The organism is Bacillus sp. SG-1, from assembly GCF_000181495.1.
Lineage (GTDB): Bacteria > Bacillota > Bacilli > Bacillales > Bacillaceae_B > Rossellomorea.
This window is the reverse complement of record NZ_ABCF01000021.1, coordinates 1-41,975: the sequence shown is the minus strand read 5'-3', so window position 1 is coordinate 41,975 and position 41,975 is coordinate 1. Positions and strand designations below refer to the sequence as shown.

Genomic DNA, 41,975 nt, shown 5'->3' with positions numbered 1-41,975 from the left:
AATGTCCGAGTGTCCTTGCCCGCAAGCGTGAAGCATGTGTCATCAGCTGCTCATAGGCAGGATAAATAAATCCGAGGAACTGGATTTCTGCTACAGGGATAAAACCGTTCGCCGCCATGCCGATTGCTGCACCAATAAAGCCCGCTTCACTTAAAGGCGTATCCATGACCCTTTCCTCTCCGAACTCTTCCTGTAATCCATCTGTTGCCCGGAATACGCCCCCGTTTTTACCAATGTCCTCACCAAGGAGCAAAACATTTTCTTTTTCCTTGAGCATGACCCGCATGGCGTCCGTAATGGCCCCGACCATTGTCAGCTTATTTGTTTTTACCGCCGTTTTCATTATCCTTCACCCCTTAACTGCTGGAGCAGCAGGTCTTTTTGCTCAGAAATTGTCCATGTCGGCTTTTCAAATACATAATCGAATATCACTTTCGGATCTGCTTCCGGATAGCTCTCTAATTCCTCTACAGCCTGATCCATTTCTGCCGTATATTCTTTTTGGACAGAATCAGCCCACTCCTGATCCCACCAGCCTTGCCTTTCCATGTAACGCTGAAGTCGGGCAATTGGATCTCCAAGCTTCCTGCGTTCATCACTTTCTGACTGATCCCTGTATTTCGTCGGATCGTCGGCCGTCGTGTGAGCGCCATATCTCCACGTCACCGCCTCAATCAACGTCGGACCTTCACCATTCCTGGCCCTCTCTAAAGCTTTTAACGTTTCAAAATAAACCGCAAAAATGTCATTCCCGTCAATGCGCACTCCCGGGATATCATACGCCAGTGCCTTTTGCGCAATGGTTTTGGTTTTCATCTGCTTCTTGATGGGTACAGAGATAGCAAATCCATTATTTTGATTAAAAAAGACAACCGGCGCATTGAGGACACTTGCGACATTGAGGCCTTCATGAAAATCGCCTTCAGATGTCGCACCATCACCAAAGTATACGATGGCCGCATTTTTCGTGCCCTTCCTCATTTCAGCGTATGCAGCACCGGCCGCATGCGGGAGCTGCGTGGCAATCGGAATGCCCGGCGGAAATATCTTTTTCCCTTGAGGTGGAACGCAGCCTTCATTCCTGCCTTTCCAAAATAAAAGAATGTTTCTCAGCGAGTGCCCGAACGTCATCGCTGCACCATGATCCCTGTAAGAGGGAAACATCCAGTCATCTTCTTTGAGTGCAGCAGAACTGCCGACCTGTGAAGCCTCCTGACCCTCAAAAGGAGCATAGGTCCCAATTCGCCCTTGTCTCTGTAAGCTTATGGCTTTCTTATCGAATGTCCTGATCCTGACCATATGACGGTAGAATTCCTTAGCCAATTGTTCAGTGATACCGGGATCTTTGTCTCCCAGCAGAGTGCCATCGTTATCTATTATTCTCTTAATCGGAAACTGTTCTTCCATTTCTTCACCTCTATCTCTGGACTGAATCATGTCCGTACTGACCACTTTGGTCTTTTCATATGAGAGAAAAAGCTGTTTCGGCGTGAACGCGTCTGGATAAGATTTTCGCAATAGCGGTTTGCAGCCTCTTCAGATGTAATGCCTTCTCTTTCGGCCTGGGCATAAATTCTCTGTAAGGAATTATAAATCGTCCGTGTTTTCTGCAGGACACGTTCCTTATTCGGTTCATACAACTCGTCTGCCACCTGGATCAGGCCACCGGCATTGACAATATAATCAGGTGCATATAGAATACCTTTTTCATGCAGCCTTTTAGCGTGCTTCGTGTCCATAAGCTGATTATTGGCTGAGCCAACGACCGCTTTCACCTTCAACTTTTCTACGGTATCGTCATTGATGATTCCACCGATTGCGCATGGTACGAACACATCAGCATCAACTGAATAAATTTCCTCGCCGGACACCACTTTGATTCCAACACCTTTTTCATTCGCCCTGGATACCAAAGCATCGATTGCATGCTGATTAATATCTGTAATGTATAGTTCAGCCCCTTCATCCATCAGGCGTTCTGCTACTTTAATGCCGACTTTGCCAAGCCCCTGAATGGCATAGCTCCTGGCTCCCAAATCTTCGGTTCCCCAAACCGTTTTGTTCGTGATTTGAAGTCCGTAAATGACTCCCATTGCGGTTGGTATGGAAGAATCACCGCTGCCGCCGTACTCCTCGTCTACCCCGACGATGCAGTTCGTCTCTTTCAGCGCATAGATGAAGTCTTCTGGTGTCGTCCCCATATCGGTTCCCGTATAGAATCTGCCATTCAATGATTCTACGAATTGGCCGAAAGCACGGAACAATTCGGGATTCTTATCTTTTTGGGGATCGCCGATGATGACCGCTTTTCCCCCGCCAAAATCAACATCCGCTGCCGCACATTTATAAGTCATGCCTTTAGATAACCTCAATACATCTTCCAATGCTTCATCAACTGATTTATATGGCCTCATCCTGCAGCCGCCCAAAGCCGGCCCAAGTGTCGTATTATGTATGGCTATGATCGCCTTCAAACCGGTCTCTTCATCATTACAGAAAACCACTTGTTCATGCTCACGAATTTTCTCAAACATATCCATGAAATCATCTCCTCATACCCTTTGTTTGTAACCGCTTACAAATTCCGACTAACAATATCGGAATCAATCTCCCTATTTCCCCATCATCCTGATTCTTTCTTTCGGCAGGATAACCTGCTTCACTTCCCCTATTCCTATCAGACCATTTTCATTTCTGGCTTCTGCTTTCGTTATCACAATGTTTGATTGCAGCTCCGTCAATGTTGCTGTGATGGTGACGGTTGTGCCTTCACTGCTGGGAGCGATATGTTTCATGGAAACAGCCCCTCCCATTCCTTCCTCGTTTTCTTCCAGAAAGGGAAGGATGATTTTTCTCGAAGCCCATTCCATATGATAGACCATTGATACGGTCGAGTAGACCGGGTGCACAACTTCCCCGTCAAATTGGGCAAACATATCAGGAGTCACCGTGACAGTCACGGAAGCCGTCTGTCCCACCTTCATGCCAGACTTCATATTGACCCTCCTTTTAAACACCATTTCTCACAAAAACATATAACGTTAATTCAACGATATAATAACATTTTGTATAATAAATAGTCAATCAATTGTAAAAATTAAAAACATTATAACTTCATTATATCATTCATATACTTGTAGAATGGGATAATCGTTCTGATATTGGATTCATTTTTTGATTATTTTCAGGGATTAAATCAGTGATCAAGGGATAGGTTTGGCTTGGAAATGTTACCCTTCACCAGCTAAATCTGCGATCAAGGGGCACGTTTAGCTCTTAATCGTGCCCCTTCACCAACCCAATCTGCACTCAAGGGGTACGTTTAGCTCTTAAACTTTACCCTTCAACAACTCAATCTGCACTCAAGGGGTACGTTTAGCTCTTAAACTTTACCCTTCAACAACTCAATCTGCACTCAAGGGGTACGTTTAGCTCTTAATCGTTACCCTTCAACAACCCAATCAGCACTCAAGGGGTACGTTTAGCTCTTAAACTTTACCCTTCAACAACCCAATCTGCATTCTAGGGGCACGTTTAGTCTTAATCGTGTCCCTTCAACAACCCAATCAGTGCTCAAGGGGTACGTTTAGCCAGGACCCAACCCATACCTTATGCAAAGCAACTCTCAAATGATTAGGATTCAAGACCCCAAATCTCTAATAATCTAAGTCGCCGGAAGTTCCTAAATATGCAGTCAAACAAAAAAAGGATGGGGTCTCCATCCTTTTGTCATCAGGCAAGAATTGCTTTGTCGCTTGCCATTTGTGTTCCTCTGATTCTTTGAAACTCTTTCAATAGTCCTTCCACAGTCAGGTCCTTTTTCTGATCTTCATTTACTTCCAAAATGATTTCGCCTTTATCCATCATGATCAATCTGTTGCCAAGGTCGATGGCCTGCTGCATATTATGAGTTACCATCAATGTCGTCAAGTTGTATCTGGCGACGATTTCCTTTGTCAGGTTGGTAATCAGCGCTGCACGTGAGGGATCCAGTGCCGCGGTATGCTCATCCAGCAGGAGAATGGACGGTTCTGTAAATGTTGCCATCAGAAGGGACAGAGCCTGGCGTTCCCCACCTGAGAGAAGGCCTACTTTGGCATTCAAGCGGTTTTCCAGATTAAGGTGCAAAGATTCCAGCACCTCTTTGAAGTATTCTTTTCTTTTTTTGGTGACACCGCTTTTCAGCGTCCTTCTTTTATTTCGTGCATAAGCCATTGCGAGATTTTCTTCAATGGTCATTGTCGGGGCAGTGCCTGCCATTGGATCCTGGAACACCCTTCCAATCAATTTGGAGCGCTTGTATTCCGAAACCCTCGTCACGTCATTGTTATCAATGATTACTTCGCCAGTATCAGGGGTAAGGACTCCGGAGACCATGTTCATCAGCGTGGACTTTCCTGCACCATTACTCCCGATGACCGTTACAAAATCACCAGGGTTCATTGTCAGGCTTACATCCCCCAGTGCTACTTTTTCATCAGGTGTGCCTTCATTGAAAATCTTATGAATCCTATTTAATTGTAACACTGCTATCATCCTTCCCCTTTGGACTTAAAGCGAGCTCCTGAAGCCGCTGGGCCTGTTTTGCAGCCTTACGTTTCTTTTCTTTGTAACGATCCATAACTTTCGGCAAAATAAGTGCCAGGATGACGATAGTCGCTGTGATCAATTTCATATCACCTGTTTCCAAGAATTCCACTCTCAGCGCCATACTGACCACAATCCGGTAGATGATGGCACCGCCAATGACAGCAAGTGTCGTTCTGACAATCGTTTTAGTGCCAAATAAAGCTTCTCCGATGATAACCGACGCCAAACCGATAATAATCATCCCGATTCCCATACCTACATCTGCAAATCCGCTGTACTGGGCAATCAAGGCTCCGGAAAGGGCTACCATCGCATTCGAAATTCCAAGCCCTAAAATGATTAGTATGTTGGTATTGGCGGAAAGGCTTCTGATCATCCTCTGGTTGTCCCCAGTTGCTCTGAGGGCTAACCCGATTTCCGTCTTTAGGAATCTGTCTGTCAGGAATTTAATCAGGAAAGTCACGAGTATCATGAAGAACAGAATTCCCCACGTACTTGGCACAAACTCACCTAAACCGACAGCAGTAAACATACTTTCCATTGCTGAATCAATCCCGAGCTTAGCCCAAAAGCTTTCAACGTGTGTAAAAGAAGTATCCTGATTTAAAAGCGGTACATTTGATTTCCCCATGATCCTCAAGTTGATCGAGTAGAGGGCAATCATCATCAAGATTCCGGATAAAAGTGCATTAATTTTTCCAAACGTATGAATAATTCCGGTAATACAGCCGGCTATAAAACCAGCCAGAATAGATACCAGTGTCGCCACAAAAGGATTCACACCACTTACAACAAGTGTGGCAGCAACTGCCGCCCCTGTTACAAAGCTCCCATCAACAGTCAAGTCTGGAAAGTCCAGTATCCGGAAAGATAGATATACTCCAAGCGCCATAATGGCGTAGATGATTCCTGATTCAACGGAACCAAAAATTGCGGTAAACATGATGTATCACCCTTCCTTATTCTAAAGCTCTTTTCTTGTATCTTTTCAATAAGAATTTTGAAAGACATCACCCTGATTACCTTGAAATATCTTGGTAAGCAAAAAAGAAAAGGGCTACTCTCTCTTTTCAAAGAGAGAGTATTTGTAATCAGGGGAAAAATCCGGCTTGGGATTTTTCCGAAAGTAACAATTTACACGAGACAACCTATTCTAAAAACTCTACCAGATCTGCCCAATCATCCTTGATTTCTACTCCCTGTTCTTCAGCAGCCGCCTTGTTAACTGTCAAGACAGCGTTTTCAGGAGTTTCCACGTTAAGTTCTGATGCTTTCTTCTCACCGTTCAAAATCTTCACTGCCATGAGACCCGTTTGATATCCAAGGTCTTCATAGCTGAACCCGCTCGCTGCTACACCGCCGCGTTTGAGGGAATCCAATTCACCTACGAATAACGGAATGTCTTTGTCGTTCGAAACAGAAATGACAGACTCAAGTGCCGATACAACTGTGTTGTCCTTAGGAATATAAATGGCGTCCACTCGTCCAACCAAAGATTCAGCTGCCTGTTTTACTTCTGCAGAAGTGGAAATGGATACTTCTACAACTTTCGCGCCTTTTTCTTTAGCGATTTCGTTTACTTGCTTAACTTGAACTTCTGAATTCTGTTCTCCTGAGTTATAAATAACACCGATTGTCTTAGCTCCTACTTCATCAATCATAAAACCGACCGTTTGCGGAATCGCATTTGGATTTGTATCTGTTGTGCCAGTGATATTATCACCAGGCTTATCGAAAGCTTCAACTAACCCTGCCCCAACCGGGTCCGTTACGGATGTAAACACAATAGGTATTTCCTTCGTTTCATTCAGAACATGCAGTGCACTTGGAGTTGAGTTCGCAAATATCAAGTCCACTTTGTCGCCTACAAGCTTTTTAGCGATACTCTGTGAGTTGCTTTGATCATTTTGGGCATTCTGAACATCAAACTTTACATTTTTCCCCTCTTCGTACCCATTCTCAGCCAGAGCTTTCTTGAATCCTTCATAAGCTGCATCCAATGATGGATGTTCTACAATCTGGGTAACCCCGATTGTATACTGCTTGTCTCCAGATGCGGCATCTTTATCATTTCCGCAACCTGCAAGCATCAGTGACCCTGCCAAAACAGAACTTAATAATAGCAAACTCTTTCTCAACTGAACTCCCCCTTGTTCTACAAAGAAATATTTATATATAGGGGCGTGTACCCCTCTATACCAAAAAGCTTAAACGAAATAGACTTTAGCGCTTTAGTGTGATATAAAGTAATATCATCGTAATTACAACGTTATAGTATCACCGAAGTTGCGAGAAAGTCAACAATATTCCGAAAATTAAAAATTGTTATCATTATATAATGTTTTCCTATTGGTTTCTATTGTTTTTTCAATCTATTTATTTTTTTATAGTAAACAATAACACTAGAAGAGGCTATTCAGGGAGAGGTATAAAGCGGTTGTTTGTCCATAAACAAAAAAAGACGAGCAGAATGCCCATCTTTTAATCTAGGATTTTTACTCCGGCAGCCAAGCACTCCTTCGCTTCTGCTACCATTCTTTGGAATAGCTCTTTGACACCCGGCGTATCGGCAATCAGGCTGCTGACCTGTCCGCCATTTATGAAGCCTTCATCGAGCTTGCCTTCCAAGGCACCTTTTTTATGATAGTCCTCCGATGTGATCTTAGCAAACTCTTCCGGATTCATTCCTTCCCTTTCATGATTGAGAAGTTTCTCTGCATAGGGTGTTTTCATGATTCGGCGGACACGCCCGACCGTTCTGCCGACAATCACTGTCCCTTTATCATCAGCTTCGATTAAGGTTTTTTTATAGTTTTCATGAAAAGGAGCTTCTTTCGTTGCAATCAGCCTGGTGCCCATTTGCACTCCCGAGGCACCAAGAGCCAGCATTGCCGCGAGTCCCCTCCCGTCCCCAATACCACCTGCAGCAATCACCGGAACATTTACTGCTTCTAAAATCTGCGGTATTAAAGTAAGGGTTGTCGTCTCGAGACTGGAGTTAATCCCGGCAGCTTCATATCCCTCTGCGACAATGATATCTGCCCCAGCTTTTTCCGCTTTGGCAGCTTGCTTGGCTGAAGCGACCACACAGATGACTTTAATTCCTTTTTCTTTGAAGACAGGAATAAGCGGTGCTGGATTTCCTGCTGATAGAGAAACTGCATCCAGCTCATACTTCAAGACTAGTTCCACCATGTCTTTCAGATGGTCCGTGACCGAGATGGGGATATTGAGTGCTAAGGGTTTCTCTGTCAGTTCTTTTGCCCTCACTATAATTCCCTCTACTTCTTCAGCCGTCATCGTCCCGGCCCCGATTGTTCCAAGCCCTCCCGCTTCCGATACAGCTGACGTCAGCTGCGCATTGCTGATATTCCCCATCCCGCCTTGCAGAATGGGATACCGGATTCCGAGGATGCCCGTTACATCACGCATGGCCTACTCCCCCTTTTCAATCTAGAATCAATGGATGGTCAAACATATTATAAGATTGGTCTTTATTCGTCAGTTCATTTCCTTCTTGATAAACTTCTTCGAAAAATTGCGAGGCGGGTCTTGCCAGAACTTTATAAAAGTCACTGAAAAGGGTGGCAGCATGGCCTCCGAGCCACTTTTCAGGAAGCAATTCTTCCGGAAGTCCAGGATCAACGAAAAGAAACTTCCGGTATTCATGAACGAGTTTGGTCCTCTCGACAAAACACTCCGCCTCTGTCATTTCTCCTTTTTCAATCTTATTTTTATCAATTACATATTTCTGGCTGTAATCCGAAATGAATTCCTCATATCTTTCATTGATTTCCTTAAGATCCCAACTTTTACTGATGATGTGCTGATCTTCGTTCGGTCCGTCATACTTGGCGATAAAGAAATCGACATACTGTTTGATATCATATTTATCTATAAGATCATAGACCTGCTTTTCCAGGTTGTTCGGAGAAATCCAGCAGCTGTTGGAAAGCGTTCCAAATCCGCTCCACACCAGCTCTTTACGGAGTTCATCCCTTACATTGCGGATCTCCTCCGGAATGGTGTACATAAGGATCCTCCATTGCCCATCCCATGTTTCAGTCTGCAGTTTAAAAATCCGCTGTGCAGCTTCTTCCATCCGCTTCAGCCCGCGGTCGGTAAGAGAATAATAACTTTTATTTCCCTGCTTTTCTGCCTGGACCCAGCCCTGCTTGTTCATTCTTGAGATGGCGGCCCTGACAGCCTGGTCATTATGACCAAATTCCCTTAACAGCTTGATCAGGCTCCCGATCCATATTTTATTGCCGTAATGGCGGATGTAATCCCCGTATAAAGTGAAAATCATTGATCTAGTGTTCAATCTGTTCGCCTCTTTCTTACTCCTCACAAGACATTTTGTTAAAATAATATATTTGTGACGTCATTTTTACGTTAACCATTATTCTATCACATAATATGGCCTCTTTTAAATAAAAAGAATGACTTTTATCACTTTTATGAAAATTCCCCAATCTGAGATCAATCCAGCAATCATTATATTGAAAAAATTCCATAAAGACATACGTCTCTATGGAATGGTAAGTTGCGTAAAGTGATTAGCCGGCTGACCAGTTACGCTTTTGACCACATAGCAAATAACCGAGTTTTACAAGTAAAATTCGTTTCTTTTGCTACATCGATTTAAATTTTTGGAAAATCACATACTAATGTTACTGGTTTTTGTATGTTATTCTTCACTTTGCAGAGATCGACATACAAATCCCTGTTATTTTTGTATGTCAATTACGATTATTCTCAAACTCTCACACCAATTAACTGGTCAATTCTTTAACACCCACAAAATAGCACGTGCCGGACTTATTCAACCCGTTCCACTATGGTAGCGATGCCCTGCCCCACGCCAATACACATGGTAGCTAGCCCGTGCTTGACTTCACGCCGTTTCATTTCATACAGCAGGGTCGTCAGTATCCTGGCGCCGCTCGCTCCCAATGGATGACCAAAGGCAATTGCTCCTCCATTAACGTTGACGCGTGCGGAATCAAGTCCCAGCTCTCTAATACACGCCAGGGATTGGGAGGCAAAAGCTTCATTCAATTCGATTAAGCCCAGGTCTTCTTTATCAAGGTGTGCTCTGTTCAGGGCCTTCTGCGTTGCATAGATAGGACCAAGTCCCATGACAGACGGTTCCAGTCCCGCCGTTGCTGAAACAACATACTTGGCAAGAGGCTTCACACCAAGCGCATTGGCCTTTTCCGCAGTCATCAACAGCAGTGCTGAAGCACCGTCGTTAACACCGGATGCATTGCCGGCTGTTACAGAACCATTTTCAAAAAGAGGTCTCAGCTTAGCCAGCTTTTCCATGCTGGAGTCTGGACGCGGATGTTCATCACGATCGACTGTGATTTCATTTCCTTTTCGGTCTTTGTAAACGACCGGAACAATTTCTTCATGGAAAACTCCCGATTCCATTGCTTCCTTCGCCTTCAGCTGGCTGTGAAGGGCAAATTCATCCTGGTCCTCCCTTGTGAGGTTGTATTGCTTCGCCACATTTTCTGCGGTCTCCGGCATGCTGTCTGTTCCGTATCTTTGTGCCAGACGGGGATTGATGAATCTCCAGCCGATTGTTGTATCAAACATCTCCATATTGCCTCGGGGATACTCAGATTCTGGTTTGCCCATAACAAATGGGGCCCTCGTCATACTCTCGGTTCCTCCGGCAATGAAGATTTCACCTTCTCCGGCAAGTATTGCCCTCGCCGCATAATTGACCGCATCAAGACCAGAACCGCATAAACGGTTGATTGTTGTGGCACTTGTTTCTACCGGCATCCCTGCCAATAACGCTGACATTCTTGCCACGTTACGGTTGTCTTCTCCCGCCCCGTTAGCGTTCCCCAGAACGACTTCTTCCACATGTTCCGAGGAAAGCGCCGGATTTCTGTCCAGCAGTGCTTTAATTACGACAGCGCCAAGATCATCCGGGCGAACACTCTTCAACGCACCTTTATATTTTCCAATTGGTGTACGGACTGCATCGACGATTACTACTTCTTTCATCGCGGCTCCTCCTTCTTTACTTCGTGTAGTCATAGACTCCGCGCCCAGATTTTCTTCCCAGCCTTCCTGCTTTCACATATTTTTCGAGCAAAGGTGCTGGACGATATTTCTCCCCAAGCTTTTCGTGAAGATATTTGAGGTTATTCAGCCTCGCATCAAGGCCTACTAGATCACCAAGTTCGAAAGGTCCCATTGGGTAATTCAGGCCCAACTTGATCGCTTTATCAATTTCTTCCGGCGTTCCAAGACCTTCCTGCAGCATATAGAAGGCTTCATTTCCCACAAGCGCAGAAATCCTGCTTGTGACAAAGCCAGGAAACTCATTAATGACCACCGTTTCTTTACCCATTCGTTTAGCGGCGTTTTCTGCGAATTGAGTTGTTTCATCACTTGTTTCCAAACCGCGGACAATTTCCACCAGCGGCATTTTATGTACAGGATTAAAGAAATGCATGGCAATTACTTTTTTAGGACGTCCCGTAAAGGAAGCAATTTCTGTCGGACTCATAGTTGATGTGTTTGTCGCAAAATAACAAGATTCCTGCGCATACTCATCTATTTTTTCAAATACTGCTTTCTTGATTTCTGTCTTTTCAGGTACCGCTTCGATCACCAGGTCAGCTGATTCAACAGCTTTGGCCATATCAGTTGAAAAGCTCAATCTTCCTTGAGCATCAGTGCTTTCTTCTTTCGAAAGCTTCCCGCGGTCCACCCCTTTTTGAAAAATGGAAGTCAGTTCTCCCTGGGCACTGTCCAGCTGCCTTTGTTCCACATCAACGAGCGTTGTCTGAAAACCACCGACAGCACTGACATAGGCGATTCCTCTTCCCATTACGCCGGATCCAATCACGACCAGTTTATCCATCGTCCTGCCTCCTCTTAAGTCGAGTTTCTTCATTAATATACGCACCAAGGGACTGGTGCCTATCCGCTTAAACCGGATGGACCCGCAGTCCCGAGCATGCTGATTTATTTTATAAACCGAATGGGTTTAATGGACGGCTGCCGAAGTAAGAAATGATACTCTTTGTTTCTGTATAAAGATCAAGTGTTTCGATACAAAGCTCTCTTCCGAACCCTGATTGCTTGTAGCCGCCGAATGGTGTTCCAGGGAATGCCGAGAACGGGCAGTTAACCATGACGATTCCAGCCTGGATCGCTTTTGAAACTCTTGTTGCTTTGGCATGGTCTTTTGTCCAAAGAGCAGAACCAAGACCGTAAACGGTATCGTTCGCAAGTTTGATCGCTTCTTTTTCATCACTGAATTTCATTACCACAACGACAGGTCCGAAGATTTCTTCACGAACCGCTTTCATCTCGTGGTTCACATCTGTGATGATGGTCGGCTCATACCAGTGACCGTTTTCAAAGCCTTCAACTGTTGCAGGTTTGCCGCCAGTAAGAATCGTTGCTCCCTCTTCTTTGGCTGATTGCACATAACCGTCGATAGTCTTTACCTGACTGTCATCAATGATGGCACCAATATGTGTACCTTTATCAAACGGATCGCCAAGAGAAAGCTGTTTCGTTTTGGCAACGAATTTTTCCATGAATTCATCATAGATATCCTCGTGTACGTAAAGTCTTGAACGTGCTTCACAAGATTGACCTGTATTATAGAAAATACCGAACAGGGAACCATCTACAGCTGCATCTACGTCTGCATCGTCGAAAACGATGTTAGGCGATTTTCCGCCGAGCTCCAGCGTTACGCGCTTCAATGTTTGAGAAGCTCTCTCCATGATGTTTTTCCCGATTGGAGTCGATCCTGTGAAAGCAACTTTATCCACTTGATCATGCTCTACAAGATAGTTTCCGATTGTCGAACCGGAACCAGGGATGACGTTGACAACCCCTTGAGGAACTCCAGCTTCAATACAGATTTCTCCCAAGACGATTGCTGTCAGTGGCGTAAGCGAAGCCGGTTTCACGACAACTGAACATCCAACAGCGATTGCCGGCGCGATTTTCCACGCTGCCATCATCATTGGGTAGTTCCAAGGAATGATCTGCGCGCAGACACCTACAGGCTCTTTTTCTGCAACATTTGAGAATTGGCCCGGAACATTATTCACTGATCCACGGTGGCCGACAATGGCTCCTGCATAGAACTCAAAGTCTTCGATTGCTTGCATAACTTGACCTTGGGCGGCTGATAACGATTTACCGCTGTCCATGATTTCGAGTGAAACCAACTCATTGAAACGGGATCTCATGATACCGGCAATTTTCATCATTACTCTTTGACGCTTATTCACAGGGAACTTCTTCCACTTCCCTTTATCAAATGCGTCTCTTGCTGCTTGGACGGCACGCTCTGCGTCTTCTGTCGTCGCTTTGGCTACAGTGGCAATTGCTTCGCCAGTTGCCGGGTTGTATGTAGTAAAGGTCTCTCCGGATGCACTATCCGTTCTTTCACCATTGATAATCATTCCATAATGTTCACGTTTTGTTTCAAGGACTTCGAAATTTTGTTCTTTTACAGTTGACATATTCTCATCTCCTCAAGTTTTTATTAGCTAGTTTCCTTATGTTGCTTTTTAACGAGAGGGTTGATTTCCGCTCCAGGTGCGCGACTCCGCGGGGCGGGCGGTGAGCCTCCTCGGCTTCACCTGCGGGGTCTCACCTGTCCCGCTAGTCCCGCAGGAGGTCGCACACCTTCCACTCCAATCAGCCTTTCATTTATAAAACCAACAATTCATAAGAAAATAAGCTTTTTATTTCCCCTGAAATACAGGCTTTCTTTTTTCCATGAATGCTCCCACACCTTCAAGATGGTCTGCACTCTGGCCGGCAATCCTTTGGCCATAAGCTTCTTTTTCCAAATACTCTTCTAAACTTGAATCATAGCATTCATTCAAGTATCTCTTAATGAGACCGATTGCTTTTGTCGGCATATTTGCAAGTCTTTCAGCATATACCCTGACTTCGCTTTCCCAGTCTTCAAGTGCTATAACCTTATTGGCAAGCCCCAGCTCTTCTGCCTTTTCCGCAGTGATCTTTTCACCAAATACCGCCAGCTCCAATGCTTTGGCATGGCCGACAAGACGGGTCAGGTAGTAGAGGTTCCCTGAGTCAGGGATGAGCCCTACATGAATGAAGGCTTCTACAAAACTCGCTTTCTCTGATAACAATCGGAAGTCACAAGCCAGCGCAAGGCTCATACCTGCCCCTGCCGCCACACCATTCACCGCGGCAATCACTGGTTTTTCGCAGGCTGCAAGCTCCTTGACCATCGGACCGTAATTATTTCTCAGGACTTCCCCGTGGTCCATGTCTTCACTTACTTCACTTAAATCCTGGCCTGAACAAAAAGCTCTGCCTTCCCCTGTAATTACTATAGCCCGGACAGCTTCATCCCTGGAAGACTGCTTAAGTGCGTTGGCAATCTCCCTGTTCATTTGCCCAATGAAGGCATTGAGCTTATCAGGTCTGTTCAACCTGATCCAGGCCACTCCATCACTGACTTCATAGAGGATCGTCTCGAACATGGTGATGCCTCCTTTACTTTCCTTTATAATGCGGTTTCCGTTTTTCGATGAATGCTTTCATTCCTTCTTTTTGATCTTCAGAAGCGAAAAGCAGAGAGAAATTCTTGCGCTCGTACTGCATTCCTTCATACAGTGAGTTATCTACTGCCTTATGAACAGACTCTTTAATCAATCGAAGTGACAACGGAGGCTGTTTCGCAAGCTTTGCAGCAAATTTCTTCGTTTCTTCCATTAGAAGTTCCCTTGCGACTACCCGATTGATGATCCCCAAGCGGTGTGCTTCATCCGCAGACATTCGGTCTCCTGTCATCAGCCATTCCATCGCCCGCGTTTTGCCAATCAGCTTCGTCAATCTCTGGGTCCCTCCGGCGCCAGGCATCACCGCAAGGTTCACTTCCGGAAAGCCAAACTCGGCGTCATCGGCAGCAAACAGCATGTCACAACACAAAGCCATTTCAAAACCACCTCCGAGGGCAAACCCTTGGACTGCCCCGATGATTGGCTTTTTCACGACGGCGATCCGGTCCCAATCAGCAAACTGATTCAGAAGCTCAAAATCGATTGCACTGTCCTTGGCCATTTCGTCGATATCAGCCCCTGCCGCAAACGCTCTGCCTTTTCCTGAAAGAAGAATGACTCTTACTTCAGGATCACGGTCGAACTGTTCATAAGCTGAGAGAATCTCAGACACCATCTGCCTGTTGATGGCATTCAGGACTTTCGGACGGTTCAGTTCGACTAAACCGATTCCCTCTTCCACACTTACATCGATATAGTCGTAATTCCTATTCATTCAGGTCTTCACCGATCATCAATGTAACGAGGTCACCGGCAAAAGACATTAAATCCTTTCCGGAAGCTTTACCTTCGTCAGATTTCATGGCAGCTTTCAATGACTCATGGCTGTCATAAACCATTTCACACATAAGATAGTACTTTCCTTCGCCGCCCATTGGGGAACCGACAATCTTGGTAACTTTCATTTCTCTTAATCCTGGAATCTTTGCTGTGATCGGTGCATGCGTATTAAAGTAATGCTCGTCGAATTGTTCCTTGTTTTCAGGATGCTTGTAAAGTGCGATTAGTTTTACCATTTAAAATCTCTCCTTTTAATTAGAAAATAACCGTTGATTTCCGCTCCAGGTGAGTGACTCCGCGGGGCGGGCGTGAGCCTCCTCGGCTGCGCCTGCGGGGTCTCACCTGTCCTCAAAAGTGGAAGCACCCCGGTCAGCCCCGACAGGCAAATGTTCCGAAGAGAAGAAAAGGCGCTTTTCCCTTTTATTCTCTTCGGGTTATTTGATCCCGAGGGGCTGGGTGCTGTAACTAGACGTCCCGCTGCTCCCGCAGGAGATCACTCACCTTCCGCTCCAATCAACTCTTACTTAAAAACCAAAAAACCTTTTAGAAAAATCCCATGATTTCCAGCACAGTTTTACATAATTGTAGATATTGGTTTCATTGCTTCGAAAGGGTTCTTGCATTGCTTGCAATAGAGAATGCTTCTGCAGGCGGTCGGGCCGAAGATGTTGTCCATGGTTGTGTATGGTGAATCACAGTATGGGCAGTTGACCTTCCAGCCTCCGTCTTCCTCCAGTTTTTCAGGAGGAGGCGCGATACCGAATTCTTTGAGCTTTTCCCTGCCAATCTCGGAAACTCTATCGGATGTCCATGGCGGACTGAAAAGGAAGTCAACATCTGTCTCAGAGATTCCTGGATCCGCCAGCAGTGTTTTTTCCACATTGCCCTTGATGATTTCCAATGCAGGACACCCCATGAATGTGGGCAGAAGTTTAACCACGGCCTTGCCATGCTGGAACTCAGCCTGTTCAACCATCCCCAATTCAACTATACTGACTGAATCAATCTCAGGGTCTTTCACCTGCTGAAGTATGTTTAATATGCGTTCATCTCTTACTGTCAATTGAATCATTCCCTTTTACCAGGCAGCTGCCGGATCTGAGTTGTAGACTTCGCTCAATGTTCCAATGGCCTGCTCAAGATCTGCGGTATGTACCTTGTTTCGTCCATTCCCTCTCTGCATTTCCAGTGGGGGTAGTGAAAGATTAGAAGATTCAAAGATTGGTTCCACAGCATTCTTCCAACGCATGACGAGCATATCCTCGCCTTCAATGAGTCCTGCTTTGGCCATTTCTTCCCCCTGATCACCCAATGACAATACTCCGGCAAAATCTGCGACAGTCTTTTCAACTGCGTTCATCATGCGCTTCCTCGCTTCACCGTTGGAGTTCATCAACTGCGAAAACCAAGTCTTCCAGTGCAAAAGATGGTAATACAGTTCCATATTCACCTTAACCGCAGCCTCAGCCAATGGCTGATAGGAAGCATTCTTTAATGATTCGATCTTGATCTTTTTCGCCTGGGCATAAAAATAATTTCTCACAACGGCGAATGCCCAGTCGTAATTCGGCTCCACCAGGTAGGTTCCTGAACCATTCACTTCTTCTAAAATGATGGCATTGCGCCGCTCATCAGCTCCCCTGGCATGGGCGAGACTGTTCATTTCTCCTTCACCCAAGTCTTCAAGCAGCCGGTAGAACATCGCTGCATGCCCCATCGTGTCTTGATTGATAGATGAGAATGCAACATCCTCTTCTATATGAGGGGCAAGCCCGAGCCATTCCGATCCCCTGTAGGCAATGATGAAATCGTCATCTGCCAGCTGATACAGCAGCTCGACCAAGGCCGTTTTATATTTTTCATCCTTTACTTCTACAGCATTGCTCACCGTCATGACTTTTTCACCTTCCCTTCCCAGGACATGATTTCTTTCTCATCCAGCATTTCCTGTTCGTATTGACGCCATTTTTTCTTCAGGTAACCGTAGCCCTTTGCATTGCGGTAATCCTTGTTATCCAGACGTTGAAGCGATTCTTTTTCCTCCTGGTTCATCTTGCGGATGTCCGCTCTTTTCACGACCCAGATATCTGTTGCCGGTTCCCTTCTCATGAAGTTCTCCTGCGCCATCACCAGGGCGATTTCCTGATTGGGTGCAAGCAGGCTGAACTGATGCTGCATCGGGGCATTATCTGTTCTTCTGCTGAACACTTCGTATTCCTGGTAAAAATTCCTGCTCTTATCAGACATGTCACCGTCCCCCTTCTATCCTGCCGCTGTATCCCCGCTCAGTGCTTCACGGACCCAGGCGTTATTTTCATAAGATATCCTTCTAAGGTCCAATCTCTCTTTTGATTTTGGACCGTTATTTTTCACAATCTCCTTAAATCTGCTCCAATCAGGCTGCTGATAGATCCACTCTTCTTTCTCCTGATCGAAATGCATCGTTTCATCTGGAATCGTCAATCCCAGTGAAAGAATTCTCGGTACATATTTTGTAAAAAAATCCTGTCTCAGTTCTTCATTTGTTTTCGTCCGAATTCCGTATTTAATTGTAATATCCTGTTTAGACGATCCCGTCGTGGAGGCACTTCCCGGTCCGAAAAACATCAGCAGGGCCTCCCACCAGCGGTCAACTGCATCCTGGACAAGCGCTTTCTGTTCCGGTGTACCTTCTGCCAATGCCATAATGATTGCTTCCCCATGCTGGGCATGGAATACTTCTTCAGCGCAGATCCGTTTCAAGGCTCTTGCATATGGTCCATAAGAAGCACCAAGCATGTTGGTTTGTGTGATGATTGCAGCACCATCAACCAGCCATCCGATCAATCCGGCATCTCCCCAAGTCGGAGCTTCCATATGGAACACGTTATGAAACTTTAAATCTCCTGAAAATAAGTCCTGCATAATTTCTTCACGCGTTTTTCCGTAAGGTTTCATCAAATCTTCCGCTACACGTAGAAGAAGTTGTCCATGGCCCATTTCATCCTGCACTTTCGCCATGATGCCGAGCTTCCTACCAAGTGTTGGGGCTTTTGGAACCCACTCTTTTTCTGGAAGCGCTCCCATTATTTCGCTGATAGCATGCATGGATATCAATTTGATCAATGTCTTTCTATACTCATCCGGCATCCAGTCATCAGCTTCAATTTTTTCCCCGGCTTCAATCCGCTTCATAAAGTGGGCCATTTTTTCCTCTTCTGGCAGTGCCGCAAATGATGCTGTATCACTCATGTAAAACCCTCCTTAGATAACGTATTTCCTACGTCACTCTATTATGATGTTATACTATTAAACTCCAAAATTTTTTATACTCCTACTTCGCTATCCCGTTTATCGAGCACTCTTACCGCTTTTCCTTCTGAACGCGGAAGTGACTTCGGCCCGTTGACTTTAACGTCCATTGTTACGAGACAGCTGCTTTTCATAATATGTTGGATCTTCTTGATAAGAAGATGAATACTTTCATGTTCCAGGTTCTGCTGAAGGCCCAAGAATACTTCTTCTTTGATCTCCACATGCAGCTCGACGGAATCCAATGTCCCTTTTCGGGTTAGGTGAAGCTGATAGTGAGGCGTCAGTTCTTCAACGGTAAGCAGATAATGTTCTACCTCTGAAGGATAGACATTGACACCCCGTATGACCAGCATGTCATCCACCCTGCCTTTGACACGCGACATTTTGACCGTCGTGCGGCCGCACTGACACTTTCCATATGACAGAGAGGCGATATCTCCAGTCCTGTACCGGATGATTGGAAAAGCTTCTTTGGTCAATGAAGTAAAGACCAGCTCCCCTTCTTCACCAGGCGGTAAAGATTCCAGTGTGACAGGATCGATGACTTCAGGAAGGAAATGGTCTTCTGCAATATGAAGTCCAGCCTGCGCCTCATGGCATTCCATCGCAACCCCTGGACCGATCACTTCACTCAATCCATAGATATCACAGGCTTTCAGGTTCCATTTCTCCTGGATTTTCTGTCTCATTTTTTCCGACCAAGGCTCGGCACCGAAAATCCCATACTTCACAGATGTTGCAGCTGGATCCTTCCCCAGTTCTTCCATCTTTTCAGCGATGTTCAGAATATAGGATGGCGTTCCGCAAATCACTGAAGGCTTGAAATCTTCAATGAGTGTGATCTGCCTTTCTGCATTACCGCCGGAGACAGGTACTGTTACCAACCCAAGCTTCTCACTGCCGTAATGAAGCCCGAGTCCTCCGGTAAATAATCCGTACCCATACGCATTATGCAGAATTTCGCCGGGCTTCCCGCCCCCAATTGCTATGGAACGAGCCACAATTTCACTCCACATTTCTATGTCATTTTGTGTATAGCCTACAACGGTCGGTTTACCGCTCGTCCCCGATGAAGCGTGAACCCTCACCAGTTCATTTGTTGGAACCGCAAAAAGGCCGAACGGATAATGATTTCTCAAATCCGCCTTCCTCGTAAAGGGCAGGAGCTTCAAGTCATGCAGCGTTTTGATATCCTCAGGCCGTATTCCTCTTTCTTCAAATCGTTCCTTGTAAAACGGGACCTTCGAGTATACATTGCTTAGAGTTTCCTGCAACCGTTCCAGCTGAACCCTTTCAATCTCATGCCTTTCAGACGTTTCAATCTCATGTAAGATCAACCAGTTTTCCCCCTTTATTAGACCGAGACCCTCTCCCTGCAATTCTTCTTTATTTTTATATAACGATTTTAATTCGTAATATATTTATTTTGTTATATCTACACTCAAAAGATAACGTGAAAATCTGGAAAAGTCAACATATTTTCTGAAAATTTATATTTTTATAGTAATTGTAATTTTGACTTTGATTGTCACATCATTCCTTTGCTTAGCAATCCCTCTTTGGAGTGTTGGACTTCATTGTCCGATTTAACTTTACCGGGCAAACATCCCTGGTAAATTTCCTTCCTTCTCATTGACCCGTTTAACTCCTTTGCAGACCAACATACCGTCTTATTTCACTTCTCATTGGTCCGTTTAACACTTTTGCGCCACCTCCATCTCAATAAGCTAACGTATGACCACAAACAATGGGAACTTCCTAAAACAAAAGACCGGACGAAGTTGATCGCCCGGCCATTAGTATCTTCTATTTTCTCTTAAACCAAATCCGATAGAAATCAATCCATCCCTGAGAATTAATTAACGCCTGCTGAATACTTTCGTCACTTTCCATCTCAGACATGTTTTTATATAACGGCAGCACCTGACAGGAATTTAATAACATCTCTTCTATACTATATAGTCTTTTCATACGCTCTTGAGGGTTACTTATCCCTTTCAAATGATTGACTTCGGTCATTATACTGTCTTTTAATTCTCCCGGCAGATGATGCCAGACCGGATTGGCTTTGGCGAAGATCAGCTGCAGAAAGCTAAGTTCCTCCTGTTCAGTAATCGTAGCGCTGTCGTGAATGATGTCGGCTTCTTCCATTGTCTCCTCTTTTAAGAGCTCCTCGGCAGGGAGAAAGATATTTTTCAATATCACTCCAAATTTCAGAGCTCTCTGCTTCAGCCAGTCTGCATCCTCGAGATGATCCCTGTCCTGAAAGGTATACAGCCTCAGTTCCTCCCCATTATATTTGCTCTTCTTCAGCAGATTTTTTATATCTGCAGTCCCTGAATCACTAGGTCTATTCAGAAAGCCATCAGCCGTTTCCTGCCTGAATTCCCCTAGTTCCCCAACCAGTACTGATGGATCTGCGATGGCTTTTAATGCTTGACGAAGGAAAGGGTCGCGCATTACCTCGTTTTTGGCATTTAGTGAAAGAAATTGAACATTTTTTTCCACGCGCTTATCTCTTTTCCGCTTCTTGCCTTCCCCCGACCTGTCTCTGGAATACCCAAATTCCACTTCCGTTTTGCCCGGTGTCCGGTCTTCACGTTCTTCCGGGACGTTCCAGAATTCTACTGCATCCAAAAACGGCCTTTCCCTAAAATAGTGATCATTCGCTTCCATAATAAGCATAGACCCGTCATTTCTCACCAGTTTGAAAGGACCAGTTCCAATCAGTGTTTCTGCATAGAATTCCTTCTGCTCATCTTTGCTCACGATAGATAAATGCTCATCGCTTAAAATATGAAGAAGCAAAAAGTTAGGTCTTTTCAGCTTAAGCATGATGGATTGTTCATTAACGATGACTGCTTCCTCCAAATCCTCCAGCATCCACCGGTACGGGTTTTTTTCAAATGAAAGAAACCGAATGAAGGTGAATTGTATATCCTCGGCAGTCAATCGTTTCCCGTCATGGAACTTCACACCTTTGCGGATATAAAACGTCCATTGATCTCCTTCCTCGTTATGCTCCCAATGAAAGGAGAGACGCGGTTCAAATAAATTTTTTTCTTCATTGTATGAAACCAGCGTATCACATACATGCTTAAGAATATGGCACTCTGACCGCAGGCTTGCAAGCATGGGATCCAGCGGCGTAAAAGGCTGTTTGCCGTACTTCATCCTTAAGACATCCCGGTGCTGGTTGTTTTCGGATTCGGTATTATAGCCAAACAGTGTTTCCAGCCACACCTCAAACTTCTCCTTCAATCCGGGCAGCTCTCCGCTGTAGGAACTGATCTTTTCCTGCGCTGCCTTGAGTTTCCCTTTTTGCACTAGAACCTTACTTTCATTGAATAAAAGGTCTCCTGGTTCTTTCAAAAAAGTCAGAGTTGATTTGTTTCCTCTCCCCCTGCCTGGCGACCAATGCACCCATCCTTCGTTTTCCCATTTCTGAATGGTCATCTTGCTGTTACGTGCAGTACAAAACAATATATCAGATACGGCAGAAAGAGTGACCTCATGTTTCTTACCCAATTCTTTTTCAAATGCCAAATACAATCGTAAATAGTGCTCTACTGTCGTCATAAAAAATCCCTTTCATAAAAGGTGAAGTACCTTATTATGTATTTCTGCCCTTTTTCATCTTTTTCCTTCTTATAAAATATATTTACAAGAAAGGAATGATGAACACGATGGGAAAACTCTTTAATCGATACCCTGCACTCGTCTGGATTCGTGTTTTCGGCGAAATGCTAACGAGCGTGACGGGTTCCATGCTGGCACCGTTTTTAATCATTTATCTTTACGATAAGCTTGACGGCAATGTCCTTTTACCAATGGTGATTGTTGGACTGCAGCCTTTATCTGAAATTATCATCACCTTCTTAGGAGGCAGCCGGACAGACCGGTTGGGAAGGAAAAAAATTATCATAGCCGGACTTCTCTTGCAGGCAAGTGCCATGGCTGGTTTCGTGTTTGCGGATTCCGTCTGGGTATTTGCTTTACTTTACGTTCTAAATGGTGCCGGACGGTCTGTTTACATCCCTGCACAGCGGGCACAGATTGCCGATTCGATTGATGACGGCATACGCTCTGAAGTTTTCGCTGTCATCAATACTGTCAGTGCAGCCGGAATGGCACTCGGGCCGGTCATTGGTTATTTCGTCTATAAACAAGACCCGGGGCTCATTTTCGGCATGCAGGCTGCAGCTTTAATGATTTACCTTGCTGTTGTATACTTCAAGCTCCCGGAAACGATACCCGTTCAACCTGAAGAGACAGTCAGGACAAACGGGCGCTTCAAAGTAAAACCATTTATCGCAAATCATTCATATGTATTGAGCTTGATGGCCTTCAGCCTGCCTGTGAGTTTCTTTTATGCCCAGACGGAAACCAACTATCGAATTTATCTTGAAGACTTGTTTCCAGATTTTTTGGCAGTGTTGACAACACTTGCGTCCATCAAGGCGGTCATGTGCATCCTGCTCGAAATTCCGCTCGTAAGATGGAGTAACAGATTCTCTTTTCAAAGAGTTCTTATCCTGTCTTACAGCCTTTATTTTATCGCCAGCGTATCTTATGGATTATCGACTTCCCTACTGCTGCTCATCCTTACACAACTGATCGTCACAATTGCCGAAAGCCTCGGGCTAAACCGGCTGCTCAATCATATTGCACATATCGCCCCATCAAACCAACGGGGGCTCTACTTTTCCATATACGGGACACATTGGGATATTTCAAGGATGGCAGGACCTTTCCTCGGAGGATTGATCCTGATTGAATGGGGAGGTGCCGTACTTTTCTTACTATCTGCCGTTTTACTCCTCCTTGGCGGGACGGCACAGATCTTATTAAACATATCGGTTGAAAAAAACTCATCAAGAAAAGCGTTACTGAAAATGAAAAAAGCTTGAGACTCCGGTCTCAAGCTGACTGACTGCTTTGCTCTTTTTGCTTTTTAAACATATTCTTCAACTTATGGAAACGGATATTAAACTTCTTTAATTGTGACTCCCTTTCCAATCCCAGTTGTTTATTCAACACATAATAGATTACTTCTTCAATAACCGCCAATAGTATAAGAGCACTTACGAAAATCCATATCCACATCGTCATCAATCAACAGACCCCTTTCTAATACCCTCTTTTCATCTCTATTCATGTAAGTACCACAAAATTACAATTCGTTAAACCTGTATTTTTGGGTTTTTCGGGTGAGGTTGAGACGTGGCGGGTGGGATTGGTTTATCGGCGATTTTTTCATTTTATCGGCTCTGCCATGTCGAATATCGACCATTTATTGTCGAATTACGCCAGCGCTTTGTAGAATATCGCCCTTATTCTGTCGTTTATCGCCCATGCTGCCAAAATCTTAACATTGTAGGATCAAAAAAACCTGGCTAAGGCCAGGTTAAGCAAACATTTTTAAACTACTTATTATTTATTATATATAACCTGGATTTCTTATTTCCGATAAAACTTGCACAAGAATCCCTAAGAATCCTCTTGACTACAGCCTGAGATGGAATTCTCAAGAATTCCCTTGCTTCTTTATTCGTGATCATCTCGTTTATAAGCAAAGAATAGTCCTTCAATGCTTGAAGATGTGCTTCCCTAGAAGTTCTTTTACATTTGTCGCAACTCCCAAATCCCTCTTTCTCTAATCAATGGGCGATGCTTACAATTTGGACAATGCACACCAGTAATTTTCTGTCTTTGGAATTCCATAGATTTTGAGAATATCTGTTACTAAGGGAGTATGAGATTGCAGAAGTAAAGTGGAAAGATAATGAAGTTGGGAATCAGTCTTTTTTCATTAGGATGCTTCTTCTTCAACTCGGTTATTTGAAGTGGAGGTAATCTTTGTGGATTACTTTTTCAGGTATTGTCTTATCTCCAGGAGAAGTTTCTAATATTGCTTTTTGGGAAGTACTCACAACGAGGGTCTCTATAGGGAATGGATGCATATTGTTTGACTTAAACCATTTAGTCAGCTGAAACTTATGCATTTCTACCTGTGTAACTGGATCTGGAAAAGGTTCTCTATCATTATCTTTAGTTATTCTGGTGAGTTGTTTAAAATCAGGGCTGAATTGAAGAATTCCAGCTATCCTTTTTACTTCCAAGATTAGAACAAATTTTTTAGAAATAAGCAGATTATCTATCTGAAAGTAGTGTTGTCCATCAAATAAACGGATGCCCTGGAATATATATAACTCGTCTTCCCCTAAAAAACTTAAAGCATAATCAACACTTTGTTCTCCTCTAAATCCTGTCCACCTGTTTAAGAGGTGCCGTGCTACAAGCTCCTTTTTTTCATGATTAACTGGAAGTCGGCCATCTAATGCTTCCAGCTGCAGGATAATCAAAGGTATTTCTCTTAGTTTAATGATCATTGCATCCCTCCTATTCTATTTCTTTCTTATATTCTCTGTTCGAAGATGAATTCCTGTTAAATATTTTTAGCAGTTGATTGTCGTTTAACGGCTGATGTTTGTCGTTTATCGACCCAACCCTGTCGAATAACGATCATTCTTTGTCGAATATCAACGCAATCATGTCGCTTATCGACCATTCGACAAAACCAGACCCATTTCGACACCCCCCACCAGCCACAAATCCCTCAAAATAACCCCCAGGCAAAAGCCTGGGGGGGGGCAGCAAACTTATCACTTATCCAGTTTCAGTTTCGCAAGTGCATCGGCGAGCGCAGTGTTGACGGGTGCGTCGTCCTGCTTCTTCATGTACTTGTTGACGTCCCGCTTGGAGACTTTGTTGTTCTTTTCTTTCTTTCTTCTCTCATTGAAGGTAGAGAGTTTTTCCCTGTGGCCGCAGACGCAAGTGAACATTTGGCCTTCGCCTTCTCCACGCAGGTCCAAACGTTTGTGGCAATTCGGGCAGCGGGCATTGGTCTTTTTGCTGACGTTTTTGCGGTAGCCGCACTCACGGTCTTTACAGACGAGTTTCTTGCCGTGCTTGTTTTTGACTTCAAGCATGAGGTTTCCGCAATCCGGACATTTGGTTCCGGTAATATTGTCATGAGCAAATTTCTTCTCACTGTTTTTGATTTCATGGACTGACTTTTTCGTATAATCTTTAATTTCACTAATAAAGGCATTTTTGTTCAGTTTGCCTTTGGAAATGGCTTCAAGTTTCTGCTCCCACTCTGCTGTCAAAGCAGGTGATTTCAATTCTTCAGGTGCAAGGTCAAGAAGCTGTTTCCCCTTGGAAGTGATCATGATGGACTTTCCTTTATTCTCGATCAACGCCGAGTTAAACAACTTTTCGATAATGTCCGCACGTGTTGCGACTGTTCCCAGTCCGCCGGCAGAGCTGATGGTTTTGATCAGCTCTTTATCCTCTCCGGCCATGTATTTCTTTGGGTTTTCCATTGCTGAAAGGAGCGTTCCCTCATTAAAACGGCTTGGAGGCTGCGTTTCCCCTGTTGTTTTTTCAATAGAAGAAACAGGTAAAATGTCGCCCTTCTCAATTTTAGGAAGCGTTTGATCGGACAATCCATCTCCAGCATCTTCTCCGGAAGTGGTTCGGTCAAAAATTTCTTTCCAGCCTTGTTCGATGATCCGTTTTCCTTTGGCAACAAAAGTCTCACCGGCTATATCTGCTTCAATCGTTGTTTGTTCATATTGGAAAGGAGGCAGGAACATTGCCAAGAACCTTTTTACGACAAGGTCATAAATCTTCCGTTCTTTATCACTCAAAGAATTAAGAAACGCTGTCTGCTCTGTAGGAATGATAGCATGATGGTCCGATACCTTGCTGTCATCGACAAATGTTTTACCCGGCTTGCCGGTATTCTTCATTGCCTTGGCGGCAAGCTGATTATAAGGCTTGATGGACACCGCCTTGATCCGGTCCTTCAGTGTATCGACAATATCACTGGAAAGGTGGCGGGAATCTGTCCTTGGATAGGTCAAAAGCTTGTGCTGCTCATAAAGTTTTTGCATGATGGACAACGTTTCTTTTGCCGAATAGCCGAAAATTTTATGCGCATCACGCTGAAGCTCCGTCAAATCATATAGCTGTGGTGAAAAGCTCTTCTTTAAACTTTTATTCACCGATGTGACATTGGCTTTCTTCTCACCCTTTAGGTTTCCAAAAACTTTTTCAATGAAATCTTTCGAAAAAGTACGATATTCTTTCGTTTTTCCGTCCTGCCATGTCAGCGTAAACTCCCGGCTTTTCGCTTTCAATCCGTAGAATGGTTTAGGTTTGAAGTTTTTTATTTCTTCTTCCCTTTGGGCAATGATTCCAAGTGTCGGCGTCTGTACCCTTCCACATGAAAGCTGCGCATTATGTTTTACCGTCAGTGCGCGGGTTGCGTTCATACCGACATACCAGTCCGCTTCCGACCGTGCCTGGGCTGCGGCATACAGATTTTCGTATTCTTTTCCGCTCTTCAATTTGCGGAATCCTTCTTTAATGGCCTTATCAGTTACAGATGAGATCCAGAGGCGTTTGATCGGTTTGTTCACCCTGGCTTTTTCAATGATCCAGCGGGCGACAAGCTCTCCTTCACGGCCGGCATCCGTTGCAATAACGAATTCTTTTACATCCTGACGTGTCATTTGGCTTTTAACGGCAGTAAATTGTCTGCCTGTTTTCTTGATGACGACCAGCTTCAATTTATCCGGCATCATCGGAAGGTCTTCAATCCTCCATGTCTGATATTTGCTGTCATAGACATCCGGTTCAGCCAGCGTCACCAAGTGACCCAGCGCCCAAGTTACAATATATTTATCGCCTTCTATAAATCCATTTCCTTTTTTATGACAATTCAGCACAGCAGCTATGTCCCTGCCGACTGAAGGCTTTTCAGCGAGCACTAATGTTTTACTCAAATCGAAACAATCCTTTCCTTCGCGAACGTACGCATAGTTCCTTCCATTATACAGGATTCACGCCATTAGTTTAAGGACGGACTCCTAAGTAAAAAAATAGGCTGACCTTGACATTTGATTAGAATAGAATATAATTAATCAAGGTATTCCTACTTGTTTGATATGAATTATAAGAATAGGTGATTAATATGTTTATCAATATAGAACATCTCAATAAACACTTTATAGATAAAGATGGCCAGCCGGTAACGGTTTTAAAAGATATCGACCTTTCAATCGAAAAGGGAGAATTCGTTTCAATCCTTGGTCCGTCTGGATGTGGAAAATCTACCCTGTTGAACATTGTTGCCGGGTTGACTTCCGCTTCTTCAGGGGTGATCGAAGCAGCAGGCCAATCGATCAAAAAGCCTGGGAAAGACAGAGGGATGGTCTTCCAGCAGGCAGCATTGTTTCCGTGGCTTAACGTCCTGGATAACGTCATGTTCCCTTTAAAAAAAGAAATGACTAAAAAAGATGCTGCCGCGCAGGCAAAGAAGTATTTAAAAATGGTGCAGCTGAGCAACTACCTTCATCATTATCCTCATGAACTTTCCGGTGGTATGCAGCAGCGTGTGGCGATTGCCCGCGCACTGGCAATGAATCCGGAAATCCTGCTGATGGATGAACCATTCGGGGCACTTGATGAACAAACGCGCTCCCGTCTCCATGAGCAGCTGGAACAAATCTGGATGGATACGAAGAAAACGGTAATGTTTGTAACGCACAGCATCTCTGAATCTATTAAGCTTTCAGACCGGATCATCGTAATGGGAACCCGCCCTGGAACGATCATAGCGGATATAAAGGTAGATATCCCTCGTCCAAGAGAAGGACACAAAGAAGAGATGATCGCAATCGAGGAAGAAATCATGGTCCATCTCAAAAAAGAAATCGATAAAGTAGTCAGCGAGGAATTAGCTTATGAAGCCAATAGTTAAAAGACTTATATTTTTTGCAGTAGTCCTTTTTCTTTGGGAAGGCGGTGCCAGACTGGGATTATGGCCAAAAATCATTCTTCCTGCGCCGACGGATGTCTATCAGTCGTTAAAAATCGGCTTCTCTGACATGACCCTTGTTTATGACCTGATTGCCAGTTTCAGACGCTTATTCATCGGTCTCGGAATTGCCTTATTGATCGGAACCTCAATCGGTGTCCTTCTTGCCAAGTCAAAAACGGCAGACGATACACTCGGTTCCCTTCTTCTCGCATTCCAAAGTGTACCGAGTATCGTATGGCTGCCATTAGCCATTATGTGGTTTGGAATGAATGAAACTGCTGTCATTTTTGTTGTGGTACTTGGGGGAACATTCGTCATGGCCCTCAATATCCGTACAGGAATCAAAAACGTGCCGCCTTTATTTACCCGCGCCGCACAAACGATGGGATCCAAAGGGATTGACCTTTTCATCAGGGTGACCCTTCCTGCCTCCGTCCCTTATGCCGTCACAGGAGCAAGACTCGCTTGGGCATTTGCCTGGAGAGCATTGATGGCCGGTGAACTATTAAGTACAGGTCCTGGTCTCGGATACACACTTCGTTATGCTTCAGACTTCGGAGACATGTCACTCGTTATCGGCGTCATGATTATCATCGGTGTCATCGGTGCCATTGTCGACCAGCTGATCTTCTCACGTATCGAAAGATCTGTTTTGAAACGCTGGGGGCTTCAATCTTGACCAATTATTCAGAGCAGCTTTTCAATAAGTTCAGAGATAGATTGGAGCGGAAGGAGCACGACCTCCTGCGGGATTAGCGGGACGTCTAGTTCCCGATCCCGCCCCTCGGGATCGGGAACCTGCAGCGGAAATCAAACTTTTTATAAGGATAAAAACATTAATAATCAGGAGGTACAACTATGAAAAAAGCACTCTTGTTTTTTACAGTATTACTAACTTTCGCCGGGCTTCTTGCCGGATGCGGCACTGCTTCTAACTCTGGCGGTTCAGGTGAATCAGGCAGCGGGGAGACCGTAACCATCGGATACTTCCCTAATATAAACCACGTTCCTGCAATGGTTGCCAAAGATCAAGGTTTCTATGAAGAACAGCTTGGTGATGGAACGACAGTAGAATATAAGACGTTCCCTGATGGAGCTTCTTTCATGACTGCCCTTAAAACGGGTGAAATTGACGCAGGGCTTGTCGGACCAGGACCCGCTATGAACAACTACTCTACTGGTGCGGATGTTAAAATTATCGCTGGCGCTTCAACTGGCGGAATAGTGGTTCTGGCCCGCGCTGACAGTGGAATTGAATCTGTTGAAGATTTCCCAGGCAAGACATTCATCACTCCACGTGTTGGATGTACTCATGATGTTCAAGTTGAAACGTTCCTTAACGATATGGGTATTACGTCTGAAAGAATTGGCGGCACTATGAAACATATCACTGGCAACCCGGCACAATATCAAGCGATGTTTGAAACAGGCAAAGTGGATATTGCAGTTGCCCCTGAACCTTGGGCTGCTGTCCTTGAACAAGAAACCGGCGCGATAGTCATCATCAATGCTGATGAAATCTCATTTGGTGAAACACTTCCGGCATCTGTTTTGGTTGCTTCCGGAGAAATGATCAAGAACAATCCTGAACGCATCCAAAACATTGTGGATGCTCATATCAAAGCGACAGAATTCATTCAGGAAAACCCTGAAGATGCAAAAGAAATCACAATCAAAGATGTAAAAGAAGTAACAAAACAAGAATTGAGCAAAGAAGTGGTTGACAATGCTTGGGAAAGAATAGGCTTCACATATGAAGTGGATTCAGAAGCAATCCAGGCTTTCGCAGATTCTTCTTATGAGCTTAAATTCCTAAAAGAAAAACCAGACTTCTCTGATTTGATCGACAAACAATTCATCCAATAATCATTCACGGCTGATCCCAACATTCGGATCAGCCGTTTTTAAGGAGGAAAATATATGAAGTGGTATAAAACAGCCCTTCTCTTACTGGCAGGCCTGTTGTTCACCGCCTGCTCCAGCCAGCAAGAAATTGAGGAATCCTTTCCAATGAGTATGGAAGTGGAGGAATTTTCGGCCATCAACCAGGATGGCAGGGAAGTTACATTGGAAGACCTGAGGGGTGACATCTGGGTTGCTGACTTCATCTTCACCAACTGTGACACCGTTTGTCTTCCAATGACCGCTAACATGGCACAGCTGCAAAAGAAGCTGAAAGACAGCGGTTTTGATGATGTTAAATTAGTTTCATTCAGTATTGATCCGGAAAATGATACACCTGAAATCCTGTTGGAATACAGTCAGCGATATTCAGCCGACTTGAAACAATGGGAGTTCCTCACCGGCTATCCACAGGAGGAAATTGAACTCTTCGCCAACCGCTCATTCAATACACCTGCTGCAAAAGCGGAGGGATCGGATCAGTTCGTACATGGTACTTCCTTTTATTTGGTCAGCGAAAACGGAACGGTTCTTAAACAATACGAAGGGGTCAGTGGTCCCCCCTTTGATGAAATCATTGCTGATATTAAGAAATTGAACTAATTCCCTCTAACTTCTGATAATATACTAGTGTAGAATTTTTTAAGGCTCTTTTCTTAAACTTTGTTGCTATTTAATATGAATTTCGAAAAATATAGAAATCTTCACACAAAATATCCTAGTAAGCTAGGAAGAAAAGAGCTGCTCTCCCTGTTCAGAGAGAAGAAACCTTGTAACCAGGGGAAAAATCCGGCCCCAGGGATTTTTCCGTAAGCAACAATCTATTTGAAACCTATTTAAAGAACTTTAAGTGCTTATCAGCTAAGAGGAGCAGTGAATAAATTGCAGTACATCTTTAAAAACACACTGGCTGCCCGACTCCCTAAGTGGAGCAGCGGCGTTCTATTATTGTTATGCATAGCAGGGGTTTCCAAATATCTCGGCACCCTTTTCCCTCTCGTAGGAAGTATTTTATTTGCCATCATGATCGGTATCGTTATAAATAACACGACCGGAGTTCACGAGGTTTTCCAACCTGGACTCTCACTGACATTAAAGAAACTTCTAAAAGCAGCAGTCGTCATGCTCGGGGTCAGCCTCAGCTTTGCTGACATCCTTTATATTGGGCGGCAGTCATTTCTGATCATCCTTGTGTCCGTCATTTTGGGAATCGTTATCACCGTCTGGTTCGGCAAGCTGCTGAAGATGGATCGGAAACTGGCCCTTCTTATCGGCGTGGGAACAAGTATTTGCGGGGCGACAGCCATTTCTGCCGTTAAAGGGGTGATAGACTCCGATGACAATGAAACAGCCTACGCCATTTCGGTCATCGTTTTCTTTAATCTCATCGCTTTTTTCCTTTATCCTGTAATCGGCCATATTCTTGACCTTACTGCTACATCGTTTGGAATCTGGGCGGGAACGGCGGTTCATGACACCTCTTCGTCCATTGCTGTCGGATATGTGTATGGAAATGAAGCCGGCCAAGTCGCCACTACGGTTAAACTGGCGAGAACACTGTTTCTCCTCCCGCTTATCCTGGTGCTCCCCATTCTGTTAAGAAACGAGAAACAAAAAGGCTCACAGGCTGCTAAGAAGGCATTTCCCTGGTTTGTCCTGTTATTTCTGGGAGTCAGCGTCATTAACTCATTCGTAGTCATTCCTGCTCCAGCGGAAGAAATCGTGACAGACACAGCCAAGTTTATCATTATCATGGTGATGGGAGCTGTCGGTCTTCAGGTAAACCTCAAGCAGTTCGCCAAACTGGGGTTCAAACCCCTGATAGCCGGGCTTGTTGCCTCTTTGGCAGTCTCTGTTATCAGTTTAATGATGATTTTGTTTTTATAACAGGTATGCTAAAAAAGCTCAGGGCTTCCCTGGGCTTTTTACTGTTCATGGAGGTCTATTCGAAAAGCTGTTTCAGCAGCCATTCAAAAAGGCACTATTATCCTATCGGATTATTGATATTTCACTATCAACCCGCACGCCAGCCGTTTTCCCGCATCACCTGCCGGCTGTGTACGGTAATCATCCGGATTTTGATGGATGATTACTGCTTTGCCCACTACATCCTTGGGGCTGAATTTGTTTGTAAAGAATGACATTCTCGCATAGCCGTTATTCGAGAACAGTACCGGAAAGTCGCCGGCATGGTTTCCGTGAGGCTGATCGGTCGGATTCCAGTGGCCCCCCGCTGCTTTGAACGGTTCGTTTTCGTCTCCTACTTCACAACTACCATTTTCATGAAGATGGAATCCATGAGGCCCTATTGGATCTTGATCCCCCTCCCCTTCCTTAAACTCCGGAAGGCCGTCTACCTCTACATGAACCTCCGTCCCGTTCGGAACCTCCCTGAAAACAACATAGCCTTTCAGGTCAGGCGCCAAGGGGCCTCCTTCAATTTGGGCATAGGAAATAGAGGGAACATTCCTGAAGGGTTGATACCCATAATAATAGCCGTGTTGAGCACCATAATAATAAGACAAATCACTTCACTCCTCCACTTGTGTTTCTGCCACTAAGGTATGTAGAATTGCCCAAATGCGTGAATGTCTTACTTCCTGCCGCAGTTTAGCTTATAATAGAGAAAACAGATAAGGAGACGTGTTCATGTCATCAACAGAGAAAAAGAAAATTAATCTTGCACAAGCAATGAAAGAGAAACTGGCTCAGAAGAAGGAGCAATCAGAGGGAAAACGGACCGGCATCGTAAAATCGACGCAGCCCCTTAAAAGCCAGCTCACCAAGAAACCCAATAACCAAAAGAAAAGGACGGGGGTTTAAATGGACGGTCAGCAGCGTGCCGCTATCTCACAGGGAATTGAAGTCGATATCGTATTGAAAAAAGACCAGAGAACCGGCAACACAACGAGAGGAACTGTAAAAGATATCTTGACGAATTCTGCCACACATCCGCATGGGATCAAGGTCCGTCTGACAGATGGACAAGTCGGCCGGGTGAAAAGAATCTTTAAATAACAGAATCATATTACAAGCCTTTTCTGTTAACTGGCACCTCCACCTTTCAGCACATCCAAATGTTTATGAGAACTTGTTCAAAGGAATAGGTACAAGTGAATTCAATCAAAGGAGATGAGATTTTGGCACAGACTGATCTGAAGCAAGAAGTTCTTAATGTCCTTGATAACAGCATGGTTGGAACACTCGCTACTGTGGTGGAGAACAAACCTCATTCCCGTTACATGACTTTTTTCAATGATGAACTGACGCTTTATACACCTACCAGCAGCGAAACACACAAAGCTGATGAAATTGAAAAGAATCCGAATGTCCATGTATTGCTCGGGTATGAAGGGAAAGGCTTCGGGGATTCTTATGTAGAAGTGGAAGGAAGAGTGGAAATCAGCAAAGAAGAAAGCTTAAAGAAGAAGCTTTGGAATGACGAAATGAAAAGATGGTTCAAAGGTCCGGACGACCCTGACTTGATCATTCTTAAAATTCACCCTTCCCAATACCGTTTAATGAATAAAAATGGTGAAGAACCGAAAGTACTCGACTTGTAGTGGTTCTGAAAGGCAAGCGCAGCTTATGGCACGCTTGCCTTTTTAGTGTTGAAATATTTACATTCCAGATATATTCTCCACTTCTCAAATAACATTTTTCTTCTCAAATTTCCAGAAAAATAAAATCTGGCCGTTTTTTTACAAGGTTAGAAGGTAATATGGAAGTAGATGGATAATAGTTACAGAGAAGAAGTTTTTGTACCGTTGGCATTTGATTTCGTTTTAACTCAGCAGGACTAGAATTACGACAGAAAAGAATGGAGTGGTAAGGGTGAAGTTTAAATGGGTAGGAATCATTTCAGTCTTTCTGGTAGCCGGTATACTTGGATCTATCTTTTGGTATGAAATTTCCCAGTCCTCCGAACAAGCAGAAGATGAAACGGAATATTATGAAGCAGGTGCCGATCAATCTGAAGCAAACAGCATTAGTGAAAATGAAATTCCAAACGCCATGAGAGAAGATGATCTTCAGCAGAAAATTCATGATATGAGCCATCAAAAAGTGAAGGCGGCTCAAAAGTGGGGCAGTCTGGAAATCACCCCTGAAAGAATCGATCACTTGATTAGTGTGGTTGAATCAGGAAACTATGAACATTCCCATGTGTATCTTGATATCTTATACGGCTGGAAAGAAGGCGATTTTTCCGAGGCTGATAAAGACCATAATACCATTTGGCGCCTCCAAGGCGGTACAATCGGAAAGGCGACTGGTGTGCTGTCCGTAGCAGAAGAACAGAAGTATATTGAAAAGCATTTTCGATAAATTCATTCCCATAAAGGAAAAATGCCTCTCCTCTAATGGGAAAGGCATTTTTCACTGAACTATTCTCCTAAGTCCACATTGTGAAAGACCTGCTGAACATCTTCAAGGTCTTCAATGGCATCAATCAGTTTTTCAAAATCTTCCTGAACATCTTCCGGAAGACTGATATCGTTCTGAGCAAGCATTGTCAGTTCTGCAACCGTGAAGTCCGTTACTCCTGCATTTCTGAATGCTTCCTGCACCGCATGGAATTGGTCAGGCTCTGCATAGATGATCACCGCATCATCTTCTTCAAGGATATCCCTTGCATCTACGTCTGCTTCCATTAAGATCTCAAGGGCTTCCTCAGCACTCTTCCCTTCAATCCCGATGACCGCGGTCGAATCAAACATGTATGCTACAGAACCGCTTACCCCCATGTTACCGCCGTTTTTCCCAAAGGCTGCACGTACTTCGGAAGCTGTACGGTTTACATTGTTGGTAAGGGCGTCAACGATGATCATGGAACCGTTCGGACCAAACCCTTCATAACGAAGATTATCAAAATTCTCTTCAGTGCCGCCCTTTGCCTTTTCAATTGCACGGTCAATGATATTTCGTGGTACATTATATGTTTTGGCACGTTCAAGAACAAACTTCAAAGCCTGATTGGATTCCGGATCTGGTTCACCTTGTTTAGCGACTACATAAATTTCTTTCGCAAACTTAGAATAGATACGACTCGTATTTGCATCTTTTGAAGCTTTCTTTTCTTTGATATTATTCCACTTACGACCCATATACTCCACTCTCTTTCAAAAAGTTGCTAGTCTTCCTTTCTATTATACCGCAGTACCTTTCCTGTTTCGAGATTATTTCCTTAGATTGTAGTGAATCTCTGGATGAGATTTGTTCTCCTCGTCGATGATTTCCACTGTGACTTTTTCAATGACTGTTGTGAATTCTTCTGTGAACTGTTCGGTTTCTTTTAGTGCAAATTAATAACCACTTATCTCCAGTTATCCTATTACCTAAATTATTGTTAAGCCTGATTTCCGCTCCAGGTACGTGACTCCGCGGGGCGGGCGGTGAGCCTCCTCGGCTTCGCCTGCGGGGTCTCACCTGTCCCGCTAATCCCGCAGGAGATCACGCACCTTCCGCTTCAATCGATCCAATATCGTCCCATACGATTAATGTGTAAATAGCATTTGAATATAATAGCAGACACTTCCTCAAGTATACTTGTAATATATAGGGAAAGAGTAGCTATCTTTTCTAGGAAGTAATCATTATGAAATTCGGGAAATATGGATAGGACTAATCTGGAAAATCACAACTTTTATCTCTTTTATCCTGTCCATTTGTATGATATATTTTCTGAAAGTTCAGTTTTTATTATGACTTTAGGAGGAATGCTTATGAATGGTACAGTAAGATTGATTCCTTATGTCAAAGAAGAAATTTTCGAAACTGCGTCAGAAATGCCTGCAGGCGTCGACATGGTACAAGCCCCTCAAGTTTGGAAAGCAGGAATGAGAGGAAACGGTATTACCATCGCTGTCCTTGATACAGGTTGTGATGTAAATCATGAAGAGCTCAAAGGAAGAATCATCGGCAAACGCAATTTCACGGATGACGACGATGGGGCTGAAGACAATGTGACAGATTATAACGGACATGGAACACATGTGGCCGGCACAGTTGCCGCGAATGAAAACGGACAAGGGGTTGTTGGGGTCGCCCCCGAAGCGAGCCTTTTAATCATCAAAGTTCTGGCTGGGGAACAGGGCAGCGGAAGATATGATTGGATAGTTGATGGAATTCAATATGCGATTGATCAGGGAGTGGATGTCATCTCCATGTCACTCGGGGGTCCCGCCGATTATCCTCCGCTTCAGGCTGTCATCAGGCAGGCTGTCGATAAAAATATCTCCGTTGTCTGCGCTGCCGGTAACGAAGGTGATGAGAATGCCGCAACGGATGAGTTCTCTTACCCTGCCTCTTATAATGAAGTGATCTCGGTCGGTGCCATTGACTTTGACAGAAAGTCTTCTTACTTTACCAACTCCAATAATGAAGTCGACCTTGTGGCGCCCGGTGAGAATATCCTATCTACCATTCCCGGCGGAAAATATGCTAAATTCAGCGGCACATCCATGGCCGCTCCGCACGTCTCAGGTGCTTTGGCATTGATCAAACTTCTAGAGGAATCCAACTTTGACCGGAGTTTATCTGAATGTGAATTATACGCTCAGCTTGTGAAACGGACGATCCCTCTCGGTTATCCAAAGGCACTTGAAGGCAACGGGCTTTTATATCTGACCGCACCTGAACTGTTGATGGACTACTTGCAGCAGGCCAAATTATCATTGACGGTTTGACAGTAAACTGTTTAGTAAAAAGGAGCCCGGATTGATCCGGACTCCTTTTTACGGTGCACTTTTAACACCTTGTCATACCAGATTTCAACAAATAAAAAGCGAAATCAAGGGTTATGTATTGTCTTCCCTGATTTCGCTTATCCAATGTCAGCGGCCAGTGCCTGGCAGATTTCAGTATCCCTCCTTGTAAATCTTGCAGGAGACATCCAGTGCTGTTAATCGGCCGCTTGTCCGTTTTTGAATTAACGCAGTTTACTTTCCACCTGTTGACATACTTCATCTGCGCTCAACCCGTTAGCTTCGATAACAGAACCTTGTGTTACCGCATTTGAAATCCCCATTACATTGGAATCCAGCCCAGTCACTACACAGCAGTCACAGCTTTGCGCATCAGACTCCTGCTTCAGTTCCACAACATCATGACCTTTTTCACGAAGTGCTTGTACAACATTTTGAAGAGATTCTTCTACTCCAATTCTTGACATGTTTCCACACCTCCTTAACATACTCATAGGATTTTCTATCACAGGCAATGGTATTCATTTTATTTTTTGTTTTTTTGTTTCCCGCTTTTCTTTTGGCTCTGACTTTGACTGTTTCCAGTCTGGAAATCATCCGTACTGAATTCCACGTCATTTTTCCCTTGTTGTTTCGCCAGCTGTTGTGATGTTTGCTCAAGATTTTGTTTTCCAGGTTTGCTCATATCCAATCCTCCTCGGTTCTATCTTGGCTGCACTATTATCTGCAGCATTGGCATTCGAGGTTAGTCTTTGCATTTTTTTCATGTTTTATAAGTATGTTTCCAACTGTAAAGAACAAGTTTATCCCCTTGTAGACCGGGTATTAATTAAGTATCAGAAACAATTTGGAAGGATGGATTTTAGATGGATCAACAATTACAAGAACTCATTGATGGACTTAACGAAGATTTAGCAAACGAATATACAGCACAGATCATGTACACAAATTATGCTGCAGTCGTTTCCGGACTTCACCGCGGAGTGTTAAAGCCTTTCTTTGAAGGAGAAGTCAGCGATGAGCAAGGGCATGCTCTATACCTGGCAGAAAAAATCAAAACACTTGGCGGTACTCCGACAACCACTCCAGCTCCTGTAAAGCAGACTGATGATGTCAAAGAAATGCTTCAGGAAGCCCGCAAAGCTGAAAAAGAAACAATTGACCGCTACAAGCAGCGTAAACAGCAAGCAGAAGAACTCGGATTCACTGAATTGGTCGTTAAACTTGAAGACCTCATCTCTGACGAAACGCATCATATGGAAGAGTTGGACCGTCTGCTGATGGATCCGGTATTTCAATAAAAGTGAGTGAAAAAGGCTTTCTCCGTAATGGGAGAAAGCCTTTTAATGTGCAGTGGGATGGCAAGAACTTGAATTAGACGGATTGGTGTGGAGTGGATAAGGCCATTTCTTCTTTTGAAATGGGATGAGATGGCCTCATGGAGCGGGCATAAGACCAAGGTCAGCATTGATTCTTAATTATCAATAGTTTTAAAACCGATGCTCATCTCGATTTTACCTTCCACTCTCTAAATCACCGTGTAATCCCGCCACTCCTCCGGCAGCATCTCCTGGTATTTCGGGGTCAAATACCGGTCATCAACAAGTACAATCACCCCTTTGTCTTCCTCAGTCCGAATCAGCCTTCCTCCCGCCTGCAATACTTTGTTCATTCCCGGAAAAATATAGGAATAGTCATATCCTGGTTTACCTAAAGCATTAAAATGGTCTTTAATGATATCCCGGTCCTGGCCCATCTGCGGGAGTCCGACACCTGCCACAATGACACCATTGAGCCGGTCGCCTTTCAGGTCGACGCCTTCAGAAAAAATCCCGCCCAGAACAGCAAAGCCAATCAGCGAGGATTCCCGATTGGGCTGGAAAAACGCCAGGAAGCTTTCCCTCTCTTCTTCCGTCATATGTGCAGACTGAAGAATGACTTCCGCATCGGGTGAAGTTTCCATAAAGGCTTCGTATATCTCATTCATATAGCGATACGAAGGAAAGAAATACAAGTAATTGCCCGGCCGCTGCTTCAACAATTCCAGTGGAAGACTAACAAGGGGAGCAATACTTTTATCCCTGTCCTTATACCTCGTGGACAATGGCTTGATGAAAATTTCCCAGTTCTCCCTCGGAAAAGGGGAAGGAATTTTGAAACGATAGTCATCCTTGCCTCCGCCCAGCAGCTCAAAATAGTAATGAAAAGGCTGAAGGGTCGCTGAAAAGAAGATGGCTGATGAAAAACCCCTGCTTGTATGGCTTAACAGATCAGAGGGGTCCAGGCAGTAGAGCCTGACTGTCAATTCTCTTTTTCCTGCATCCACATAGGTGACGAAATTTTCATTGTATAACGCTGCGATTTTCACAAAGTTGTTTGAAGCAAAATAGGTTTCAAGCAGGATGCTTTCCTCGCTCTGCCCCATCAGCTCTGCTTCCGCTGCCGGTAAAAATCGTTGAAGCAGGTCGACCAGTTCGCTAAAAAGGTCTTTATAAACAGTTGTCCCTGTTTCTTCAGACTGCTTACGCACGTTGATAAAGAAACGATTAATTTCATTGGCACTCGCATATAATTCTTTGTTTTTCTCTTTGAAGCTTCGTTTAATTTCCAAGAAGGATGACTTGTCCAACTCTGCTGAAAACATCGCCCTTCCCCTGTCGACAAGATTATGCGCCTCATCCGTTAGAAGGACGGTCTTCTTTTTCTCTGTATCTGATAATCTTTTCAAGGAAACCCTTGGATCAAAAAGATAGTTATAATCGCAAATGACTGCATCCGCAATGTAGGAGAGATCTATGGAAAATTCGAAAGGGCACACTCTGTGTTTTCTGCTGTATTTTTCAATAACCGGCCTGGTCAGACGTGCTTCATTTTCGAGGATATCCAAAATGGCTCCGTTGATCCGGTCGTAGTACCCTTCTGCAAATTGACAGGCATCACTCTGACAAATGGTTTCCTCTTTTAGACACGCCTTGTCTTTGGCTGTAATGGTAAGAGTCTTTGCGGTCAAGCCTTTTTCCTCTAACAGTTCAAATGCTTCTTCGGCAGTAGTCCGAGTAATCGTCTTTGCTGTTAAGTAGTAAAGCTTGTCGATGATTCCTTCACCCATGGCTTTCATGCTTGGAAAGATGGTGGAGATTGTTTTCCCCGTCCCGGTTGGAGCGTTGGCGAAAAGGATTTTCTTTTCTGATATCGTTTTATATACAGCACCCGCAAGGTCTCGCTGGCCTTTTCTAAAGTTTCGAAAGGGAAATGCCAGATCAGCAGCCGTTTGATTTCTCTCTTCTTTATGATCTGAGATCAGTTTGGCAAACGGATAGTAATCTTTTACAGTAGCTGCCGCGAATTCCTCAAGTTGTTTGTAGGTGAAATGCTGCATATAATGAATCGTTTCCTCAGTATCAACTGAAATGTAGGTCAGCCTGACACTGATTCTCTCCAGATGGTGGTCTTTTGCGTAGATGTAGGCATAGAACTTCCCCTGTGCCCAGTGAACCGGATAGGTATCTTCTTTAAGTTCAGCCAGGTTTGAACGGGTGGATTTAATCTCCTCGATAATGACATCTTCCCCTTCGAATATCAGTCCGTCACATCTTCCTTCTACAGTGAATGCCAAATCCTCAAAGTGCAGGTCCGTGCTCAAGAACTCTTCCGCAAGGTCTCCCTCTTTGTAGGCCTTTTGAATTTTCTTATGCAGCCGGGTACCCTCTGTCATGGAGGAGGACGTCTGAAATCTCTGGTCAATGCTTCCGCTTTTATAAACATACTCCACCAGGTTTCTGACTGACACTTTCACTTCCTTCAAACCGGTTTCCCCCCCTCATTAAATATCCGGCTCAAAGAACGAGCCGGATTTCATCAGCCGATTTGCACTCTGCATATTGGAGCAGCTGTCATCCTGTCTTCTTGATAAAAACCACCTTCAAGTAATCGCCCTGTTTGAACTGGCTGATCGTCCGGAAATCATCAGGCAGCGAGAATTCCTCCATCAACTTATATGAACAGTTACTATCTTTGAATGCTTTGTCTATAAAGCCTTTGAACTTTTTCATGTCAAAGTTGCTGGCATTTGTGGACGCGACAATCCCACCATTTTTCTCTGTGATGGCAATCGTTTGTTTCAATAAGTCCGTGTAGTCCTTCGCTGCAGAGAAGGTATGCTTCTTTGACCGGGCAAAGCTTGGCGGATCAAGAACGACCATATCAAATTTCAGTTGCTTTTTAACGGCATATTTAAAATAGTTGAAGACATCCATGACAATGATGTCCTGTCCTTCATAATCAATCCCGTTGATGCTGAACTGCTCGATGGTTTTGGCTTCACTGCGGTTGGCAAGGTCGACACTGGTCGTTTTGGCTGCACCGCCAACAGCGGCAAAGACAGAAAACGCCCCTGTATAGGAAAAGGTATTGAGGACCGTTTTTCCTTCCGCGTACTTGTCACGGATCAGCTTCCTGACTTCACGCTGGTCGAGAAAGACACCAACCATGGCCCCTTCATTCAAGTAGACAGCAAAGTTGACTCCGTTTTCCTTGACGATGAGCGGAAACTCGGCACGTTCACCGGTTACAAAGTCATCCTCTTCAATATATTTTCCACTTTGGGCAAACCTCTTTTTTTGATAAACCCCTTTAATGTCTGCAAGCTGCTGCAGGGAAAGTATAATGTCATTCTTGAATTGATAGACGCCCTCGCTGTACCAGTTAATCAGATAGTAGCCATCAAAATAATCGATGGTCATCCCGCCGATACCGTCACCCTCTCCGTTGAATACACGGAAAGCTGTTGTATCTTCACTCTGGAAGAAATGCAGCCTTTGATTGATGGCATTTTTCAGCTTTCTTTCAAAGAAGCCCTGATCGATGCGCTCTTCTTCTTTCCAGCTTAGAATCCAACCTAACCCTTTATTTTGTTTACCGTAATAACCTCTGGCGATAAATTGCTTCCGCCCGTCAACAAGCTTGATGATGCTTCCTTCTTCTTCAAGACCGGCCGTCGACGCCAGAGCCTCTTTACTAATGAGGGGGTAGCCTTTCCTGAATTTATCTTCAAACTTTGAATGGACCGTCAGTATAATATCTTTCATCATTTCATCCTACCTTTGTATAATTTAGCCGTTACTACATATATTTCTCAGAGAGGGACAAGGGTACGCTTCACCCCTTTAACGCACTGAGAGGGACTGTCCCTCTTAGTGCGTTAAAGGGGTAAAGCATAGT

Annotated in this window: 41 protein-coding genes and 1 pseudogene; 12 read left to right on the top strand and 30 right to left on the bottom strand. The window is 44.3% G+C overall.

Features of this window, described 5'->3' with window-relative positions:
- The 21 genes and pseudogenes from BSG1_RS10945 to BSG1_RS10845 all read right to left on the bottom strand — a co-directional run.
- A pseudogene (locus tag BSG1_RS10945) lies at nt 1-343 on the bottom strand (alpha-ketoacid dehydrogenase subunit beta); the annotation flags it as partial.
- Nucleotides 343-1,407 (bottom strand): pyruvate dehydrogenase (acetyl-transferring) E1 component subunit alpha, encoded by a 1,065-nt coding sequence (gene pdhA / locus BSG1_RS10940; RefSeq protein WP_044022759.1) that lies wholly within the window; start codon nt 1,405-1,407, stop codon nt 343-345. The pseudogene BSG1_RS10945 and the gene pdhA, both read right to left, overlap by 1 nt.
- A 26-nt stretch (nt 1,408-1,433) precedes the next feature.
- Entirely contained in the window at nt 1,434-2,540 is a 1,107-nt protein-coding gene (locus BSG1_RS10935) for a Leu/Phe/Val dehydrogenase (protein WP_006837083.1), read from the bottom strand.
- Nucleotides 2,541-2,612: 72 nt separating this feature from the next.
- Entirely contained in the window at nt 2,613-2,996 is a 384-nt protein-coding gene (locus tag BSG1_RS10930; protein WP_044022756.1) for a thioesterase family protein, read from the bottom strand.
- Between the two features lie 736 nt (nt 2,997-3,732).
- Nucleotides 3,733-4,527, bottom strand: coding sequence for an ABC transporter ATP-binding protein (locus tag BSG1_RS10925; RefSeq protein WP_044022755.1), 795 nt, complete (start codon nt 4,525-4,527; stop codon nt 3,733-3,735).
- The gene (locus BSG1_RS10920; RefSeq protein ID WP_006837080.1) at nt 4,511-5,533 is read right to left on the bottom strand and encodes an ABC transporter permease; all 1,023 of its coding nucleotides are present in this window, start codon (nt 5,531-5,533) and stop codon (nt 4,511-4,513) included. The genes BSG1_RS10925 and BSG1_RS10920 overlap by 17 nt, the downstream gene beginning before the upstream one ends.
- A gap of 205 nt (nt 5,534-5,738) precedes the next feature.
- Nucleotides 5,739-6,728, bottom strand: a complete 990-nt coding sequence (locus BSG1_RS10915) for an ABC transporter substrate-binding protein (RefSeq protein ID WP_044022754.1) — start codon at nt 6,726-6,728, stop codon at nt 5,739-5,741.
- 343 nt (nt 6,729-7,071) lie between these two features.
- On the bottom strand, nt 7,072-8,022 hold the full coding sequence (locus tag BSG1_RS10910; protein ID WP_006837078.1) for an NAD(P)H-dependent flavin oxidoreductase: 951 nt from the start codon (nt 8,020-8,022) through the stop codon (nt 7,072-7,074).
- Nucleotides 8,023-8,038: 16 nt separating this feature from the next.
- Nucleotides 8,039-8,914 (bottom strand): phenylacetic acid degradation operon negative regulatory protein PaaX, encoded by an 876-nt coding sequence (gene paaX, locus BSG1_RS10905; RefSeq protein ID WP_044022753.1) that lies wholly within the window; start codon nt 8,912-8,914, stop codon nt 8,039-8,041.
- A 497-nt stretch (nt 8,915-9,411) separates the two neighbouring features.
- Nucleotides 9,412-10,614, bottom strand: a complete 1,203-nt coding sequence (locus BSG1_RS10900; RefSeq protein ID WP_044022752.1) for an acetyl-CoA C-acyltransferase — start codon at nt 10,612-10,614, stop codon at nt 9,412-9,414.
- Nucleotides 10,615-10,630: 16 nt separating this feature from the next.
- The gene (locus BSG1_RS10895; RefSeq protein ID WP_044022751.1) at nt 10,631-11,479 is read right to left on the bottom strand and encodes a 3-hydroxyacyl-CoA dehydrogenase; all 849 of its coding nucleotides are present in this window, start codon (nt 11,477-11,479) and stop codon (nt 10,631-10,633) included.
- A 109-nt stretch (nt 11,480-11,588) separates the two neighbouring features.
- Entirely contained in the window at nt 11,589-13,106 is a 1,518-nt protein-coding gene (locus tag BSG1_RS10890; protein ID WP_006837074.1) for an aldehyde dehydrogenase family protein, read from the bottom strand.
- A gap of 225 nt (nt 13,107-13,331) precedes the next feature.
- Nucleotides 13,332-14,105, bottom strand: coding sequence for an enoyl-CoA hydratase-related protein (locus BSG1_RS10885; protein ID WP_006837073.1), 774 nt, complete (start codon nt 14,103-14,105; stop codon nt 13,332-13,334).
- Nucleotides 14,106-14,118: 13 nt separating this feature from the next.
- Complete coding sequence (locus BSG1_RS10880; protein ID WP_006837072.1) at nt 14,119-14,898, bottom strand: enoyl-CoA hydratase/isomerase family protein; 780 nt, start codon at nt 14,896-14,898, stop codon at nt 14,119-14,121.
- The gene (locus tag BSG1_RS10875; protein WP_006837071.1) at nt 14,891-15,199 is read right to left on the bottom strand and encodes an EthD family reductase; all 309 of its coding nucleotides are present in this window, start codon (nt 15,197-15,199) and stop codon (nt 14,891-14,893) included. The genes BSG1_RS10880 and BSG1_RS10875 overlap by 8 nt, the downstream gene beginning before the upstream one ends.
- A gap of 338 nt (nt 15,200-15,537) precedes the next feature.
- A complete protein-coding gene (gene paaD, locus BSG1_RS10870) occupies nt 15,538-16,035 on the bottom strand; it encodes a 1,2-phenylacetyl-CoA epoxidase subunit PaaD (RefSeq protein ID WP_006837070.1) in 498 nt (165 codons plus the stop codon).
- Nucleotides 16,036-16,041: 6 nt separating this feature from the next.
- Nucleotides 16,042-16,857: a 1,2-phenylacetyl-CoA epoxidase subunit PaaC gene (paaC, locus tag BSG1_RS10865; RefSeq protein ID WP_006837069.1), complete on the bottom strand. Its 816-nt coding sequence runs from the start codon at nt 16,855-16,857 to the stop codon at nt 16,042-16,044.
- Complete coding sequence (paaB, locus tag BSG1_RS10860) at nt 16,854-17,210, bottom strand: 1,2-phenylacetyl-CoA epoxidase subunit PaaB (RefSeq protein WP_006837068.1); 357 nt, start codon at nt 17,208-17,210, stop codon at nt 16,854-16,856. Before paaB ends, paaC begins: the two co-directional genes overlap by 4 nt.
- Nucleotides 17,211-17,225: 15 nt before the next feature.
- Nucleotides 17,226-18,194 (bottom strand): 1,2-phenylacetyl-CoA epoxidase subunit PaaA, encoded by a 969-nt coding sequence (paaA, locus tag BSG1_RS10855; RefSeq protein WP_006837067.1) that lies wholly within the window; start codon nt 18,192-18,194, stop codon nt 17,226-17,228.
- 74 nt (nt 18,195-18,268) lie between these two features.
- A complete protein-coding gene (paaK, locus tag BSG1_RS10850; RefSeq protein WP_044022750.1) occupies nt 18,269-19,594 on the bottom strand; it encodes a phenylacetate--CoA ligase PaaK in 1,326 nt (441 codons plus the stop codon).
- Between the two features lie 469 nt (nt 19,595-20,063).
- Nucleotides 20,064-21,836 (bottom strand): SgrR family transcriptional regulator, encoded by a 1,773-nt coding sequence (locus BSG1_RS10845; protein WP_044022749.1) that lies wholly within the window; start codon nt 21,834-21,836, stop codon nt 20,064-20,066.
- 107 nt (nt 21,837-21,943) lie between these two features.
- Here BSG1_RS10845 and BSG1_RS10840 point away from each other — a divergent pair, with 107 nt between their 5' ends.
- Nucleotides 21,944-23,167, top strand: coding sequence for an MDR family MFS transporter (locus BSG1_RS10840; RefSeq protein WP_044022748.1), 1,224 nt, complete (start codon nt 21,944-21,946; stop codon nt 23,165-23,167).
- A 10-nt stretch (nt 23,168-23,177) separates the two neighbouring features.
- Here BSG1_RS10840 and BSG1_RS10835 read toward each other — a convergent pair whose 3' ends face one another.
- The 3 genes from BSG1_RS10835 to BSG1_RS10825 form a co-directional block, all read right to left on the bottom strand.
- Nucleotides 23,178-23,369 carry a hypothetical protein gene (locus tag BSG1_RS10835; RefSeq protein ID WP_006837063.1) on the bottom strand — a complete coding sequence of 64 codons (192 nt, stop codon included), beginning with the start codon at nt 23,367-23,369 and terminating at the stop codon, nt 23,178-23,180.
- A 725-nt stretch (nt 23,370-24,094) separates the two neighbouring features.
- Complete coding sequence (locus tag BSG1_RS20345; protein WP_006837062.1) at nt 24,095-24,649, bottom strand: nuclease-related domain-containing protein; 555 nt, start codon at nt 24,647-24,649, stop codon at nt 24,095-24,097.
- A 273-nt stretch (nt 24,650-24,922) separates the two neighbouring features.
- Entirely contained in the window at nt 24,923-27,112 is a 2,190-nt protein-coding gene (locus BSG1_RS10825) for a DNA topoisomerase III (protein WP_044022747.1), read from the bottom strand.
- 188 nt (nt 27,113-27,300) lie between these two features.
- Here BSG1_RS10825 and BSG1_RS10820 point away from each other — a divergent pair, with 188 nt between their 5' ends.
- The 5 genes from BSG1_RS10820 to BSG1_RS10800 all read left to right on the top strand — a co-directional run bounded on the left by BSG1_RS10820 (nt 27,301) and on the right by BSG1_RS10800 (nt 31,938).
- Nucleotides 27,301-28,089, top strand: coding sequence for an ABC transporter ATP-binding protein (locus BSG1_RS10820; protein WP_006837060.1), 789 nt, complete (start codon nt 27,301-27,303; stop codon nt 28,087-28,089).
- A complete protein-coding gene (locus tag BSG1_RS10815; protein ID WP_006837059.1) occupies nt 28,073-28,828 on the top strand; it encodes an ABC transporter permease in 756 nt (251 codons plus the stop codon). Before BSG1_RS10820 ends, BSG1_RS10815 begins: the two co-directional genes overlap by 17 nt.
- A 179-nt stretch (nt 28,829-29,007) precedes the next feature.
- Entirely contained in the window at nt 29,008-30,015 is a 1,008-nt protein-coding gene (locus BSG1_RS10810; RefSeq protein WP_006837058.1) for an aliphatic sulfonate ABC transporter substrate-binding protein, read from the top strand.
- A gap of 54 nt (nt 30,016-30,069) precedes the next feature.
- Nucleotides 30,070-30,654: an SCO family protein gene (locus BSG1_RS10805; RefSeq protein ID WP_006837057.1), complete on the top strand. Its 585-nt coding sequence runs from the start codon at nt 30,070-30,072 to the stop codon at nt 30,652-30,654.
- 270 nt (nt 30,655-30,924) lie between these two features.
- Entirely contained in the window at nt 30,925-31,938 is a 1,014-nt protein-coding gene (locus BSG1_RS10800; protein ID WP_006837056.1) for a YeiH family protein, read from the top strand.
- 110 nt (nt 31,939-32,048) lie between these two features.
- Here BSG1_RS10800 and BSG1_RS10795 read toward each other — a convergent pair whose 3' ends face one another.
- Nucleotides 32,049-32,576 (bottom strand): superoxide dismutase family protein, encoded by a 528-nt coding sequence (locus tag BSG1_RS10795; RefSeq protein ID WP_006837055.1) that lies wholly within the window; start codon nt 32,574-32,576, stop codon nt 32,049-32,051.
- A gap of 124 nt (nt 32,577-32,700) precedes the next feature.
- Between BSG1_RS10795 and BSG1_RS21095 the strand changes: the two genes are divergently transcribed.
- The 4 genes from BSG1_RS21095 to BSG1_RS10780 all read left to right on the top strand — a co-directional run bounded on the left by BSG1_RS21095 (nt 32,701) and on the right by BSG1_RS10780 (nt 34,377).
- Nucleotides 32,701-32,874 (top strand): hypothetical protein, encoded by a 174-nt coding sequence (locus tag BSG1_RS21095; RefSeq protein WP_006837054.1) that lies wholly within the window; start codon nt 32,701-32,703, stop codon nt 32,872-32,874.
- The gene (locus BSG1_RS10790) at nt 32,875-33,069 is read left to right on the top strand and encodes a YwbE family protein (protein ID WP_006837053.1); all 195 of its coding nucleotides are present in this window, start codon (nt 32,875-32,877) and stop codon (nt 33,067-33,069) included.
- Between the two features lie 122 nt (nt 33,070-33,191).
- Complete coding sequence (locus BSG1_RS10785) at nt 33,192-33,614, top strand: pyridoxamine 5'-phosphate oxidase family protein (RefSeq protein WP_044022757.1); 423 nt, start codon at nt 33,192-33,194, stop codon at nt 33,612-33,614.
- 271 nt (nt 33,615-33,885) lie between these two features.
- The gene (locus BSG1_RS10780) at nt 33,886-34,377 is read left to right on the top strand and encodes a DUF6241 domain-containing protein (protein ID WP_156791465.1); all 492 of its coding nucleotides are present in this window, start codon (nt 33,886-33,888) and stop codon (nt 34,375-34,377) included.
- A gap of 59 nt (nt 34,378-34,436) precedes the next feature.
- Here BSG1_RS10780 and BSG1_RS10775 read toward each other — a convergent pair whose 3' ends face one another.
- Entirely contained in the window at nt 34,437-35,156 is a 720-nt protein-coding gene (locus BSG1_RS10775; protein WP_006837050.1) for a YebC/PmpR family DNA-binding transcriptional regulator, read from the bottom strand.
- A 618-nt stretch (nt 35,157-35,774) separates the two neighbouring features.
- On the opposite strand from BSG1_RS10775, the gene BSG1_RS10770 reads away from it, so the two are divergent.
- A complete protein-coding gene (locus tag BSG1_RS10770) occupies nt 35,775-36,737 on the top strand; it encodes a S8 family peptidase (RefSeq protein WP_044022746.1) in 963 nt (320 codons plus the stop codon).
- A 242-nt stretch (nt 36,738-36,979) separates the two neighbouring features.
- On the opposite strand, the gene BSG1_RS10765 is transcribed toward BSG1_RS10770, so the two are convergent.
- Together BSG1_RS10765 and BSG1_RS21090 are read right to left on the bottom strand one after the other, a co-directional pair.
- Nucleotides 36,980-37,222 carry a YkuS family protein gene (locus tag BSG1_RS10765; RefSeq protein WP_006837048.1) on the bottom strand — a complete coding sequence of 81 codons (243 nt, stop codon included), beginning with the start codon at nt 37,220-37,222 and terminating at the stop codon, nt 36,980-36,982.
- 59 nt (nt 37,223-37,281) lie between these two features.
- Nucleotides 37,282-37,440, bottom strand: coding sequence for a hypothetical protein (locus BSG1_RS21090; RefSeq protein ID WP_006837047.1), 159 nt, complete (start codon nt 37,438-37,440; stop codon nt 37,282-37,284).
- 181 nt (nt 37,441-37,621) lie between these two features.
- On the opposite strand from BSG1_RS21090, the gene BSG1_RS10760 reads away from it, so the two are divergent.
- Entirely contained in the window at nt 37,622-38,056 is a 435-nt protein-coding gene (locus BSG1_RS10760; protein WP_006837046.1) for a ferritin-like domain-containing protein, read from the top strand.
- Nucleotides 38,057-38,283: 227 nt separating this feature from the next.
- On the opposite strand, the gene BSG1_RS10755 is transcribed toward BSG1_RS10760, so the two are convergent.
- Both BSG1_RS10755 and BSG1_RS10750 read right to left on the bottom strand, forming a co-directional pair.
- Nucleotides 38,284-40,560 carry an ATP-dependent DNA helicase gene (locus BSG1_RS10755; protein WP_006837044.1) on the bottom strand — a complete coding sequence of 759 codons (2,277 nt, stop codon included), beginning with the start codon at nt 40,558-40,560 and terminating at the stop codon, nt 38,284-38,286.
- Between the two features lie 88 nt (nt 40,561-40,648).
- On the bottom strand, nt 40,649-41,845 hold the full coding sequence (locus BSG1_RS10750) for a class I SAM-dependent rRNA methyltransferase (protein WP_006837043.1): 1,197 nt from the start codon (nt 41,843-41,845) through the stop codon (nt 40,649-40,651).
- Nucleotides 41,846-41,975 lie beyond the last annotated feature (130 nt).

What these genes read in the sequence shown, in the direction of transcription:
- pdhA (WP_044022759.1), bottom strand. Translation starts at nt 1,407, where the DNA reads ATGGAAGAACAGTTTCCGATTAAGAGAATAATAGATAACGATGGCACT.
- BSG1_RS10935 (WP_006837083.1), bottom strand. Translation starts at nt 2,540, where the DNA reads ATGGATATGTTTGAGAAAATTCGTGAGCATGAACAAGTGGTTTTCTGT.
- BSG1_RS10930 (WP_044022756.1), bottom strand. Translation starts at nt 2,996, where the DNA reads ATGAAGTCTGGCATGAAGGTGGGACAGACGGCTTCCGTGACTGTCACG.
- BSG1_RS10920 (WP_006837080.1), bottom strand. Translation starts at nt 5,533, where the DNA reads ATGTTTACCGCAATTTTTGGTTCCGTTGAATCAGGAATCATCTACGCC.
- BSG1_RS10910 (WP_006837078.1), bottom strand. Translation starts at nt 8,022, where the DNA reads ATGCGTGATGTAACGGGCATCCTCGGAATCCGGTATCCCATTCTGCAA.
- BSG1_RS10900 (WP_044022752.1), bottom strand. Translation starts at nt 10,614, where the DNA reads ATGAAAGAAGTAGTAATCGTCGATGCAGTCCGTACACCAATTGGAAAA.
- BSG1_RS10895 (WP_044022751.1), bottom strand. Translation starts at nt 11,479, where the DNA reads ATGGATAAACTGGTCGTGATTGGATCCGGCGTAATGGGAAGAGGAATC.
- BSG1_RS10890 (WP_006837074.1), bottom strand. Translation starts at nt 13,106, where the DNA reads ATGTCAACTGTAAAAGAACAAAATTTCGAAGTCCTTGAAACAAAACGT.
- BSG1_RS10885 (WP_006837073.1), bottom strand. Translation starts at nt 14,105, where the DNA reads ATGTTCGAGACGATCCTCTATGAAGTCAGTGATGGAGTGGCCTGGATC.
- BSG1_RS10880 (WP_006837072.1), bottom strand. Translation starts at nt 14,898, where the DNA reads ATGAATAGGAATTACGACTATATCGATGTAAGTGTGGAAGAGGGAATC.
- BSG1_RS10875 (WP_006837071.1), bottom strand. Translation starts at nt 15,199, where the DNA reads ATGGTAAAACTAATCGCACTTTACAAGCATCCTGAAAACAAGGAACAA.
- paaD (WP_006837070.1), bottom strand. Translation starts at nt 16,035, where the DNA reads ATGATTCAATTGACAGTAAGAGATGAACGCATATTAAACATACTTCAG.
- paaC (WP_006837069.1), bottom strand. Translation starts at nt 16,857, where the DNA reads ATGACGGTGAGCAATGCTGTAGAAGTAAAGGATGAAAAATATAAAACG.
- paaB (WP_006837068.1), bottom strand. Translation starts at nt 17,210, where the DNA reads ATGTCTGATAAGAGCAGGAATTTTTACCAGGAATACGAAGTGTTCAGC.
- paaA (WP_006837067.1), bottom strand. Translation starts at nt 18,194, where the DNA reads ATGAGTGATACAGCATCATTTGCGGCACTGCCAGAAGAGGAAAAAATG.
- BSG1_RS10845 (WP_044022749.1), bottom strand. Translation starts at nt 21,836, where the DNA reads ATGACGACAGTAGAGCACTATTTACGATTGTATTTGGCATTTGAAAAA.
- BSG1_RS10840 (WP_044022748.1), top strand. Translation starts at nt 21,944, where the DNA reads ATGGGAAAACTCTTTAATCGATACCCTGCACTCGTCTGGATTCGTGTT.
- BSG1_RS10835 (WP_006837063.1), bottom strand. Translation starts at nt 23,369, where the DNA reads ATGACGATGTGGATATGGATTTTCGTAAGTGCTCTTATACTATTGGCG.
- BSG1_RS20345 (WP_006837062.1), bottom strand. Translation starts at nt 24,649, where the DNA reads ATGATCATTAAACTAAGAGAAATACCTTTGATTATCCTGCAGCTGGAA.
- BSG1_RS10820 (WP_006837060.1), top strand. Translation starts at nt 27,301, where the DNA reads ATGTTTATCAATATAGAACATCTCAATAAACACTTTATAGATAAAGAT.
- BSG1_RS10815 (WP_006837059.1), top strand. Translation starts at nt 28,073, where the DNA reads ATGAAGCCAATAGTTAAAAGACTTATATTTTTTGCAGTAGTCCTTTTT.
- BSG1_RS10810 (WP_006837058.1), top strand. Translation starts at nt 29,008, where the DNA reads ATGAAAAAAGCACTCTTGTTTTTTACAGTATTACTAACTTTCGCCGGG.
- BSG1_RS10805 (WP_006837057.1), top strand. Translation starts at nt 30,070, where the DNA reads ATGAAGTGGTATAAAACAGCCCTTCTCTTACTGGCAGGCCTGTTGTTC.
- BSG1_RS21095 (WP_006837054.1), top strand. Translation starts at nt 32,701, where the DNA reads ATGTCATCAACAGAGAAAAAGAAAATTAATCTTGCACAAGCAATGAAA.
- BSG1_RS10790 (WP_006837053.1), top strand. Translation starts at nt 32,875, where the DNA reads ATGGACGGTCAGCAGCGTGCCGCTATCTCACAGGGAATTGAAGTCGAT.
- BSG1_RS10775 (WP_006837050.1), bottom strand. Translation starts at nt 35,156, where the DNA reads ATGGGTCGTAAGTGGAATAATATCAAAGAAAAGAAAGCTTCAAAAGAT.
- BSG1_RS10770 (WP_044022746.1), top strand. Translation starts at nt 35,775, where the DNA reads ATGAATGGTACAGTAAGATTGATTCCTTATGTCAAAGAAGAAATTTTC.
- BSG1_RS10765 (WP_006837048.1), bottom strand. Translation starts at nt 37,222, where the DNA reads ATGTCAAGAATTGGAGTAGAAGAATCTCTTCAAAATGTTGTACAAGCA.
- BSG1_RS21090 (WP_006837047.1), bottom strand. Translation starts at nt 37,440, where the DNA reads ATGAGCAAACCTGGAAAACAAAATCTTGAGCAAACATCACAACAGCTG.
- BSG1_RS10760 (WP_006837046.1), top strand. Translation starts at nt 37,622, where the DNA reads ATGGATCAACAATTACAAGAACTCATTGATGGACTTAACGAAGATTTA.
- BSG1_RS10750 (WP_006837043.1), bottom strand. Translation starts at nt 41,845, where the DNA reads ATGATGAAAGATATTATACTGACGGTCCATTCAAAGTTTGAAGATAAA.